This is a genomic window from Pseudomonas sp. Pseusp97, from assembly GCF_047304025.1.
GTDB lineage: Bacteria > Pseudomonadota > Gammaproteobacteria > Pseudomonadales > Pseudomonadaceae > Pseudomonas.
In genome coordinates this window covers 1-56,650 of the sequence record NZ_JBGLYK010000013.1, presented here as the reverse complement: position 1 = coordinate 56,650, position 56,650 = coordinate 1, and the positions used below count along the sequence as shown (strand labels likewise).

The 56,650-nt window shown below is 64.8% G+C and carries 49 protein-coding genes and 4 tRNA genes (1 of these 53 cut by a window edge); 22 read left to right on the top strand and 31 right to left on the bottom strand.

Annotated features, from left to right (window positions below):
• The 7 genes from ACCC94_RS04855 to ACCC94_RS04825 all read right to left on the bottom strand — a co-directional run.
• A protein-coding gene (locus ACCC94_RS04855) for a LasR-specific antiactivator QslA (protein WP_413348264.1) crosses the window boundary here: on the bottom strand, positions 1-135 show its start. Its footprint begins 147 nt before the window's first position; the window shows 135 of its 282 coding nt (coding positions 1-135); the start codon lies at positions 133-135; the stop codon falls past the left edge of the window.
• Positions 136-900: 765 nt separating this feature from the next.
• Positions 901-1,893, bottom strand: coding sequence for an OmpA family protein (locus ACCC94_RS04850; protein ID WP_413348263.1), 993 nt, complete (start codon positions 1,891-1,893; stop codon positions 901-903).
• Positions 1,894-2,155: 262 nt separating this feature from the next.
• Positions 2,156-2,440 (bottom strand): Ig-like domain-containing protein, encoded by a 285-nt coding sequence (locus ACCC94_RS04845; protein WP_413348262.1) that lies wholly within the window; start codon positions 2,438-2,440, stop codon positions 2,156-2,158.
• Positions 2,364-6,308 carry an Ig-like domain-containing protein gene (locus ACCC94_RS04840; RefSeq protein WP_413348261.1) on the bottom strand — a complete coding sequence of 1,315 codons (3,945 nt, stop codon included), beginning with the start codon at positions 6,306-6,308 and terminating at the stop codon, positions 2,364-2,366. The genes ACCC94_RS04845 and ACCC94_RS04840 overlap by 77 nt, the downstream gene beginning before the upstream one ends.
• Positions 6,309-6,732: 424 nt before the next feature.
• Positions 6,733-6,808, bottom strand: a tRNA-Lys gene (locus ACCC94_RS04835).
• Between the two features lie 6 nt (positions 6,809-6,814).
• A tRNA-Pro gene (locus ACCC94_RS04830) sits at positions 6,815-6,891 on the bottom strand.
• 9 nt (positions 6,892-6,900) lie between these two features.
• A tRNA-Asn gene (locus tag ACCC94_RS04825) sits at positions 6,901-6,976 on the bottom strand.
• 212 nt (positions 6,977-7,188) lie between these two features.
• Here ACCC94_RS04825 and ACCC94_RS04820 point away from each other — a divergent pair.
• Together ACCC94_RS04820 and ACCC94_RS04815 are read left to right on the top strand one after the other, a co-directional pair.
• On the top strand, positions 7,189-9,489 hold the full coding sequence (locus ACCC94_RS04820) for a DUF1631 domain-containing protein (protein WP_413348260.1): 2,301 nt from the start codon (positions 7,189-7,191) through the stop codon (positions 9,487-9,489).
• A gap of 11 nt (positions 9,490-9,500) precedes the next feature.
• Entirely contained in the window at positions 9,501-9,851 is a 351-nt protein-coding gene (locus ACCC94_RS04815; RefSeq protein WP_413348259.1) for a PilZ domain-containing protein, read from the top strand.
• A gap of 150 nt (positions 9,852-10,001) precedes the next feature.
• On the opposite strand, the gene clpB is transcribed toward ACCC94_RS04815, so the two are convergent.
• The 3 genes from clpB to rluD form a co-directional block, all read right to left on the bottom strand.
• Positions 10,002-12,566, bottom strand: a complete 2,565-nt coding sequence (gene clpB, locus ACCC94_RS04810; RefSeq protein WP_413348258.1) for an ATP-dependent chaperone ClpB — start codon at positions 12,564-12,566, stop codon at positions 10,002-10,004.
• 273 nt (positions 12,567-12,839) lie between these two features.
• Positions 12,840-13,565 carry a peptidoglycan editing factor PgeF gene (gene pgeF / locus ACCC94_RS04805; protein WP_413348257.1) on the bottom strand — a complete coding sequence of 242 codons (726 nt, stop codon included), beginning with the start codon at positions 13,563-13,565 and terminating at the stop codon, positions 12,840-12,842.
• Positions 13,562-14,521 carry a 23S rRNA pseudouridine(1911/1915/1917) synthase RluD gene (gene rluD / locus ACCC94_RS04800; protein ID WP_413348256.1) on the bottom strand — a complete coding sequence of 320 codons (960 nt, stop codon included), beginning with the start codon at positions 14,519-14,521 and terminating at the stop codon, positions 13,562-13,564. Before rluD ends, pgeF begins: the two co-directional genes overlap by 4 nt.
• 147 nt (positions 14,522-14,668) lie before the next feature.
• On the opposite strand from rluD, the gene ACCC94_RS04795 reads away from it, so the two are divergent.
• The 4 genes from ACCC94_RS04795 to ACCC94_RS04780 all read left to right on the top strand — a co-directional run bounded on the left by ACCC94_RS04795 (position 14,669) and on the right by ACCC94_RS04780 (position 19,005).
• Positions 14,669-15,694, top strand: coding sequence for an outer membrane protein assembly factor BamD (locus tag ACCC94_RS04795; RefSeq protein WP_088421654.1), 1,026 nt, complete (start codon positions 14,669-14,671; stop codon positions 15,692-15,694).
• 142 nt (positions 15,695-15,836) lie between these two features.
• Complete coding sequence (locus tag ACCC94_RS04790; RefSeq protein ID WP_413348255.1) at positions 15,837-16,073, top strand: PP0621 family protein; 237 nt, start codon at positions 15,837-15,839, stop codon at positions 16,071-16,073.
• Positions 16,063-17,652 carry a sensor histidine kinase gene (locus tag ACCC94_RS04785; RefSeq protein ID WP_413348254.1) on the top strand — a complete coding sequence of 530 codons (1,590 nt, stop codon included), beginning with the start codon at positions 16,063-16,065 and terminating at the stop codon, positions 17,650-17,652. Before ACCC94_RS04790 ends, ACCC94_RS04785 begins: the two co-directional genes overlap by 11 nt.
• Positions 17,653-17,667: 15 nt before the next feature.
• Positions 17,668-19,005 (top strand): sigma-54-dependent transcriptional regulator, encoded by a 1,338-nt coding sequence (locus ACCC94_RS04780; protein ID WP_413348253.1) that lies wholly within the window; start codon positions 17,668-17,670, stop codon positions 19,003-19,005.
• A gap of 13 nt (positions 19,006-19,018) precedes the next feature.
• Here the strand turns inward: ACCC94_RS04780 and thiO are convergent, their stop codons facing one another.
• Positions 19,019-20,128: a glycine oxidase ThiO gene (gene thiO, locus ACCC94_RS04775; protein WP_413348252.1), complete on the bottom strand. Its 1,110-nt coding sequence runs from the start codon at positions 20,126-20,128 to the stop codon at positions 19,019-19,021.
• A 195-nt stretch (positions 20,129-20,323) separates the two neighbouring features.
• Here thiO and ACCC94_RS04770 point away from each other — a divergent pair, with 195 nt between their 5' ends.
• From ACCC94_RS04770 to ACCC94_RS04740, 7 genes are all read left to right on the top strand, one after another.
• On the top strand, positions 20,324-20,836 hold the full coding sequence (locus ACCC94_RS04770) for a GspH/FimT family pseudopilin (RefSeq protein WP_413348251.1): 513 nt from the start codon (positions 20,324-20,326) through the stop codon (positions 20,834-20,836).
• A gap of 151 nt (positions 20,837-20,987) precedes the next feature.
• Entirely contained in the window at positions 20,988-21,515 is a 528-nt protein-coding gene (locus ACCC94_RS04765; protein ID WP_413348250.1) for a GspH/FimT family pseudopilin, read from the top strand.
• The gene (gene pilV / locus ACCC94_RS04760) at positions 21,512-21,994 is read left to right on the top strand and encodes a type IV pilus modification protein PilV (protein ID WP_413348249.1); all 483 of its coding nucleotides are present in this window, start codon (positions 21,512-21,514) and stop codon (positions 21,992-21,994) included. The genes ACCC94_RS04765 and pilV overlap by 4 nt, the downstream gene beginning before the upstream one ends.
• Positions 21,991-22,668 (top strand): PilW family protein, encoded by a 678-nt coding sequence (locus ACCC94_RS04755; protein WP_413348248.1) that lies wholly within the window; start codon positions 21,991-21,993, stop codon positions 22,666-22,668. The genes pilV and ACCC94_RS04755 overlap by 4 nt, the downstream gene beginning before the upstream one ends.
• The gene (locus ACCC94_RS04750; RefSeq protein WP_413348247.1) at positions 22,665-23,144 is read left to right on the top strand and encodes a PilX N-terminal domain-containing pilus assembly protein; all 480 of its coding nucleotides are present in this window, start codon (positions 22,665-22,667) and stop codon (positions 23,142-23,144) included. The genes ACCC94_RS04755 and ACCC94_RS04750 overlap by 4 nt, the downstream gene beginning before the upstream one ends.
• Before the next feature lie 18 nt (positions 23,145-23,162).
• Positions 23,163-27,881: a pilus assembly protein PilY gene (locus tag ACCC94_RS04745; protein ID WP_413348246.1), complete on the top strand. Its 4,719-nt coding sequence runs from the start codon at positions 23,163-23,165 to the stop codon at positions 27,879-27,881.
• Positions 27,878-28,306 (top strand): type IV pilin protein, encoded by a 429-nt coding sequence (locus ACCC94_RS04740; protein ID WP_413348245.1) that lies wholly within the window; start codon positions 27,878-27,880, stop codon positions 28,304-28,306. Before ACCC94_RS04745 ends, ACCC94_RS04740 begins: the two co-directional genes overlap by 4 nt.
• A 64-nt stretch (positions 28,307-28,370) precedes the next feature.
• Here the strand turns inward: ACCC94_RS04740 and ispH are convergent, their stop codons facing one another.
• The 6 genes from ispH to murJ all read right to left on the bottom strand — a co-directional run bounded on the left by ispH (position 28,371) and on the right by murJ (position 35,857).
• Positions 28,371-29,315 (bottom strand): 4-hydroxy-3-methylbut-2-enyl diphosphate reductase, encoded by a 945-nt coding sequence (ispH, locus tag ACCC94_RS04735; RefSeq protein ID WP_413348244.1) that lies wholly within the window; start codon positions 29,313-29,315, stop codon positions 28,371-28,373.
• Between the two features lie 170 nt (positions 29,316-29,485).
• Positions 29,486-29,923, bottom strand: coding sequence for an FKBP-type peptidyl-prolyl cis-trans isomerase (fkpB, locus tag ACCC94_RS04730; RefSeq protein WP_413348243.1), 438 nt, complete (start codon positions 29,921-29,923; stop codon positions 29,486-29,488).
• Complete coding sequence (gene lspA, locus ACCC94_RS04725) at positions 29,916-30,425, bottom strand: signal peptidase II (RefSeq protein WP_413348242.1); 510 nt, start codon at positions 30,423-30,425, stop codon at positions 29,916-29,918. Before lspA ends, fkpB begins: the two co-directional genes overlap by 8 nt.
• Positions 30,418-33,252, bottom strand: coding sequence for an isoleucine--tRNA ligase (ileS, locus tag ACCC94_RS04720; protein WP_413348241.1), 2,835 nt, complete (start codon positions 33,250-33,252; stop codon positions 30,418-30,420). Before ileS ends, lspA begins: the two co-directional genes overlap by 8 nt.
• A 21-nt stretch (positions 33,253-33,273) precedes the next feature.
• Complete coding sequence (ribF, locus tag ACCC94_RS04715) at positions 33,274-34,212, bottom strand: bifunctional riboflavin kinase/FAD synthetase (protein ID WP_413348240.1); 939 nt, start codon at positions 34,210-34,212, stop codon at positions 33,274-33,276.
• Positions 34,213-34,318: 106 nt separating this feature from the next.
• Complete coding sequence (gene murJ, locus ACCC94_RS04710) at positions 34,319-35,857, bottom strand: murein biosynthesis integral membrane protein MurJ (protein WP_413348239.1); 1,539 nt, start codon at positions 35,855-35,857, stop codon at positions 34,319-34,321.
• Positions 35,858-36,110: 253 nt separating this feature from the next.
• Here murJ and rpsT point away from each other — a divergent pair, with 253 nt between their 5' ends.
• Positions 36,111-36,380 carry a 30S ribosomal protein S20 gene (gene rpsT / locus ACCC94_RS04705; RefSeq protein ID WP_009617555.1) on the top strand — a complete coding sequence of 90 codons (270 nt, stop codon included), beginning with the start codon at positions 36,111-36,113 and terminating at the stop codon, positions 36,378-36,380.
• A gap of 146 nt (positions 36,381-36,526) precedes the next feature.
• On the opposite strand, the gene ACCC94_RS04700 is transcribed toward rpsT, so the two are convergent.
• The 5 genes from ACCC94_RS04700 to rplU form a co-directional block, all read right to left on the bottom strand.
• The gene (locus tag ACCC94_RS04700; protein WP_413348238.1) at positions 36,527-36,982 is read right to left on the bottom strand and encodes a CreA family protein; all 456 of its coding nucleotides are present in this window, start codon (positions 36,980-36,982) and stop codon (positions 36,527-36,529) included.
• An 11-nt stretch (positions 36,983-36,993) separates the two neighbouring features.
• On the bottom strand, positions 36,994-38,112 hold the full coding sequence (proB, locus tag ACCC94_RS04695) for a glutamate 5-kinase (protein WP_413348237.1): 1,119 nt from the start codon (positions 38,110-38,112) through the stop codon (positions 36,994-36,996).
• 61 nt (positions 38,113-38,173) lie between these two features.
• Entirely contained in the window at positions 38,174-39,394 is a 1,221-nt protein-coding gene (cgtA, locus tag ACCC94_RS04690; protein WP_413348236.1) for an Obg family GTPase CgtA, read from the bottom strand.
• 159 nt (positions 39,395-39,553) lie between these two features.
• The gene (rpmA, locus tag ACCC94_RS04685) at positions 39,554-39,811 is read right to left on the bottom strand and encodes a 50S ribosomal protein L27 (protein ID WP_017521622.1); all 258 of its coding nucleotides are present in this window, start codon (positions 39,809-39,811) and stop codon (positions 39,554-39,556) included.
• Positions 39,812-39,834: 23 nt separating this feature from the next.
• Positions 39,835-40,146 (bottom strand): 50S ribosomal protein L21, encoded by a 312-nt coding sequence (gene rplU / locus ACCC94_RS04680; protein ID WP_088421673.1) that lies wholly within the window; start codon positions 40,144-40,146, stop codon positions 39,835-39,837.
• A 241-nt stretch (positions 40,147-40,387) separates the two neighbouring features.
• On the opposite strand from rplU, the gene ACCC94_RS04675 reads away from it, so the two are divergent.
• Positions 40,388-41,356, top strand: a complete 969-nt coding sequence (locus tag ACCC94_RS04675) for a polyprenyl synthetase family protein (RefSeq protein ID WP_413348235.1) — start codon at positions 40,388-40,390, stop codon at positions 41,354-41,356.
• Between the two features lie 170 nt (positions 41,357-41,526).
• The gene (locus ACCC94_RS04670) at positions 41,527-41,751 is read left to right on the top strand and encodes a hypothetical protein (RefSeq protein ID WP_413348234.1); all 225 of its coding nucleotides are present in this window, start codon (positions 41,527-41,529) and stop codon (positions 41,749-41,751) included.
• A 249-nt stretch (positions 41,752-42,000) separates the two neighbouring features.
• On the opposite strand, the gene ACCC94_RS04665 is transcribed toward ACCC94_RS04670, so the two are convergent.
• The 6 genes from ACCC94_RS04665 to ACCC94_RS04640 form a co-directional block, all read right to left on the bottom strand.
• Positions 42,001-42,618 (bottom strand): FKBP-type peptidyl-prolyl cis-trans isomerase, encoded by a 618-nt coding sequence (locus ACCC94_RS04665; protein ID WP_413348233.1) that lies wholly within the window; start codon positions 42,616-42,618, stop codon positions 42,001-42,003.
• A gap of 111 nt (positions 42,619-42,729) precedes the next feature.
• The gene (locus tag ACCC94_RS04660) at positions 42,730-43,026 is read right to left on the bottom strand and encodes a DUF6482 family protein (RefSeq protein WP_088421676.1); all 297 of its coding nucleotides are present in this window, start codon (positions 43,024-43,026) and stop codon (positions 42,730-42,732) included.
• Positions 43,027-43,151: 125 nt separating this feature from the next.
• A complete protein-coding gene (locus tag ACCC94_RS04655) occupies positions 43,152-43,646 on the bottom strand; it encodes a TIGR00645 family protein (RefSeq protein WP_413348232.1) in 495 nt (164 codons plus the stop codon).
• A gap of 199 nt (positions 43,647-43,845) precedes the next feature.
• On the bottom strand, positions 43,846-44,187 hold the full coding sequence (locus tag ACCC94_RS04650; protein WP_413348231.1) for a hypothetical protein: 342 nt from the start codon (positions 44,185-44,187) through the stop codon (positions 43,846-43,848).
• Positions 44,188-44,334: 147 nt separating this feature from the next.
• Positions 44,335-46,839: a Lon protease family protein gene (locus ACCC94_RS04645; protein WP_413348230.1), complete on the bottom strand. Its 2,505-nt coding sequence runs from the start codon at positions 46,837-46,839 to the stop codon at positions 44,335-44,337.
• Positions 46,840-46,935: 96 nt separating this feature from the next.
• Positions 46,936-47,259: a TraR/DksA family transcriptional regulator gene (locus ACCC94_RS04640; protein WP_024763072.1), complete on the bottom strand. Its 324-nt coding sequence runs from the start codon at positions 47,257-47,259 to the stop codon at positions 46,936-46,938.
• 231 nt (positions 47,260-47,490) lie between these two features.
• Between ACCC94_RS04640 and ACCC94_RS04635 the strand changes: the two genes are divergently transcribed.
• Both ACCC94_RS04635 and ACCC94_RS04630 read left to right on the top strand, forming a co-directional pair.
• Positions 47,491-47,979: a DUF3015 domain-containing protein gene (locus tag ACCC94_RS04635; protein ID WP_038803701.1), complete on the top strand. Its 489-nt coding sequence runs from the start codon at positions 47,491-47,493 to the stop codon at positions 47,977-47,979.
• Positions 47,980-48,041: 62 nt separating this feature from the next.
• The gene (locus ACCC94_RS04630) at positions 48,042-49,907 is read left to right on the top strand and encodes a DUF4105 domain-containing protein (RefSeq protein WP_413348229.1); all 1,866 of its coding nucleotides are present in this window, start codon (positions 48,042-48,044) and stop codon (positions 49,905-49,907) included.
• Here the strand turns inward: ACCC94_RS04630 and ACCC94_RS04625 are convergent.
• Genes ACCC94_RS04625 through rtcR form a run of 3 tightly spaced genes read right to left on the bottom strand, consistent with a single transcriptional unit; the run spans position 49,901 to position 53,041 of the window.
• Positions 49,901-50,833 carry an SMI1/KNR4 family protein gene (locus tag ACCC94_RS04625; RefSeq protein WP_413348228.1) on the bottom strand — a complete coding sequence of 311 codons (933 nt, stop codon included), beginning with the start codon at positions 50,831-50,833 and terminating at the stop codon, positions 49,901-49,903. The two genes, ACCC94_RS04630 and ACCC94_RS04625, sit on opposite strands and share 7 nt — an antisense overlap.
• Positions 50,826-51,395: an NADAR family protein gene (locus tag ACCC94_RS04620; RefSeq protein ID WP_413348227.1), complete on the bottom strand. Its 570-nt coding sequence runs from the start codon at positions 51,393-51,395 to the stop codon at positions 50,826-50,828. The genes ACCC94_RS04625 and ACCC94_RS04620 overlap by 8 nt, the downstream gene beginning before the upstream one ends.
• A 35-nt stretch (positions 51,396-51,430) precedes the next feature.
• Positions 51,431-53,041 (bottom strand): RNA repair transcriptional activator RtcR, encoded by a 1,611-nt coding sequence (gene rtcR / locus ACCC94_RS04615; RefSeq protein WP_413348226.1) that lies wholly within the window; start codon positions 53,039-53,041, stop codon positions 51,431-51,433.
• Between the two features lie 284 nt (positions 53,042-53,325).
• Between rtcR and ACCC94_RS04610 the strand changes: the two genes are divergently transcribed.
• The 4 genes from ACCC94_RS04610 (at position 53,326) to ACCC94_RS04595 (ending at position 56,536) form a co-directional block, all read left to right on the top strand.
• Positions 53,326-53,396, top strand: a tRNA-Ser gene (locus ACCC94_RS04610).
• A gap of 350 nt (positions 53,397-53,746) precedes the next feature.
• Positions 53,747-54,889: a slipin family protein gene (locus ACCC94_RS04605; protein ID WP_413348225.1), complete on the top strand. Its 1,143-nt coding sequence runs from the start codon at positions 53,747-53,749 to the stop codon at positions 54,887-54,889.
• A 31-nt stretch (positions 54,890-54,920) separates the two neighbouring features.
• Positions 54,921-55,307: a zinc-ribbon domain containing protein gene (locus ACCC94_RS04600; RefSeq protein ID WP_413348224.1), complete on the top strand. Its 387-nt coding sequence runs from the start codon at positions 54,921-54,923 to the stop codon at positions 55,305-55,307.
• Between the two features lie 8 nt (positions 55,308-55,315).
• Positions 55,316-56,536: an RtcB family protein gene (locus tag ACCC94_RS04595; RefSeq protein WP_413348223.1), complete on the top strand. Its 1,221-nt coding sequence runs from the start codon at positions 55,316-55,318 to the stop codon at positions 56,534-56,536.
• The last annotated feature ends 114 nt before the right edge of the window (positions 56,537-56,650 follow it).

The window sequence follows — 56,650 nt, the reverse complement described above, 5'->3', positions numbered from 1 at the left end:
GCGCTCGACGCGCTGCACGGCGGCGTCGATGGCGGGCTGGCCGTCCACCGGCCATTCCAGCACCAGCCCCGGCTGGCCATCGGCCTCGGGCAGGTGAACCCATTGCAGCCCGGATGCACTGACTTTGCTTCCCATTGCTGAACCTCCTTGCGCCACGCCCCGGCGGCGTAGCCACGACAAACCTGGACGGGGAAATGGCCACCGGGCCGCGACCCGGCGGGCCACGACAAAGCTCAGGCGCTGGCCGACCCGCAACGGGGCGCGAGCCGGCCAGCGAGATATTTCATCGTGTGGAGCGGGAGGAAAAAGCATGGGCGGTGCGCGGGGGTAAAAGAGGGGTAATGCATATCCTGAACTCCTATGTCTGCTGAGATGCCTCCTAACGCCCTCTCACAGGCAAAAGGGAGGCGGACCATGCAGGGGTGAGAGACCGGGACATAGGCAACCGGTTCGGGCCGAAGCCCGCCCTGCACGGTCCGCCATGAAGCGCCATATCGAAACGACATGGACTCGGCGTACCGGCATTTGCCACCGGGCTCTCACCCCCAGATCACGACGACCGTCGTGACCCGGAGACCTTAGCGGCGGCCAGGCAAACGCAGCAATGCGGCATGCTACAGGCTTGTCCGATGCCCGTGCAGGACGTTTCCCGAGTACCGTGTCGCAATTGCACCGAGCGGGTGAAGCGCAGTCGCCGGTGCCTTCAGCCTCCCCCGTAGGATGGCGTGGAGCGCAGCGATACCCATCGCCTCACCGCCCCGGCACAACCCGGCCAGCGCACTTTCACGCACGCAGAAAAAACAAAGGCCCCTTGCGGGGCCTCTGTCTTTCCGGGCTCTGGCGATACAGAACTGAGGTGGGCTGCTGGTACGCCAGGTACCCGAAACCTGCCGGTGCGAATTACTCGCCCTTGTTCTGGATCACCAGCTCGACGCGGCGGTTCGGTGCGTTACAGGCCACGCGGGACTTGCGCGCGCTGTTGTCGCACTGCACCACCGGCTCGGAGCTGCCGCGGCCGCTGGCATGCACCAGCTGGCTCTGGATGCCCTCTTCCAGCAGCACCTTGCGCACGGTCTCGGCGCGGCGCAGCGACAGGCTCTGGTTGGCCTGGGCGTTGCCGATCGGGTCGGCGTGGCCGATCACCTCGATGCTGCTGACGCCGGCACCCTTCTGCTGGATGTCGCGCACGGCCTGGTCGAGCATGGCGCGGCCCTCAGGGGTCAGGTCCTTGTAGCCGCTCTTGCCGAAGGCGAAGAGCACGTCGCTGCGCAGGGTCAGCTTGGTCTCGCCCTGGCACGGCACCACCGAGGTGGCGCGGCTGAGTACGTGGATCTGGCGGCGCTTGCCTTGCAGGCTCTGCTCGGCGTCACGGCCGGTGTGGACGATGGGCGTGCTGGATTCCAGCGGCGCTTCCAGTACGTAGGTCTGGCCGCCTTCGAGTCGGGCGTAGCTCTGCGGGTTGCGCTTGCCGGTGTACAGCGGCGCGTCGCCGACGTAGGACTCCACCGAGTGCTCGCCCGCGGGGGTGCAGAACACGGTGTAGATGAGCACACCGTTGGTGTCGTAGACCTCCAGCTTCGAGTAGTTGCCCGGAATGGTTTCCACGGTTTCCAGGCCCCACATGTTGTAGGCGATGGACTGCACCGGCTGGTCGAAGGTGAAGATCGCCGCCGAGTTCTCGATGGCGCTACTGCCGGTACCGATGTACAGGTACGGACCTTCGAGGTTGTGCTCCGCTGCGCTACGAACGGAGACCGTCCCCTTCGAGGTCAGGGTGAAGTGACCTTCGTCGCTGTGATAGCCAGCGCCGGTGGTGGTCTTGCCCACCTCGTTGGTGAAGGTGTCGTTGTAGCCCGGGGCGTGGTGGATCTGGTTGTACTTGAGGGTAGCCAAGCCAAGGCCACCGCCATTTCCATCGCCATATACCATCACTTTGCCAATGTCCGTTCCGACAGGTGCGGCAAATTTGTATAGCTTGGATTCAGCTACACCCCCTGTTCCATCGGCCAGTACTTTGGTATCGGACAGCACTTTGCCGTTTACGTCATAAATCACGACGCGTGCGCCGCCTGCGTCATTTTGCAAGCCACTCAACTGAATCGAAAAATCACTGACTGGAACGGTGAAATTGATCTGTGCGTAGTTTGTTGCCGGATTAGGGACATACAGCGGCGCTGTAGGTGGTGCCGTCGAGCTTGAAGGTGACCAGGTCGCCCTTGGTGAACTCGCCAGTGACCGTACCGCTGATCTTCACGTTGCCGGCCGCTTCGGCCTTGTTGACGATGTCATCACCGGCCACGGTGTTGATGGTCAGCGTGGTGCTGTCCGAGTTCGGGCCCGAGTAGTCGGTGGTGATGATGTAGTCATTGGACTTGACGCTGGTGTTCCCACTTGCCTTCCGGGCTGACGTCGGCTTCGCCGATCTTCTTGCCGTTGTCATAGATGATGACCTTGCCATTGGGCACAGCGTCGCCGCTGAAGGTCGGACGGTTGTCGTCGGTGGTGTCGCCGTCGTAGAGCACGCCGGTCTTCGGACCGACGTCGTCGGTGACGACCAGGTTGCTGACGTTGGACGGAGCGGAGGTATCGACTTCGAAGTTCCACTTGCCGGTGGGCTGGCTGACCACGCCGGTGTCGTTGGTGGCGGTGGCATAGACTTCATGCTTGCCGTCGGCCAGGGCGGTTTCCGGGGTGATGCTCCAGTTGCCGTCGGCATCGGCGATGGCGCTGCCGATCAGGACGTTGTTGCCGTCGTACAGCTTGACGGTGCTGCCGGCTTCGGCGGTACCGTTGATAGTCGGCTTGTTGTCGTCGGTGACGTCGCCCTTCTGCAGGAAACCGGTGTACGGGCCGACATCGTCGAGCACGTTGACGATGACCGGGACGCCCGGTTCGGCGGTGTCCAGGGTGAAGCTGTAGGGCGCGCTCGGCTGGGTGGAGTTGCCGGCCGGGTCGGTCTCGACGGCGGTCAGGTCGTTCAGGCCGACGTTGAGCGGGGTTTCCGGGGTCAGCGACCACTTGCCATCTTCGCCCACGACGGTGCTGCCGATCGGGTGGTTGCCGGTGCTGTCGTTGGCATAGACGGTGATGATGTCGCCCGCGGTGCCTTCACCGCTGATGACCGGACGGGAGTCGTCGGTCTTGCCGCCGTTCTCGATGTTGCCGGTGACCAGACCTACGTCGTCCAGCACGCCGGTGATGGTCGGCATGTCCGGGGCGGTGTAGTCGGTGACGATGTTGAACGGTTCGGACTGCTCGCTGGTGTTGCCGGCCTTGTCGGTGGCGTCCACGGTGAACGCGTGGGGGCCTTCGTTGATCGGCGTGGTCGGGGTGAAGCTCCAGTCGCCGTCCTTGTCCGCTACCACGGAACCGATCTTCTCGCCGTTGTCGTAGACGGTCACGACGGAGCCGGCTTCGGCTTTGCCGGAGAGGGTCGGAGTCGAGTCGTCGGTCACGCCGCCGTTCGGGATCGGGCCCTGGATGGCGCCCACGTCGTCGGTGACGGAGTCGATGCTCGGCTTGGTCGGGGCGGTGGTGTCGATGCTGAAGTCGAACTTCGACGGTTCGCTGACATTGCCAGCCTTGTCGGTGGCGATGGCGACGATGCTGTGCGGGCCTTCGGCCAGGTCCTTGGACGGGGTGAAGCTCCACTTGCCATCGGCGTCCGCGGTGGTGCTGCCCAGCTCAACGCCGTTGTCGCTGATCTTGACGATGCTGCCCGGTTTGCTGGTGCCCTGGATTTCCGGGCGGGTGTCGTCGGTGACGCCATGCAGCTGGATGGCACCGGTGATGCTGCCGACGTCATCCAGTACCTGGATGATGTTCACGCCCAGGCCGGTGGTGTCGATCACCACATGCAGCGGTTCGTTCTGGCCACTGCTGTTGCCGGCTTCGTCGACTACTTCGGTGGTGAAGGCGTGTTCGCCGTCGTCCAGCGGCTGGGTCGGAGTGAATTCCCACTTGCCATCGGGGCCCACGTCGGCTTCGCCGATCTTCTCGCCGTTGTCATAGATGATGACGGTGGCGCCTTTCTCGGCTTCGCCGCTGAAGGTCGGGTGGTTGTCGTCGGTGGTGTCGCCGTCGTGCAGCGGGCCGGTTACGGCACCCACGTCGTCGGTGACGACCAGGTTGTTGACGTTGTCCGGGGCGCTGGTGTCGACGCTGAACGGCCACAGGCCGGTCGCCTCACCGGCCGTGCCGGTACCGCTGATGGTCGGGTGCGAGTCGTCGGTGGAACCGCCGTTCGCGATGTTGCCAGTGATGCTGCCGACATCGTCCAGTACGCCGGTGATGGCCAGTTTGCTGGCGTCCGGCGGAGTGGTGTCGATGATCACGTTGATGACGGTCGGCTCGCTGGCGTTGCCGGCTTCGTCGGTGGCGATGACGGTGATCTCGTTGTCGCCTTCGGACAGCGGCTTGGTCGGAGTCACGTTCCAGTTGCCGTTCTCGTCGGCCTTGGTGTGGATCTCTTCACCGGTGGGGAAGATGATGGTGATGTCAGCGCCCGGCTCGGTCTTGCCATCGATGGTCGGCAAGGTCTCGTTGGTGATGTTGTCGCCCTTGGTGCCCGAGTCGGATGCCTCGTCCAGCCAGGCATCCGGTGCATCCGGAGCCTTGGTGTCGATGTCCACCGTGATGACGGTCGGCTCGCTCGCGTTGCCGGCTTCGTCGGTGGCGATGATGGTGATGTCGTTCTTGCCTTCGGGCAGCGGCTGGGTCGGAGTCACGGACCAGTCGCCGTTCTCGTCGGCCTTGGTGTGAATCTCTTCGCCGGTGGGGAAGATGATGGTGATGTCAGCGCCCGCCTCGGTCTTGCCGTCGATGGTCGGGGTGTTGTCGTTGGTGATGTTGTCGCCCTTGGTGCCCGAGTCGGATTCCGGGTCCAGGTGCGCTTCCGGAGCATCCGGAGCCTTGGTGTCGATCACCACGTGGATGATGGTCGGCTCACTGTCGTTGCCGGCTTCATCGGTGGCGATGATGGTGATTTCGTTGTCACCCTCGGGCAGCGGCTTGGTCGGCGTCACGGACCAGTCGCCGTTCTCGTCGGCCTTGGTGTGCAGCTCTTCGCCATCGGGGAAGATGATGGTGATGTCGGCGCCCGGCTCGCTCTTGCCGTCGATGGTCGGGGTGGTGTCGCTGGTGATGCCGTCACCCTTGGTGCCGGTGTCGGAATCGGGGTCCAGGCCCGCTTCGGGCTTGGCCGGGGGAATGGTGTCGATGATTACCGGCAGAATGGTTTCGCTCTCGTTACCGGCTTCGTCGCGCTCGATCACCTTGATTTCGTTGTTGCCTTCGGGCAACGGATTGACCGGCCGCGGTGCTACCCAGTCACCGTTCTCGTCCACGACGGTATGCAGCTCTTCGCCGTTGGGGAGAATGATGGTGATGGTGTCACCCGGCTCGCCCTTGCCATGGATTTCCGGCTTGTTGTCGTTGCTGTAGGTGTGCTCGCCATCGCTGCGCGAACCGTCGATGACCGCGAAGGGGTCGGCCGGCGGAACGGTGTCGATGACGATATCGATCACGTGGATCGGAGCGCTGGGCTTCTGGCCGGGAACGACCTGGGTGATGTCGAAGCTGTGCGCGCCATCGGCGAGTTCGGGCGTGAAGGACCAGGTGCCGTCGGGGTTGACGGTGGTCGAGCCGATTTCCTGGCCGTTGTCGAAGACGTGGATCACCGCGCCGGGAACGCCATTACCGGAGATCTCCGGGTGCGAGTCGTCGGTGATATCGCCGTTGTGCAGTTCGCCCTGGATCGGGCCGACGTCGTCCATGACCTTGGTGTTGGTCGGAGCGGCGCTGGTCTTGGTCTTGTGACCATCATCCTTGTTGTTGTTGATGATGGCCGCCGCGCCAGCGCCAACGGCCGCCAGGCCGAGCAGCCAGGGCCACAGCAGGAAGCCGGCCGCGTCGTCAGTGGACGCGGTGTAGGGCACGCCTTCACCGCCCAGGGCGATGGGGGCCGACTCGCCGTCGGCCAGGGTCAGCGGGCCGTAGAAGCCTTCGCCGTCGGTACGCACGTAGGCGTAGAGCTGGCCGTCTTCGGCAACGCCGTAGAGCTGGCCGTCCATGCCTTCGGCGAAGAAGTCCTCGATGGTCAGATCGGGCTTTTCACTGCCTTCGAAGGAAACCAGCAGGTCCTTGCCGACACGCTTGACCGTGACGTTCTCAGGAGCGACATCGCTGTTTTCAACCTGGAAAAGGTACTTGGTACCCGCTTTTGCCTTGATCTTCGCGCCGGCCTTGATTGCAACCTTCTTGGTTGCGTTCTCGGTGACGGTCACCAGACCGATATTTTCAATTGCCATTTAAAACCCACCTCAGGGGGGACACAGGATTTGTGAGGTGAGAAGCTTAAATTTCCGCCTTCAGCGGGAAGATCAGAACACTCTGACAAGACCGCCGGCTTTTCTGATCGCAGCACTATGGGGGGGCGCGAAGATGGAAGGTGCTGGGGTGAAAGTGGCGCAGGCGCCTGTCGAAGTGTCCGCGCTAGAGCGCCTGCTGGCGTCAGAAGCATACGAAGGAAGCGTCGCATGCTCTTGGCTCGGAAAAATGGCAAAGACGGGAAGGATCAGGCTCGGCGGACCGTTGCGAGCATTGCACTCGCTGCCGGAGGATGTCAGAAACCAATCAGGCACAAACAAAAAAGCCCACCTCGAGAGGTGGGCTTTCAAGCGAAGGAAGCTTTCGCTTCGCTTCTGACGCCTGCTTGCACAAACGTTTTTAATATGGTGGGTCGTGTAGGATTCGAACCTACGACCAATTGGTTAAAAGCCAACTGCTCTACCGACTGAGCTAACGACCCAAAAGTTGGTCGGGGTAGGGGGATTCGAACTCCCGACATCTTGCTCCCAAAGCAAGCGCGCTACCGGACTGCGCTATACCCCGTTTGAAAGTTGGCTCCGCGACCTGGACTCGAACCAGGGACCCAATGATTAACAGTCATTTGCTCTACCGACTGAGCTATCGCGGAACGACGAACCTTTCAATCTCCTCTACTTTCTTCCGGCTTCACCGGTTTCCCGTATCAGAGGCGCGCCATTTTACGTATATCGAAACGTCTGTCAACACTCTGATCCAAAAAGTTTTTCTGTGCTTTGCAGGCGACCGGGCTGGTTGCTATATCTGCATGGAATACTCGAGTGATCCACCGCGGGAAGCGGAAAGATCACGCACAGGATGGCCATGAGCAAGAAGGACACCCCACCGCCCTCCCCCATCGCCAGCCGGATGATCCAGCCCCGCTTCGGCGAACTGGTGCAGGGTTGCCGCCAGTTGGCGATGAATCACCTCGCCGAGCTGCTGGGGCACGTCTTCGCGCAGGTGGACGACACGCTGTTCGAATGCGCCGAGAAAGCCGAGAACAACCAGGTCCAGGCGCTGTTCTTCGACGCCATGCGGGAAATCCGCCGCGAGCGGCCGAATCTCGAGCGCTTCTACCACCAGCGCATCGCCCAGGGCCTGAGCGACTTCCTCGAAGGCAAACTCCCCCGCGTGGAGCCGCTGGAAGAGCTGGACATGGACCAGCTGACCCTGGTCGGCAATGAAGAGTACGAAGAGACGCTGCTGGTGACCAACATGGTCAACCAGGTCCGCGCGCATTGCGCCCAGCTGCTGTTCGCCCTGGACCAGCGCCTGGCGCTGCTCAACAACGGCAGCAAGCTGGGGGAAGAGCGCAATCCCTTCGGTCCGCAGGCCATCGCCCAGGCCTTCCGCGACACCCTGGCGCGCAGCGCCTTCCCGTTGCGGATCAAGACCATCCTTTATGTCCTTTTCGATCAGCAGGTCATGCAGCACCTGCTGCCTTTATATGAACAGCTGAACAAGCGACTGGCCGACGGCGGCGTGCTGCCGAACCTGAAATATCGCCCGCAGGGCCAGCGCCCGTCGCCCCCTCCCCCGCCACGCCCGACTGCGGAGCCGAACAACGCGGCGACGGACGGCGCGGCAGCAGCACGACCACCGCCCTACAACGCAGGCGATTTGCCCGATCTGCCGCCCGGCGACCGCAACGCGCTGTTCGGCGGCCTTGCCGTGCTGCTCGCCGAGCACCGCCGGCGCGGCAACAAGGCCACGCTGTTCGGCAACACCCAGAGCATCGTCAGCTTCGGCCCGAGCACCGCCACCACCACCTACAGCGCCAACGAGCTGCTGGAGGCGCTGAACCGCCTGCAACGCGAATCCGCCCGGGAACTGGCCCAGCGCCTGCGCCAGCCGCAGCCGGTGGAGGCGCTCAAGGCTGACCTGCAGCGCCATCTGGAAGCGGGCAGCGCGCAGCCCAGCAGCACCCGGCTGACCGACCAGGAAGCCGATGTCATCGATCTGGTGGGCATGGTCTTCGACTTCATCCTCGATGACGAGAACCTGCCCGACAGCTGCAAGACCACCCTGTCCCACCTGCATACGCCCTTCCTCAAGGTGGCGTTGCTGGACAAGCAGCTGTTCACCCAGCATCACCACCCGGCGCGCAAGCTGCTCAATGCCATGGCCCAGGCCGGCGTGCTGTATGGCGGCGAAGGCGAGGAGCGGGCGTTGCTGGCGAAGATGCACTGGATAGTCGAGCGGGTGATCCAGGACTTCGTCGGCGAGCTGTCGCTGTTCGATACCCTGCTGGGCGACTTCAACGAGTACGTGGCCAACCTCCGGCAGAAGGTCGAGCTGCGCGAGCGCCGCGCCATGGAGGCCGCCCGGGGCCGCGACCGCCTGCTGGCCGCGCGGGAGCAGGCGCTGGACGCCGTCGCCAAGGTCACCCACGACCGCGACCTGCCGGAGCTGGTGCGTAATTTCCTGGAAATGAGCTGGTGCGATGCTCTCACCTTCATCGTGCTGCGCAGCGGCGAGCACAGCGACGAATGGAAGCGCGCCTGCGAAGTGGCCGAACAACTGGCCTGGAGCGTGACGCCACTGGATGCCGCCGGCCGCGACCACCTGCAAGCCATCCGCCTGGCCCTGCTGGAAGAGCTGCGCAAGGGCCTGGAAGTGCTGGGCGGCTATCACGAGGACGGTATTCGCCGGTTGCTGCAGGACCTGGTCGCCTGCCAGCACGCGATCCAGGCGCAGAAGCCGCAGATCGCCGCGCAGCTCAGGCAGGACCTGCCGGAGAGCCCGCTGGGCGCCATGCTCGGGGCCGAGGGGCACACCCTGGTGAAACCCGACGGCGAGGCACTGTCCGAGCGCGCCCGGGTATTGCTGAAGGAGCTGAGCCAGCTGGAGTTCGGCGTCTGGTTCGAATTCACCGATACCTCCCCGGCTCGCCGGCTCAAGCTTTCGTGGTTCAGCCCGACCACGCGCAACTACATGTTCGTCGACCACACCGGGCAGCGGGTGGCGGTCAAACCGATAGTGCAGTTGGCCCAGGAAATGGAAGCGGGCAAGGTCCGCCTGGTGCCGACGGAACAGTCCGCCCCGCTGATGGACCGTGCGTTGAGCGCGATCTACCGGGTCCTGCAACGCTTTACCTCCGGGCGCGGCCCGGCACAGACCTGAAGGAGCAGTCGATGGGAGAACGTCGCCAGCACAGCCGGCAGCAGACCGGGCTGACCGTGGAAGTCTTCGACCGCCACTCCGGGCGCAGCCTGGGCCGGCTGGCCGACCTGTCCGCCGAGGGCTTCATGCTCTGCGGCGTGGAGGTCCCGGAAGCCGATTCCGTCTGGGACTGCCGGCTCGTACCGGCGCCACCGCTGGACGAGATCGGCGAGATCCACCTGGGCGCCGACTGCTTGTGGAGCCGTGCCGGCACCGATGGCCAGCTGGGCTGGGCGGGCTTCCATATCATCGATATCGCCGAGGACCAGGCGGAGCTGATCGAGCAGTTGCTGGTCCTGCTGGGTGGCGCCGCGTCCAGCTGAGCGCCGGAATTCGCCTGTAGGAGCGAGCTTGCTCGCGAACCGAGCCCCATCGTAGAGGCTGTTCGCGAGCAAGGGCTAGGCGCCCCCTCGGTCCTACGAAGAGCCAAAGAAAAAGCCCGCCGATTGGCGGGCTTCTTCGTGGGGCCTGGATCAGGAGAAGACGATCTCGTCGTTCGCCACCTTGGCGTGGATCTGGGTGCCCGGGTTGAACTTGCCGGCCAGGATCAGCTGCGCCAGCGGGTTCTCGATCCAGCGCTGAATCGCGCGCTTGAGCGGCCGCGCGCCGTACACCGGGTCGAAACCAACGGCAATCAGCTTGTCCATGGCTTCGTCGCTCAGCTCCAGGCTCAGCTCGCGCTCGGCCAGGCGCTTGCGCAGGCGGCCCATCTGGATCCGGGCGATGCCGGCGATCTGCTCGCGGGCCAGCGGTTCGAAGACCACCACTTCGTCGATCCGGTTGATGAATTCCGGACGGAAGTGCGAATTCACCGCATCCATGACCGCCGCATGCTGGGCTTCCCGGTCGCCGACCAGTTCCTGGATCTGCGCAGAGCCCAGATTCGAGGTCATCACCACCACGGTATTGCGGAAGTCCACGGTGCGGCCGTGGCTGTCGGTCAGGCGGCCGTCTTCGAGCACCTGCAGCAGCACGTTGAACACGTCCGGGTGGGCCTTCTCGACTTCGTCCAGCAGCACCACGGAGTACGGCTTGCGGCGCACGGCCTCGGTCAGGTAACCACCTTCTTCATAGCCGACGTAGCCCGGCGGTGCGCCGATCAGGCGAGCCACGGAGTGCTTCTCCATGAACTCGGACATGTCGATGCGCACCAGCGCTTCCTCGGTGTCGAAGAGGAATTCGGCCAGCGCCTTGCACAGCTCGGTCTTGCCCACCCCGGTCGGGCCGAGGAAGAGGAACGAACCGCTGGGGCGATTCGGGTCGGCAAGGCCCGCGCGGGAACGGCGTACGGCGTTGGCCACGGCCACCACGGCTTCGTGCTGGCCGATGACGCGCTTATGCAGCTCGTCTTCCATGCGCAGCAGTTTCTCGCGCTCGCCTTCGAGCATCTTGGAGACCGGGATGCCGGTCCACTTGGCAACCACTTCGGCGATTTCCTCGTCGGTCACCTTGTTGCGCAGCAGCTGCTTCTCGGTCTGGCCGTGCTGGTCGACCATCTGCAGGCTGCGCTCCAGGTCCGGGATGGTCTGGTACTGGATGCGCGCCATGGTTTCCAGGTCGCCCTTGCGCCGCGCGGTTTCCATTTCCTGCTTGGCCTGCTCGATCTTCTGCTGGATCTGCGCGGAGCCCTGGACCTCGGCTTTCTCCGACTTCCAGATTTCCTCGAGATCAGCGTACTCGCGCTCGAGCTTGGCGATGTCTTCTTCCAGCTTGGCGAGGCGCTTCCTGGTGGCCTCGTCGTCTTCCTTCTTCAGCGCCTCGCGCTCGATCTTCAGCTGGATCAGGCGGCGATCCAGGCGATCGAGTTCCTCGGGCTTGGAGTCGATCTCCATGCGGATGCGGCTGGCGGCTTCGTCGATCAGGTCGATGGCCTTGTCCGGCAGCTGGCGGTCGGTGATGTAGCGATGGCTGAGCTTGGCCGCGGCGATGATCGCGCCGTCGGTGATGGTCACGCCGTGGTGCACCTCGTAGCGCTCTTTCAGGCCGCGCAGGATGGCGATGGTGTCTTCCTCGCTCGGCTCGTCCACCAGGACCTTCTGGAAGCGGCGCTCCAGGGCGGCGTCCTTCTCGATGTACTGGCGGTACTCGTCCAGGGTGGTGGCGCCGACGCAGTGCAGCTCGCCGCGGGCCAGGGCCGGCTTGAGCATGTTGCCGGCGTCCATGGCGCCTTCGGCCTTGCCGGCACCGACCATGGTGTGCAGTTCGTCGATGAACAGGATGATCCGGCCTTCCTGCTTGGACAGTTCGTTGAGCACGGCTTTCAGGCGCTCCTCGAACTCGCCGCGGAACTTGGCGCCGGCGATCAGCGCGCCCATGTCCAGCGCCAGCAGGCGTTTGTCCTTCAGGCCGTCGGGCACTTCGCCGTTGACGATGCGCTGGGCCAGGCCCTCGACGATGGCGGTCTTGCCCACGCCGGGCTCGCCGATCAGAACGGGGTTGTTCTTGGTGCGGCGCTGCAGGACCTGGATGGTCCGGCGGATTTCGTCGTCACGGCCGATCACCGGGTCGAGCTTGCCGTCCTCGGCGCGCTTGGTCATGTCGACGGTGTACTTGTCCAGCGCCTGGCGCGAGTCCTCGGCGTTGGGATCGTTCACCGCATCGCCGCCGCGCAGGTTGGTCACGGCGTTCTCCAGGGCCTTCTTGGACACGCCCTGGCTGGTGAGCAGCTTGCCAAGCCTGGTGCTGTCATCCATGGCGGCGAGCAGCACGAGCTCGCTGGAAATGAACTGGTCGCCTTTCTGCTGGGCCAGGCGGTCGGCCTGGTTGAGCAGGCGCGCCAGGTCCTGCGACAGGTTCACGTCGCCGGTGGGGTTCTGGATTTTCGGCAGCGCGTCCATCTCCTTGTTGAGAGAGGCACGCAGCGCGGGGATATCGAAGCCGACCTGCATCAGCAGGGGCTTGATGGAGCCGCCCTGCTGGTCGATGAGCGCGGACAGCAGGTGCACCGGCTCGATGGCCGGGTGGTCATGTCCGACGGCCAGGGACTGGGCATCGGAGAGTGCAAGCTGGAGCTTGCTGGTCAAACGGTCGATTCGCATGAGGGTCGTCCTTCCTTTCTATAGCGGGCCGGAGCGATGAGTGCCCCTGGTCACGACTAACCCGCCGGGATGCCAGATAGATAAGGTCGATTTTGGTCGGTTCAAGCCATTTGGCCATGACATCCGTCAGGTTGTGCCTTCGGAAGAGCCTTAGGAATGGACCTGAGAGATGCTTTCGGGGCTGAACCTGTAGGAGCGAGCTTGCTCGCGAACCGCTTGCTGCCGTGGTGCCCGGCCAGGTTCGCGAGCAAGCTCGCTCCTACGAAAAGCAGATCAGGCCAGCCAGATCAGGCTGGCCAGGCGGCCGGTGCGGGGGTTGCGGCGGTAGGAGTAGAAGCGTTCGGTATCGCTGAAGGTGCAGAAATCGCCACCGTAGACGGCCTTGACACCCTTCGCCGCGAGGCGGATGCGCGCCAATTCATGGATGTCAGCCATGAACTTGCCGGCGTTGCTGCTGGGAAGGAAGGCGCGTTCGGCTTCGGCATGCTCCGCCAGGAAGGCTTCGCGCACTTCCGGGCCGACTTCGAAGGCCTGCGGGCCGATGGACGGGCCAAGCCAGACCAGCAGCTCCGCCGGCGCGATGCCCATGGCGTCCACGGTCGCCTCCAGCACACCATTCGCCAGCCCGCGCCAGCCGGCATGGGCAGCCCCCACACGAGTTCCGGCGCGGTCGCAGAACAGCGCCGGCAGGCAATCGGCGGTCATGATGGTGCAGGCGATGCCGGGCGCGGCGCTCCAGCTCGCATCCGCGGTGGCGACGACGCAAGGATCGGCCTCGACGACATCGATGCCGTGCACCTGGCTCAGCCAGGCCGGCCGGCAGCCCAGCTCGGCGGTCAGGCGGCGCCGGTTCTCGGCGACTGCCGCCGGGTCATCGCCGACATGGTCACCGAGGTTGAAGCTTTCGAATGGCTCGACGCTGACGCCGCCGGCGCGGGTAGTCACGCAGGCGCGGACGTTCGCCGGAGCCGGCCAGTCGGGCGTCAGCCAGGGGCTCATACGAAGGACTCGTTGTCCTGCCGCAGCAGGCTCAGCAGCCAGGTGAAGTCATCCGGCAGCGGCGATTCCCACTTCATGCGCACGTTGGTGGCCGGGTGGTCCAGCTCCAGGAAGCGCGCGTGCAGAGCCTGGCGCGGGAAATCGCGCAGGGACTCGATGAGGGTCGGGCTGGCACCCGGCGGGATGCGGAAACGCCCGCCATAGGTGGGATCGCCGACCAGCGGGTGGCCGATATGCGTCATATGGACGCGAATCTGGTGGGTGCGGCCGGTTTCCAGCTTGACCCGGGTGTGGGTATGCGCGCGGAAGCGCTCCAGCACGCGGTAATGGCTGATGGCGACCTTGCCAGTCTCGATCACCGCCATCTTCTGCCGCTGCACGCCGTGACGGCCGATGGGCGCGTCGACGGTGCCGCCGGCGACGATCACGCCGGTGACTATGGCTTCATAGATGCGGCTGACCGAGCGCGCCTGCAACTGGGCAACCAGGTTGGTGTGCGCTTCCAGGGTCTTGGCTACCACCATCAGGCCGGTGGTGTCCTTGTCCAGGCGGTGCACGATGCCGGCGCGCGGCACGTTGGCCAGGTGCGGCACGTGGTGCAGCAGCGCGTTGAGCAGGGTGCCGTCCTGGTGCCCGGCGGCGGGGTGAACCACCAGGCCGGTCGGCTTGTCGATGACCAGGATGTGGTCGTCTTCGTAGACGATGTCCAGCTCGATGTCCTGGGCGACCCATTCACCCTGGGCCTCCAGCTCGACGTCCAGTTCCAGGCGCGAGCCGGCATGGACGATGTCGCGCGGGCGCAGCACGGCGCCGTCGACCTTGAGACGGCCGTCCTTGATCCAGCCCGCCAGGCGGGAACGGGAGTGGTCGGAGAAGAGCTGGGCGGCGACCTGGTCGAGACGCTGACCACCGAGGTCGAACGGCACTTCTGCCGCGAGTTGGATGATATCGGACATGACTGGACACGAAGGGCGCGCGGCCTTTTGGTTCGGCTGCACGCTGTGGTTAAATACGGGGCCTTTGTCCCAGGGGTACCCCTGGGGCGCCAATCATAACAGACGGTTGCGGCCGCGACAGCCGACCGTCCAGGGACGCAACTCGCCATGCAAGTGAAACACCTGCTGCTGATCGCCACCCTCGCCTTCGTCACCGCCTGCTCCTCCAAGGGCGAGAAGGTGGATGAGAACCTGAGCGAAAGCCAGCTGTACCAGCAGGCACAGGAAGACCTCAACAACAAGAGCTACACCAACGCCGTCGCCAAGCTGAAGGCGCTGGAGTCCCGCTATCCGTTCGGCCGCTACGCCGAGCAGGCCCAGTTGGAACTGATCTACGCCAACTACAAGAACATGGAGCCCGAGGCCGCCCGCGCCTCCGCCGAGCGCTTCATCCGCCTGCACCCGCAGCACCCGAACGTCGACTACGCCTACTACCTCAAGGGCCTGGCCTCCTTCGACCAGGACCGCGGCCTGCTGGCGCGCTTCCTGCCGCTGGACATGACCAAGCGCGACCCGGGCGCCGCCCGCGACTCCTTCAACGAGTTCGCCCAGCTGGTCAGCCGCTACCCGAACAGCCGCTACGCCCCGGACGCCAAGGCGCGCATGATCTACCTGCGCAACCTGCTGGCAGCCTACGAAGTGCACGTCGGCCACTACTACCTGAAGCGCCAGGCCTACGTCGCCGCCGCCAACCGTGGCCGCTACGTGGTCGAGAACTTCCAGGAAACCCCGGCCGTCGGCGATGGCCTGGCGATCATGGTCGAGGCTTACCAGCGCCTGGGGCTGAACGACCTGGCCGATTCCAGCCTGGAAACCCTGAAGGCCAACTACCCGGACAACCCCAGCCTGAAGGATGGCCAGTTCGTTCCGCGCGAAGACGAAGCCGACAACCGTTCCTGGCTGGCCAAGGCCACCCTGGGCCTGATCGAGACCAACGATGCGCCGCCGCACATGGAAACCCAGGCCTCCAAGGACGTGATCAAGCAGTACGAAGACGCCGAGCAGCAGATTCCGGCCGAACTCAAGCCCGAGAACCAGAGCGACGTGCAGGAAGAGCAGCACGAGTCCGAAGGCAACGCGGGCAGCAGCGACCGTTCCTGGTTCAGCTACATGACCTTCGGTATCTTCGACTGATACCGCCAGGTTCGCGAAAAGGGAGGCTTCGGCCTCCCTTTTTCATGGGCGCGCCCCTGGCTCGGTGGGTGCGCGCACCGGCTCACTGTGCGCCACCGCGTGGCTTGGATAAACTGCGGCTCTTTATGCACAAGGGATTGCCATGACCCGTCTGCTGTTCTGGATCGCCCTCTTCGCCTTCGGCTGGTGGTTGTGGCGCAAAGCCACCCGACCGGCACGCCCCGCCAGCAAGCCCAGGGGCGAGGATGCTGCCACTCCGATGGTGCGCTGCGCCCAGTGTGGCGTGCATGTGCCGCAGAGCCATGCGCTGCAGGACGAGAACAACTGGTACTGCACCCGGGCGCACCTCGAACAGGACCGCACCGACCGTGGTCGCTGAAGGCATCTCGCTCACGGGCCAGGGCCTGCGGGTCCTGCGCCTGTATCACCTGTACCGCCTGACCATCGGGCTGGTGCTGGTGCTGCTGATCTCCAGCAGCCTGGACGACGAGCTCCTCAAGCTGGCCCACCCCGAGCTGTTCCATATCGGCTGCTGGGTCTATCTGGTCCTCAACATCCTGATCGCGGTGCTGATGCCCACGCCGCGCCAGCTACTGCCGCTGTTCATCCTGGCGGCGCTGGACATACTCCTGCTCAGCGCCTTGTTCTATACCGCCGGCGGCATCCCCAGCGGCATCGGCAACCTGATGGTGGTGGCCGTGGCCATCGCCAACATCCTGGTACGCGGCCGCATAGGCCTGCTGATCGCCGCCATCGCCGCCATCGCCCTGATCTACCTGACCTTCTACCTGAGCCTCAGCCAGCCCACGGCCATCAACCACTACGTGCAGGCTGGCGGCCTGGGCGCGCTGAGCTTCGCCTCGGCGCTGCTGATCCAGGCCCTGGCGCGGCGCCAGCAGATCGTCGAAAGCATCGCCGAGCAGCGCGCCACCACGGTCGCGAACCTCGAGGAGCTCAACGCGCTGATCCTCCAGCGCATGCGCACCGGCATCCTGGTCCTGGGCGATCGCCACCGCGTGCTGCTGGCCAACCAGAGCGCGACGGTCCTGCTGGGCGGCCATGACCTGCCCGGCCATTCGCTCGCCGAATACAGTCCGCAACTGGTCTCCAGCCTGCAGCAGTGGCAGCAGAACCCCGCCCTGCGCCCGCCGAGCCTGCAGCCGGTGGAGTCCGGCCCGACCGTGCAGCCGAGTTTCATCCCCCTGCGCCGGGACAACGAACAGCACATCCTGATGTTCCTCGAGGACATCTCGCAGATCGCCCAGCAGGCCCAGCAGCTCAAGCTCGTCGCCCTCGGCCGCCTCACCGCCGGCATCGCCCACGAGATCCGCAACCCGCTGGGCGCGATCAGTCACGCGGCGCAACTGCTGCTGGAATCGGAAGAGCTGGACAAGCCCGACCGGCGCCTGGCGCAGATCATCCAAGACCAGTCGCGGCGCATGAACCTGGTCATCGAAAACGTCCTGCAGCTCTCGCGCCGGCGCCAGGCCGAGCCGCAGCTGCTTGACCTGAAGTACTGGCTGCACCGCTACGCCGGCGAGATGCGCGAGGGCCTGCGCGAAGGCCAGCAGATCCACGTCGAAACCGGCCAGGGCACCGTGCAGACCCGCATGGACCCGCACCAGTTGACGCAGGTACTGACCAACCTCGTGCAGAATGGGTTACGGTACAGCACTCGGAAGAACGGCACCGGGCAGGTGTGGCTGCGGCTGTTCCGCGACAGCGAAACCGATCTGCCCGTGCTGGAAGTGCTCGATGACGGACCCGGCATCGCGGCCGAGCAGCGGGGCAAACTGTTCGAACCGTTCTTCACCACCGAAAGCAAGGGCACGGGCCTTGGCCTGTACATCTCCCGCGAGCTGTGCGAAAGCAACCAGGCTCGACTGGATTACAAGACGCGTGACGAAGGCGGCAGCTGCTTCCGCATCACCTTCGCCCACCCGCGCAAACAAAGCTAAGAAGACGCAAAGACCATGAGCCGTCAAAAAGCCCTGATCGTCGACGACGAACCCGACATCCGCGAGCTGCTGGAGATCACTCTCGGCCGCATGAAGCTGGACACCCGCAGCGCGCGCAACGTCAAGGAGGCCCGCGATTTCCTGGCGCGCGAGCCCTTCGACTTCTGCCTCACCGACATGCGCCTGCCCGATGGCACCGGTCTGGACCTGGTGCAGTACATCCAGCAGCGCCACCCGCAGATGCCGGTGGCGATGATCACCGCCTTCGGCAGCCTGGACACCGCCGTGCAGGCGCTCAAGGCCGGCGCTTTCGACTTCCTGACCAAGCCGGTGGACCTCGCCCGGCTGCGCGAACTGGTGAACACCGCGCTGCGCCTGCGCTCGCCGGACGCCGAAGAAGCGCCGGTGGACAGCCGCCTGCTCGGCGACTCGCCGCCCATGCGCACCCTGCGCAACCAAGTGGCCAAGCTCGCGCGCAGCCAGGCGCCGGTGTACATCAGCGGCGAATCCGGCAGCGGCAAGGAACTGGTGGCCCGGCTGATCCATGAGCAGGGCCCGCGCGAGAGCCAGACCTTCGTGCCGGTCAACTGCGGCGCCATTCCCTCGGAGCTGATGGAGAGCGAATTCTTCGGCCACAAGAAGGGCAGCTTCACCGGCGCGGTGGAAGACAAGCTGGGCCTGTTCCAGGCAGCGAATGGCGGCACCCTGTTCCTCGACGAAGTCGCCGATCTGCCGCTGCCGATGCAGGTCAAGCTGCTGCGCGTCATCCAGGAAAAGGCCGTGCGCGCGGTGGGTGGTCAGCAGGAAGTCGCGGTCGATGTGCGGATCCTCTGCGCGACCCACAAGGACCTGGCCGCCGAAGTGGCCGCCGGCCGTTTCCGCCAGGACCTCTACTACCGCCTCAACGTCATCGAACTGCGGGTTCCGCCGCTGCGCGAGCGCCGCGAAGACATCCCGCTGCTGACCGAGCGCGTGCTCAAGCGCCTGGCCGGCGACAGCGGCCTGGCCGCCGCCTCGCTGAACGCCGATGCAATGGAGAAGCTCAAGAGCTACCGCTTCCCCGGCAACGTGCGGGAGCTGGAGAACATGCTGGAGCGCGCCTACACGCTCTGCGAAAACGACGTCATCCAGCCCCACGACCTGCGCCTGGCCGACACCGGTGCCGCGGACAGCGGCGGCGAGGCGAGCCTCGCGCAGATCGACAACCTCGAGGACTACCTCGAGGACATCGAGCGCAAGCTGATCATGCAGGCCCTGGAAGAAACCCGCTGGAACCGCACTGCCGCCGCACAGCGCCTGGGCCTGACCTTCCGCTCCATGCGCTATCGCCTGAAGAAACTGGGGATCGACTGATCCCCGTCTTTGCTCAGACGATGGGCGTCGCCACCAGGCGCCCTTCAGGCGCATAAGGCGCCGCTTCTATGATCGGCGAGCGCTGCTGCATGAGATCCGCCAGCAACTGGCAGGAAGCCGGCGCCAGCACCAACCCGTTGCGATAGTGCCCGGTGTTCAGCCACAGCCCCTGATGGCCGGGCACCTCGCCAATGAACGGAATGCCCTGCGGCGACCCCGGCCGCAGCCCCGCCCAGTGGTTCACCGGCTGCATCTGCGCCAGCGCGGGAATCAGCTCCTCTGCCGAAGCGCGCAGGCTGTTCAGCGCCTCGTCCGATGGAGTCTTGTCGAAACCGGCGTGCTCCAGCGTGCTGCCCACCAGGATGTGACCGTCACGGCGCGGAATCGCATAGCGACCTTTCGCCAGCACCATGCTGGAAAGGAAATCGGGAGCGCAGCGATAGAGAATCATCTGCCCCTTCACCGGCTCGACCGGCAACTCCAGGCCCAGCTTCGCCAGCAGCTCACCACTCCAGGCACCGGCCGCCAACACGACCGAGTCGGCCGTGAATTTGCCCTGCTCAGTGCTGACGCCCGTCACGCGGCCGCCCTCCTGCAGGAAACCGGTCACTTCCACCCGCTCCTGCACGCGGACATTCGGCAGCCGCCCCAGCGCCTCGCGCAACGCCTTGGCCAGGCGCGGGTTGCGCACGTTGGCCACGCCGGACATGTACACCGCGCGTTCGAAGCCCTGTCCCAGTGCCGGGACCGCCGCGTGGACGGCGTCGATGGCCACTTCCGCAAGCGGGCGGCCATGGGCGCCGGCCCAGGCCAGGGCTTGGGCCTGGTCATCCAGATCCAGCCAGTAGAGACCGGTGACATGCACTTCCGGATCGAGCCCGGTGTCGGCGAGCAGGCGATTACCCAATTGCGGGTAGAAGTCCTGCGACCAGTGCGCCAGGTTGGCGACCGCTGAGCTGTAGCGCCACGGATAAAGCGGCGAGACGATGCCCCCACCGGCCCAGGACGCCTCACGCCCGGTCTCGCCACGCTCCAGCAGCAACACTTCGGCACCCGCCTGCCCCAGCGTCCAGGCAGTCAGCATCCCGACTACGCCACCGCCCACCACGATCATGTCCGGCATACCACGCCCCACATCCCAGGAAAATCAACGGCCCATCGCCGGTCGCACACTATACCGGGCATGAGCGGATGAGGGAGCAGGACAGAAGTCGGTGCGGCATCGGACCGCTCCTACAACATCCATCCAACTTGCCTGCGAGCGCTCCCCGGGCAGCGGCCGATACTTTCCCCTCCAGCACACTTTCAGGAGCGGACCATGGCCAGGGATCAGGGCTTTACCCTCGTCGAACTGCTGTTCACCCTGGCGGTCGTCGCCATCGCCCTGAGCATCGCGGCGCCGTCGTTCAGCGAAATGCTCAGCAAGCAGCGCGCGAGCACGGCGACCCACGAGCTACGCAGCGCGCTGGACTTCGCCCGCGAAACCGCCGCGCACAGCGGACAATCCATCAGCCTCGTCGCCAACAATGGCGACTGGGCGACGGGCTGGGAGATCTTCGTAGACGCGGACAATCGGGGCATTCGCCCGCCGGAGCAAACGCCGCTCGCCGTGCACGCCGCACTGACGGGCATCAGCATCCGCACCGACAGCACCTCGCGCCGCTTCATCCACTTCACCCCGCAAGGCAACGCCATCCAGCCCAACGGCGCCTTCCACGCCGGCTCGTTGACACTCTGCGGCGAGGGTCGCAGCAGTTTTCGCGTCGTCTTCAACAAGGCCGGGCGCATCCGCAGCGAGACCGGAACCACGAACGACCTCTGCCCCCGCTGACGGACTTCGCACACCCTTCGTGACCAGCCTCACATAAGCCCGGAAGGCATGACCGAACGTCACCCGAATCCGAACGGTCATCCATAGAAAAAAGACATTTCCCACACGACTAGGCAGCATTGCCGCTATCGAAAATGTGAGGAATGCGTCTATGTCGCGCCCCAGGTATTCGGCGGGGTTTACGCTGATCGAGTTGATGGTCGTGGTGGCAGTTGCTGCCATCCTGGCGATCATCGCCATACCCAGTTTCCGCACCTTGATGCTGAACAACCAGATATCCAGCCAGACCAATATGGTAATCGGGCTATTGCAATCGGCGCGAAGCGAAGCCATTACCCAACGCAGCATCGTGCGCGTCTGCGGCAGCAGCGATGCAGGCTCCAGCCAGGCCAACTACAGCTGCAACAGCAATAGCTGGGAAGCGGGGGCGATCGTTTTCCGCAGCCCTGACGCCACAACGACCTCGGTCGCGCAGGCCGCCGTGATCCGTGTACTTCCGCCCAACACCAGCGGCCTGACCCTGCGTAGCAGCGGCCCTCTGACTTTCAATCCGAACGGCACCCTGACCACGGCAGCGACGCTGCGAGTCTGCGACTCACGGGGCGCTGACAGCTCGCGTGCGGTCACCCTGAACATCGCCGGCGTCGCCACCAGCGGAGCGAATGGAACATGTCCATGATCCAGCGCCGCGAATGCGGCTTCACCCTTATCGAAGTACTCATCGCTCTCCTGGTTCTGGCCATCGGCCTGCTGGGCATGGCCTCGCTGACAATGACCAGCCTGCAGAGCAACCAGGGTGCCTACCTGCGCGGTCAGGCCAGCCTGCTCGCCTACGACTACGTGGAAAGAATGCGCGGCAACTCTGCTCAAGCGCTGCTTACCGCCTCGCCCTACGTGATCAATCTTGCGCCGGGATCTGCTCGGACCAATCCGGATTGCCGAACCAAGACCGCCGGCTGCACGGCTACGGAACTGGCCAACCAGGATATCTTCGACTGGTGGGGCAACCTGCAGGCCGCGATTCCCGGCTCCAGCGCCACGGTCACCAAAGCGAACACTAACGAGTACCAAATAGTCATCAGTTGGACCGAGTCGGATGCACAGCAGCACAGCACGGGCACTCAGGCTCAGAACTTCACGCTACGGGTGAACCTATGAGTACTGGAAACTATTTCCACCGGCAGCGTGGCCTGTCCATGATCGAGTTGATGGTGGCGCTGCTGCTGAGCAGCCTTTTGCTGCTGGGCGTATTGCAGATGTTCAGCAACAGTTCTGCATCGGATAAGACCAGCAGCGCGCTGACTCGCGTGCAGGACAGCGGCAGGGTCGTCCTCGACCTGTTGGCGATGGACGCTCGCCGTGCAGGCTATCAGGGCTGCCAGTTGCCAAGCAGCGTCGTGAACGTCAGCAATGGGGTGAAATTCCCCCGCGATGCGGTCACTACCAGCAACGGTGTGAACACCAGCGTGACCTTCAATTACGCCTCGACTACCGCAACTTCGGTGGCCATGCCCGGCACCAACAAGACCTGCACCAACCAGACGCTGTACCTCTATTCGGTCACCTACAGCAATTGTGCCAACGGCACCTCCATCTGTATGAACTCCAGCACCAGCGGCGGTACCCAGACTGTGGTCGATAACGCGACCATCAACGCCATAACCCTTGGCTTCGAGTCGGGCGGCAAGATCGTCTGGAAAGCCGCCGGCAGCATCAGTGCTGCAGAAGCCCAGAGCGCTGACCGTCTGCAGCTGAGCATTACGGCCCGCGACACTACGCAGAACATTTCCCGCAACTTCACCGGCACCGTCGAACTGAGGAACCGGCTATGACCTCATTCAGGACCCAACGCGGCATGGCGCTGCTCGTCAGCCTCGTGCTGCTGCTGATTCTCACCGTACTGGCCATTGCCATGGCCAGCAACTCGACCCTGCAGCAACGAATCTCAGCCAACGCACAGCAGCAGAACATCGCTTTCCAGGCGGCAGAAAGCGGATTGCAGTTCTGGGTCAACCGATTCGCCCAGAGCGGTACTGCTCCCGCCAACGGCACTTCCATGACGGTGGCGCCGACATCGGGTAACTCCGGTTCGGCGCAGGTGAACCTGAGTGCCAGCTTCATCGAATGCGCTAAGTTCATTCCGGCGCAGAGCCTGAGCGTCGCTGCGGGCACGCTGACTTATACCTGCTACCAGGTCAGCAGCCAGGCCAAGGCCTGCAAGAACCTGAGCAACTGCAATGTCACCAGTTCGGATGGCCAGGCGCGCGCATTGCATCGCCGCAGCTACATCCAGGCCACCCACCTCTAACTGCATCAGGTGCATAGAATGAATCGTCCACAGTACTTCCTCCGCAGCCTGATGAGCGGTGCCCTGCTGACCACGGGCATAGCCTGCGCGACCCTAAGCTACGCAGACGACACCGAGATATTCTTCGGAGGCCAATCCATCGACCAGAACGTGCGCCCCAACGTACTGTTCGTGCTGGACAACTCCGGCTCCATGGCTTGGCGTACCGACAGCAATACCAACCCCTCGCGGGGCCAGCAGTCGCGGATGACCCTACTCAAACAGGCGTTTTCCGACATCATCCAGAACACCAGTGGCATCAATGCCGGCCTGATGGTGCTCAACGGCGACAACCGGCTACTCTACCCAGTCACAAACATTGACTCCGTGCTGCCCAGCTCCGCCACCCAATACGCCGGTAGCCCGGAGATCGGCCAGGGAAGCGACGACGCCACCCAGAACATTGCCAACAGCACCGGCGATATCGGCGAGTCCAGCCTTCCCATGGGCTACACCAGCACTACCACGACAGTAGTCGGCACGCCAAACTCGACGCTGGTCCAGAACGACGCCTTCTTCATAGTCACCCAAGGCAGCACCGACTATGCGTGCCGGCTCCGCTCCAGCGGCACCAACCGTCCCAGCAAGCCGGTCTGCACCAACGGCAACATGACCGAGCTGAACATCAATTCCACCAACAACAGCAACTACCAGACGGCGCTCTTCGACTTCCGCTCGCTGGGCGTCCCAGCCAACGCGACCATCCAGAGCGCCTACCTGACCCTGGTACCGACCAACGGCACCAGCAAGACGACTCCGCCGACCCTCAACGTGAGAATGGAGCTGTCGAAGACACCGGCGGCGCTCAACGACAACAGTCCGGTGGGCACCCGCACCTTCAATACCGCATCAGCCACCGCCTCTAGCTGGATCAACGGCTACACGACCCAGGTCGACATCACTAACCAGTTAAGGGCGCTGCAAAGAGTCGCGCCCTCCACCAGCGACATCGGTGACGTGGTGATGAGTTTCCGCGCAACCCAGGCGGCGGACTACACCTTCTGTGCCCGTAGCTGTGGCAACAGCGCCCCGGCCCTGGTGGTGAATTACTCCAGCACTTCCACAGTGGCACAGACCCGGATCGGCGCCCTGCGCTTCCAAAACCTGGGCATTCCGCAGGGAGCAACTGTCACCAAGGCGGTGCTGTCCTTCGTTCCGGCAACATCCAACAGTGACCCTGTGACCTTCCGGATCAAGGGCCAACTGGCGAGTGACGCTTCGACCTTTTCTGCTACCGAGAATCTGCCGGCACGAGCCACCACCTCAGCCTACCTCGACTGGGTCGCCCCCGAATGGACGGCACAAAACCCGCCCGTGCCGGTGGAAGGACCGGACATCAAGAACGTGGTGCAGCAGATCGTCAATCAGGGCGGGTGGTGCGGCAACAACTCCGCCGCGATCATCCTCACGCCCGTGAGTGGCTCCGGCTCACGGACGGCCACCAGCATCGAGGGCGGTATCGGCCTGCAGCCATCGCTGACAGTGACCTACACAGGCGGCAGCGGCGGGTGCCTCAATCCGATCATCGAAACCCGCGTCTCCGACGCCAAAAACGACGGTTTTGAAACCGCTCCGGGGCGCAACTACAACACGCCGACGCTGGGCGACAGCACGCTGCCGCTGAACTCGGGCTCCATCGCCGCACGCTATGAGAACCTGCCCATCGTACAGGGTGCTACCGTGCTGGATGCCAAGCTGTTCGTCACGCCGAACAACACCGTGGCCGGCCCGAACGTCAGCACTTCGATCAGCTTCGAGAACACCGACAGCTCGGCGGCCCTACAGGCGACCAGCGGCAATATTGGGTCGCGCAGCAGCACCACCGGGGTCAGTTGCACCATCAACAACACCAATGGCGGCTGGACCGCTGGCACCAGTTTCGCCTGTGGCGGCCTCGCCTCGTCCCTGCAAACGGTGTTCAACCGCAGCGGCTGGGCGCCGGGTAATGCCTTGAGCGTGTTCATGACCCAGAGCGCGAATTCCAGCCTCAACGCCCAGGCCTACGAGACCAACCCGGCGCAATCTCTGCGCCTGCGCATCAAGCTGGCCAATGGCGGGATGACCACCAGCCCGTTCACCGTACGCAACCAGCTCAACAGTCTGGCGCAAACCATGACGCCGTCTGGCAACACACCCATTGTGCCAACCCTGTACGACGCGGTGCAGTATCTGCGTAACGGTGCGGACGGATATGCCAGCCCGATCAACAGCGCCTGCCAGACTACCCACATGGTGCTGCTGACCGACGGCCAGGCCAACCAGAACACCACCGCCGCGAAGAATGGCATCGCCGCACTGGCTGGCGCCTGCACCAGCGACGCCACCGATGATGGCGAGAAGTGCGCGCGCACCCTCGCCAGCTGGATTGCCGCCAATGACCAAGCCTCCAGCATCGATGGGGACAACCAGGTAACCACCCACACTGTGGGCTTCGCGCTGGACGCCAGTAGTGCGACCGATAGTGCCAATATCAAGAAGTTCCTCGCCGAACTGGCTTCCCGCGGCGGCGGTTCGACCTACACCGCCACCACCGCCGGCGACCTGTCCAAGGCGTTCAACGACATCATCCAGCAGGTCCTGGCCACCGACAGCACCTTCGTCAGCGCCAGTGCCCCGGTCAACACCTTCAACCGTCAGGACAACAAGGACGAGCTGTACTTCTCGGTGTTCAAGCCGCAGGAGACTGATACCTGGCCGGGCAACCTGAAGCGCTATCGCCTGGACACCGCCACCGCGCAGATCGTCGATGCGGACAATACCGCCGCCGTGGACCCGCTCACCGGCTTCTTCAAGAGTTCCGCCCGCAGCTTCTGGAGCTCCAGTGCCGACGGCAACAACACCGCCAATGGTGGTGCAGCATCCAGCCTGCCGGACGCGGCGACGCGCTCGCTCTATACCTTCATTGGTTCCTCGCCCAGTGCCGCAGTGAATCTGAATCAGAACAACTACCTGCTCAATTCGGCGAACACCAGCATCACTAACGCCAAGCTGGGGATCAGTGACGCCAACGACACTGCAGCTCGCACCGCAGCGATCAACTACATCCGCGGGCTCACCGCGGCCGGTGCACAGCGCAAGGGCCTGGGGGACCCGCTGCACTCCTCGCCACGCCTAGTCACTTACGCGTGCAACACTTATACCGACAATACTTACAAGACCTGCAGCAGCGAAGACCAGAGCGTGGTCATGTCGACCAACGAGGGCTACCTGCACCTGTTCAACACCAGCAATGGTCAGGAGCAGATGGCTTTCATGCCTGAACCCCTGCTGGCGCATGTTCCACAGCTGGCCGCCAACCAGAAGTCCACCAGTGCCAAGCCGCGCTCCTATGGCATGGACAACACCGTTACCCTGTGGGTGAACGATGCAAACAAGAACGGCGTGCTATACGGTGGCCTCGACCCCAGCGCGGCCACGCCGACGCTGCTCTCCGGGCTCAACACCGGTGAATTCGTCTATGCCTACGGCACCATGGGCCGTGGCGGACGCGATATCTATGCACTGGATCTCACCGACCGCTCTAACCCGAAACTGCTGTGGCTGATCAAAGGCGGCACCACCACGGGCTTCGAGCAACTGGGGCAAACCTGGTCGCCGCCGGTCAAGACCCGCATCAATGTGAGTGGCACCATCACCGACGTACTGATCTTCGCTGGCGGCTACGACCCGAACCAGGACAACGTCAGCACCCAGACCGCCGACACCATGGGTAATGCCATCTACATCGTTAATGCTCGTACCGGTGAGCGCCTTTGGTCCGCCAGCAAGACCACCGGCACCCTGCGCCTGAGCAAGATGAACTACAGCATGCCGTCCGCCGTGCGAGTGATTGACCTGCAGCAGAACACCGACGGCACCCTGGCCAACGATACCAACCAGTTGGCAGACCAGTTCTTCGTCGGTGACATGGGCGGCCAGGTCTGGCGCTTCTATATCAACAATGGCAGCAGCGGTTCCGGCTTGGTGACTGCCGCCGGCAGCAGCAACGACGGCGTGTTCGCCAACGTGGTTCCGGCCGACACTGCCGATACCACTGATGCCCAGCGCAAGGCCAAGATCCGCCGGTTCTACAACGAACCAGACGTCGCCATCGTCAACGTCAACGGCACCCTGGTACTGACGGTCAACATCGGCTCCGGCTACCGCGGTCACCCTCTCAACAAGCTCACGGAGGATCGTTTCTACTCGTTCCGCACCCCCGTGCTGACCAAACCCTCCACCAGCGAGAGCACCCTGACGGAGAGCAGCCTCTACGACGCCACCGCCAACCTGATTCAAGCCGGCACTGCCACGGAAAAGGCCGATGCCACGACCGCCTTCAACGCCACCACCGGCGGCTGGATGATAAAGATGAACAGCGCTGGCGGGGAAAAGGTCCTCACCCGCTCCCTAACGGTGAACGGCTATCTGTACTTCAACACTTACGAACCCACGGCGGCCGCCAACTCCTGCCAGGCCAGCGTCGGTGTGAACCGTTCCTATGTGGTGCACCTGGCGGATGCAACTCCGGTCAGCACCACCGGCAACTCCACCTCACCTTCGGCCCGCTATAACGTGGTCAAGACAACCGGCCTGCTGCCCGACCCCACTCTGGTCAGCATCGGCGGCACCAGCTTCGTGATCAACGGCACTCAAGTGAGCAAGCCGCCGCAGCTGAACCTCAACGAGTACTACTGGATTGACGAGGACAACCTTTGAGCAACAAGGCCCGCAAATCTCAGCAGGGTTTCACCCTGCTGGAGCTGATGATCGCCGTGGTGGTGGTGGGGATACTCGCCGCCATTGCCCTTCCTTCCTACACGGCCTACGTGCGCCGAACGGCATGCGAAGACGCCAAAGGCACCCTGACCGGCGCCGCCGGGCTGCTGGAAAGATTCCGAGCCCAACAGAACACTTACAGCAACGCAACGCTGGGAGCTTATGCGCAGAGCCCCGTTGACGGCGGAGCGGTCTTCACAATCGCTGTAGCCATCGACAACACCGGCACCAGCTACGGCCTGACCGCAACGCCCGTGAATGGCGGCGTATTGGCAGGTCGCGGCACTATCACCCTCAGCTCCAATGGGGTGCGTGGTGGCTCTGGGGACTTGGCCGGCGCCTGGGGCAGTTGCCGAGGCCTCTAGGCCAAATGCCGACAATAAAAAACCCGCCTTTGGCGGGTTTTTATTGTCGGCATAGCTGGCGTGGTTAAATCGCCTTCACCCGCAACTCCTTGGGCATCGAGAAGGTGATGTTCTCCTCCCGCCCATCCAGCTCAACCTCGGGCTCCGCGCCCCAGTCGCGCAGTTGCTGGATCACGCCGCGCACCAGCACTTCCGGTGCCGAGGCGCCGGCGGTGATGCCGATGCGCTGGACGCCGTCGAACCACTCTTTTTGCATGTCCTCGGCGCCGTCGATCAGGTAGCCCGGGGTGCCCATGCGTTCGGCCAGCTCGCGCAGGCGGTTGGAGTTGGAGCTGTTCGGGCTGCCCACTACCAGCACCAGATCGCACTGGTCGGCCAGTTCCTTCACCGCGTCCTGGCGGTTCTGGGTGGCGTAGCAGATGTCGTTCTTGCGCGGGCCCTGAATGTGCGGGAATTTTGCACGCAGGGCGTCGATCACCTTGGAGGTGTCGTCCATCGACAGGGTGGTCTGGGTGACGAAGTGCAGCGCCTGGGGGTTGCGCACCTCCAGCGCGGCGACATCGGCCTCGTCTTCCACCAGGTAGATCGCGCCACCGTTGGAATCATCGTACTGGCCCATGGTGCCTTCGACTTCCGGGTGACCCTCGTGGCCGATCAGGATGCATTCGTGGCCGTCGCGGCTGTAGCGCACGACTTCCATGTGCACCTTGGTCACCAGCGGGCAGGTCGCGTCGAAGACCTTCAGGCCGCGATTCTCGGCCTCCTTGCGCACGGCCTGGGAAACGCCGTGGGCGCTGAAGATGACGATGGTGTCGTCGGGCACCTGGTCGAGTTCCTCGACGAACACGGCGCCGCGGTTGCGCAGGTTCTCCACCACGAACTTGTTGTGCACCACTTCATGGCGCACGTAGATCGGCGGGCCGAAGACGTCGAGGGCGCGGTTGACGATCTCGATCGCCCGGTCGACGCCGGCGCAGAAGCCGCGGGGGTTGGCGAGTTTGATTTGCATGGTGGCCTCGGGTGGACGTGGGCGTCCCGCAAGCTTGATCGGGATCCTGGCCGCGCGAGCTAGAGCCAGACTAGGCGGAGAGACTCGGGAAATGCTGAGTTTGCTCCAGCAAATGAGCAATTTCCCGAGTTTCTCCAACGACGTATGGCCGACGCGCAGCCGGTCAGGGGTCAGGCTGGTTGTACGTCGATGATATCGACTTCAAACGCCAGCGTTTTACCGGCCAGCGGATGGTTGAAGTCGATGGTGACGTGCTGCTCGTCGAATTCCTTCACGATGCCGGGCAGTTCGGTCTTGGCGGCGTCGTTGAAGATCACCAGCAGACCTTCGGCCAGTTCCATGCCTTCGAACTGACCGCGCGGCATCACCTGTACGTTCGCCGGGTTCGGCTGGCCGAAGCCCTGCTCCGGCTCGATGGTCAGGGTGCGCTTGTCGCCGGCCTTGAGGCCGAACAGCGCCTGCTCGAAGCCCGGCAGCAGGTTGCCGTCGCCGACCTTGAAGGTGGCCGGCTGCTTGTCGAAGGTGCTGTCGACGACGTTGCCGTCTTCCAGTTTCAGGGCGAAATGCAGGGTGACCTTGGAATCACCACCAATTCGGACATCAACCATTGGCGGTCTCTCCGGAATTCTTCGATTTGAACATGTCCAGCGCCAGCATGATGGCGCCGACGGTGATGGCGCTGTCGGCCAGGTTGAAGGCCGGGAAGCGCCAGCGGTCCTGCCAGTGCACGAGGATGAAGTCCACCACGTGGCCCAGGACCATACGGTCGTACAGGTTGCCCAGCGCACCGCCCAGCACCAGGGCCAGGGCGATGGCCAGCCAGGTCTCGCCGCGCTTGAGGCGCTTGAGCCAGACCACCAGCACGACGCTGACCACGATGGCGATCAGGGCGAATAGCCAGCGCTGCCAGCCAGAGCTGTCGGCCAGGAAGCTGAACGCGGCGCCGGTGTTGTAGGCCAGGGTCCAGCTGAACAGGTCGGGGATGACCACGATCTGCTGGTACATGGTCAGTTCAGCCTGGAAGAAGGCCTTGCTGACCTGGTCCAGTACGAAGACGACCACGGTGATCCACAGCCAGGGCAGGCGGCCGAAACGATCGACGTCAGGCATAGTGACGCACCTCGCCCGCGCCATCGATGTTCTCGACGCAGCGACCACAGATCTCCGGGTGCGCGGCGTGGCTGCCCACGTCGGCGCGGAAATGCCAGCAACGGCCGCACTTGGCATGGGCGGACTTGACCACCTTGAGTTTCAGGCCCGGCAGTTCGCTCTCGACCGCATCGGCCGGCGCATCGGCCAGCGGCGCGACGGTGGCAGCGGAAGTGATCAGCACGAAGCGCAGCTCGTTGCCCAGTTTCTCCAGGCGCTTGGCCAGGGAGTCTTCGGCGTAGAGGGTGATCTCGGCCTGCAGGTTGCCGCCGATGGTCTTGGCGCTGCGCAGGTTTTCCAGTTCCTTGTTCACGGCGGCCTTGGCAGCCATGACTTCGTCCCAGTAGGCGCGGTCCAGCTCGGCGTCGGCCGGCAGCTCGGAGAGGCCGTCGTACCAGGTGCTGAGCATCACCGACTCGGCGCGCTCGCCCGGCATGAAGCTCCAGATCTCTTCGGCGGTGAAGGCCATGATCGGCGCGATCCAGCGCACCAGGGCCTCGGCGATGTGGAACAGCGCGGTCTGGCAGGAACGGCGGGCAACACTGTCCGCCTGGGTGGTGTACTGGCGGTCCTTGATGATGTCCAGGTAGAAGCCGCCCAGCTCCTGCACGCAGAAGTTGTGCACCTTGGAGTAGACATTCCAGAAGCGGTAGTCGCGGTAGGCCTCTTCCAGCTCGCGCTGCAGTTGCAGCGCGCGGTCGATGGCCCAGCGGTCCAGGGCCAGCAACTGGTCGTTGGGCAGCAGGTCCTTGGCCGGGTCGAAGCCGGACAGGTTGGACAGCAGGAAGCGCGTGGTATTGCGGATACGACGGTAAGCGTCGGCGCTGCGCTGGAGGATCTGCTGGGAAACAGCGATCTCGCCGGAGTAGTCGGTGGAGGCGACCCACAGGCGCAGGATGTCAGCGCCCATGCTGTCGATCACGGTCTGCGGCACCACGGTGTTGCCCAGGGACTTGGACATCTTGCGGCCGGACTCGTCGACGGTGAAGCCGTGGGTCAGCAGCTGGCGGTACGGCGCGTGGCCGTCGATGGCGCAGCCGGTCAGCAGGGACGAGTGGAACCAGCCGCGGTGCTGGTCGGAGCCTTCCAGGTAGAGGTCGGCGGCCGGGCCGCTGGCATGGCCGAGCTCGGCGTGGGAGCCGCGCAGCACGTGCCAGTGGGTGGTACCGGAGTCGAACCAGACGTCCAGGGTGTCGTTGATCTTGTCGTACTGCGCGGCTTCATCGCCCAGCAGTTCGGCGGCGTCGAGCTTGAACCAGGCCTCGATGCCTTCCTTCTCGACGCGCTGGGCGACGGCTTCCATCAGCTCGACGGTGCGCGGGTGCAGCTCGCCGGTGGCCTTGTGCAGGAAGAACGGAATCGGTACGCCCCAGTTGCGCTGACGCGAGATGCACCAGTCCGGACGGCCGGCGATCATGCCGTGCAGGCGCGCCTGGCCCCAGTTCGGCACGAATTCGGTCTGGGTGATGGCTTCCAGCGCGCGCTCGCGCAGGGTGGCGCCGGTCTGCGGCTGCTTGTCCATGCCGACGAACCACTGCGCGGTGGCGCGGTAGATCAGCGGGGTCTTGTGGCGCCAGCAGTGCATGTAGCTGTGGCTGATGCTGGCGTGCTTGAGCAGCGCGCCGACTTCGTCGAGCTTGGCGACGATGGCCGGGTTGGCCTTCCAGATGAACTGGCCGCCGAAGAACGGCAGGTCGGTCACGTAGACGCCATTGCTCTGCACGGGGCTCAGGATGTCGTCGTTGCTCATGCCGTACTGCTTGCAGGTACGGAAGTCGTCCTCGCCATAGGCCGGGGCGGAGTGGACGACGCCGGTGCCGGCGCCCAGCTCGACGTACTCGGCCAGGTAGACCGGGGAGAAACGCTCGTAGAAGGGGTGGCGGAAGCGGATCAGGTCCAGCGACTCGCCCTGGGCGGTGGCGATGACCTGGCCTTCCAGGCCATAGCGTTGCAGGCACGACTCGACCAGTTCCTCGGCCAGCACCAGCAGGCGCTCGCCGGTGTCGACCAGCGCGTAGGTGAATTCGGGGTGGACGTTCAGCGCCTGGTTGGCCGGGATGGTCCAGGGGGTGGTGGTCCAGATGACGATGGCGGCCGGCTTGGGCAGGCTGGCAAGGCCGAAGGCGGCGGCCAGCTTGTCAGCGTCTTCCACCGGGAAGGCGACGTCGATGGCGTCGGACTTCTTGTCGGCGTACTCGACTTCCGCCTCGGCCAGGGCCGAGCCGCAGTCGAAGCACCAGTTCACCGGCTTCAGGCCCTTGAACACGAAGCCCTGCTTGACCATCTCGGCGAGGGCGCGGATTTCGCCGGCCTCGTTGGAGAAGTTCATGGTCTTGTAGGGATTGTCCCAGTCGCCCAGCACACCCAGGCGGATGAAGTCGGCCTTCTGCCCTTCGATCTGCTCGGCGGCGTATTCGCGGCACAGTTCGCGGGTCTTGTCCGCCGGCAGGTTCTTGCCGTGGGTGGTCTCGACCTTGTGCTCGATCGGCAGGCCGTGGCAGTCCCAGCCCGGCACATAAGGGGCGTCGTAGCCGGCCAGGGTCTTGGAGCGGACGATGATGTCCTTGAGGATCTTGTTGACCGCGTGACCGATGTGGATGCTGCCGTTGGCGTAGGGAGGGCCATCGTGCAGGATGAATTTCGGGCGACCTTCGCCAATCTTCCGCAGCTTCTGGTACAGGCCAATGTCGTTCCAGAGCTTGAGGGTCTGCGGCTCGCGCTGAGGCAGGCCGGCTTTCATCGGGAAGTCGGTTTCGGGAAGGTTCAGAGTGGCTTTGTAATCGGTCATCTCAGGGCCTGTTCAGGATCTTCAATCAAGCGGTTGGCCCAGCCAGTAGGCCCGGGCGGCGGCGATGTCGGCGAGGATGGCCGCCTTGAGTGCCTCGAGCGAGGCGAAACGCTGCTCATCACGCAGCTTCTGGTGGAAAGTGATGTCCAGGTGCCGGCCGTAGAGATCGCCAGCGAAATCCAGCAGATGCACTTCCAGGTGGGGCCGGCCGTCGCCATTCACTGACGGTCGGGTGCCGATGTTGGCAACCCCGTTTTGGCGCTGGCCAGCCACCATCGTGCTGACCAGGTAAACGCCGTTGAGCGGCGCCTTGCGGCGCTTGAGCTGGATGTTCGCGGTGGGCGAGCCCAGGGTGCGACCCAGTTTCTGCCCATGCAGCACGCGGCCGCTCAGGCTGTAAGGACGACCCAGCAGGCGCTCGACCATGTGCAGGTCGCCGTCGGCCAGGTCCTTGCGGATGCGCGAACTGCTCACGCGCATGCCGTCGACTTCCACGGTGGTCGCGGCTTCGACGGTGAAGCCCTGCTCCGCGCTGGCGTTGACCAGGAAGGCGAAGTCGCCGGAACGGTCGCAGCCGAAGCGGAAATCGTCGCCCACTTCCAGATGGCGGACCTGCAGGCCCTCCACCAGCACCTGGCGGACGAACTCGGCAGCCGACAGCTCGCGCAGACGGCGGTTGAAGGCCAGGCAGAGAACGAAATCGACGCCGTACTGGCGCAGCAGTTCGAGCTTCTCGCGCAGGCGCGTCAGGCGCACCGGGGCGGCATCGGGAGCGAAGTACTCGCGCGGCTGCGGCTCGAAGATCACCACGCAGCTGGGCACGCCCAGCTCCAGCGAACGCTCGCGCAGACGCCCCAGGATCGCCTGGTGGCCGAGATGGACGCCGTCGAAGTTACCGATGGTGGCGACACAGCCCCCGGACAGGGGCCGCAGGTTGTGAAGGCCTCGAAGCAGCTGCATAGCGCGCGTATTGCTCAGAAAGTGGTCGATTATACCTGCACCCGTTGCCATGCGACAGGCAAAATGCCGTCGCCGCAAACCGATGCAATGCTTTGCCCGGCGAAGGTTACAGCACCGCGCGGCGCGAAAAGTCCCGCAGGCGGAAGCCAAGGAGCGCCAGCATACCGAAATAGGCGACGACACCGGCCACCACCAGCGCGCCCAGGCGCACCAGGCGAATCGGCATGCCGCCCTGATCCCAGGCGGGCATGAAATGCATCATGCCGACCAGCACCGCGCACATCACCAGTACAGAGACGACTAATTTGGCGATGAATCTGCCCCAGCCCGGCTGCGGCTCGAACAGCCGGTGCTTGCGCAGCTGCCAATACAGCAGCCCGGCGTTCAGGCAGGCCGCCAGGCTGATCGCCAGCGCCAACCCCGCGTGTTTGAACGGACCGATGAATACCAGGTTCATCAGTTGGGTGGAGACCAGGGTGAACAGCGCAATCTTCACGGGCGTCTTGATGTTTTGCCGCGCGTAGAAGCCCGGCGCCAGCACCTTCACCAGGATGATGCCGAGCAGGCCGACCGCGTAGGCCACCAGCGCATGCTGGGTCATCAGGGCATCGTGGGCGTCGAACTTGCCGTACTGGAACAGCGCGACGGTCAGCGGCTCGGCGATCACTGCCAGGGCCAGGGAGCACGGCAGCACCAGCAGGAAACACAGGCGCAGGCCCCAGTCCATCAGCCGCGAATACTCGTGACGGTCGTCGCTGGCATAAGTCTTGGCCAGCGACGGCAACAGGATGGTGCCCAACGCCACGCCGAGTACGCCGGACGGCAGCTCCATCAGGCGGTCCGCGTAGTACATCCAGGACACGGAACCGGCGACCAGGAAGGAAGCGAAGATGGTGTTGATGATCAGCGAAATCTGGCTGACCGAAACACCGAGGATCGCCGGGCCCATCTGCTTGAGCACGCGCCAGACGCCGGAGTCGCGCAGATTGATGCGCGGCAGCACGAGCATGCCGATCTTCTTCAGGTGCGGCAGCTGGTAGAGCAGTTGCGCCAGGCCACCGGCCAGCACCGCCCAGCCCAGCGCCATGATCGGCGGGTCGAAGTACGGCGTCAGGAACAGCGCGAAGAGAATCATGCTGACGTTCAGCAGGGTCGGCACGAAGGCCGGCACCGAGAAGCGATTCCAGGTGTTGAGGATCGCCCCCGCCAGCGAGGCCAGCGAGATCAGCAGGATATAAGGAAAGGTCACCCGCAACAGGGAGCTGGTGAGCTCGAACTTCTGAGGCGAGTCGACGAAGCCGGGCGCCGTTACCCAGATGACCCAGGGCGCGGCGAGCATGCCCAGCGCGGTGACCAGCGCCAGGATCAGGGTCAGCAGGCCGGACACATAGGCGATGAAGGTGCGGGTCGCCTCCTCGCCCTGCTGGGTCTTGTACTCGGCCAGGATCGGCACGAAGGCCTGGGAGAACGCGCCCTCGGCAAAGATCCGGCGCAGCAGGTTGGGCAGCTTGAAGGCGACGAAGAAGGCGTCGGTGGCCATGCCGGCGCCGAACATGCGCGCGACTATCGTGTCGCGCACGAAGCCGAGCACCCGCGAGATCATGGTCATCGAGCTGACCGCGGCCAGCGACTTGAGTAGGTTCATAGCGTCCAGAACTGGTAGAATGGCCGCCCCTGCAGGGTGCAGCCCTGGCCTAGAGCGATTGCTCGACCGCTAGACGAAGCGCAGCAGTGTAGGGCCGCGGGGCGAATAAATCACCCCATCCGCCGGACAGCGTGCGCCCGTCGCACCACTCGTCGGAGGCCGCGCATACCCTTGACAAGGCCTTGATGCAACGGCATTATTCGCGGCCTTAATTTATTCGCAACATCCCAAGTTTTTTTCGAGGAGCTCGACGGTGGCCAACACACCTTCCGCCAAAAAACGCGCCAAACAGGCTGAGAAGCGTCGCAGCCACAACGCCAGCCTGCGTTCCATGGTTCGTACCTACATCAAGAACGTAGTCAAAGCAGTCGACGCCAAGGACCTGCCGAAGGCCCAGGCCGCTCTGGTTGCTGCTGTACCGGTCATCGACCGTATGGCTGACAAAGGCATCATCCACAAGAACAAGGCCGCTCGTCACAAGAGCCGCCTGAACGCCCACGTGAAGGCCCTGGCCACCGCGTAAGCGTTCCGTTCTTGAAAAACCGGCCCCAGGGCCGGTTTTTTATTGCCTGCGATTTGTCCAACGCACCGTCATCCACGGGCTCACCTTCTCTGCCGAGGAAAAGCCTGCAGGCAAAAAGAAAGGGCGGTCACCCGCCCTTTCCTCGCTTACTTCTCAGGCCACGGCATGATCGGAATCGCCGTCACCGCATTCTGCGGACTGCCCTCGATCACCCGGTCGCTGTAGACGAGGTAAACCAGCGCATTGCGCTTCCTGTCGAAGAAGCGCACCACCTGCATGGTCTTGAACACCAGCGAAGTACGCTGCTGGAACACCACCTCGCCATCCTTGAGCTCACTCGCGAAGCGGATCGGCCCGACCTGGCGACAGGAGATCGACGCCTCAGCGCGGTCCTCTGCCAAGCCCAGACCACCCTTCACGCCGCCGGTCTTGGCACGCGACAGGTAACAACTGACGCCCTGCACCTTCGGATCATCGAAAGCCTCGACGACGATCTTGTCGTTCGGACCGACCCACTTGAAGACGGTGGACACCTCGCCGACCACATCGGCCCGGGCCAGCGCCGGCAGCAGCATCAGCGCCGCCATCAATCCCTTGCGCATGGGCAATCTCCTCAGACGAGCACCAGGTTATCGCGATGGACCAGCTCCGGACCGTCGACATAGCCGAGCAGGCCTTCGATGGCGTCGGTCGGCTGGCCGATGATCTTCTGCGCCTCGAGCGCACTGTAGTTCGCCAGACCACGGGCGATCTCCCGACCCTGCTGATCCACGCAGACCACCATCTCGCCGCGACGGAAACTGCCCTGCACGGCTTTCACGCCGACCGGCAGCAGACTCTTGTGATCCTGCGCGACCGCCTTTACCGCACCATCGTCGAGCACCAGGGTGCCGCGCATCTGCAGGTGGCCAGCCAGCCACTGCTTGCGCGCAGCCTTGCGGCTCTGCTCGGGGGTCAGCAGCGTGCCGAGACGCTCACCCACCCGCAGGCGATCCAGCACGCGCTCGATGCGACCACCGACAATGACGGTATGCGCACCGGAACGCGCCGCAAGACGAGCCGCACGCAGCTTGGTCTGCATGCCGCCACGCCCCAGCGCACCACCAGTGCCGCCCGCCACTGCATCCAGGGCAGGATCATCGGCGCGAGCTTCGAAGATCAGCTCGGCATCGGGATTGTTGCGCGGGTCGGCGTCGAACATGCCATCGCGATCGGTGAGAATTACCAGCAGGTCAGCCTCGACCAGGTTGGCCACCAGCGCCGCCAGGGTGTCGTTGTCACCGAAGCGAATTTCATCGGTGACCACGGTGTCGTTCTCGTTGATCACCGGGATCACACCGAGATCGACCAGCGTGCGCAGGGTGTTGCGGCCGTTGAGGTAGCGCTTGCGATCGGACAGGTCGTCATGGGTCAGCAGCACTTGCGCGGTCTGCAGGCCGTGCACGCCGAAGCTGGACTCCCAGGCCTGCACCAGGCCCATCTGCCCCACGGCGGCTGCCGCCTGCAGCTCGTGCATGTCACTAGGTCGGGAAACCCAACCCAGGCGACTCATGCCCGCCGCGACGGCGCCCGAGGACACAAGCACCAGCTCGACGCCCGCACAATGCAGCGCGACCATCTGCTCGACCCATACCGCCATGGCGTCGCGATCCAGACCGCGACCATCGGCGGTCAGCAACGCACTGCCAATCTTGACTACCCAGCGCTTGGCGCCAGTGACCTTCTCACGCATACCCTCAACCTTAGAAGTCAGGCTTCACACGTTTCATCCGGACCGGCGGGCGCCGCTCCGATCAAGGCACGTAGAAGATTTCCGGCCCGTCGCCGTCGTCTTCGTCATCCTCGAAATCATCGTCATCCAGATCATCGACATTCTTCAGACCGGAGCGACGCAGAGCACGAGCATCGTCCAGAGCCTGCAGACGGGCACGAGCCTCGTCCTCGATGCGCTGATCCAGGGCCGCCAGGGCTTCGCCATAGGCCGGCTCTTCCTCGATGCGCAGGGTGCGCTCGTCGAGGTACTTCATGATGTCCTGGCTCAGGGCCTCGGTGCCATCGCGCTCCAGGGCGGAGATCACATAGACCGGACCTTCCCAGCCCAGGCGCTCGACCACGGCCTGCTTGCGACGTTCCCGCTCCTCGGGCTCGAGGATCTGGTCCATCTTGTTCAGCACCAGCCAGCGGTCACGCTCGGTCAGCGCCGGGCTGAATTTCTCCAGCTCGTGGACGATGGTTTCGGCCGCATCAGCCGGGTCGCTCTCATCCAGCGGCGCCATGTCGACGATGTGCAGCAGCAGCCGGGTACGCGCCAGGTGCTTGAGGAAACGGATACCCAGGCCGGCGCCTTCGGCGGCACCCTCGATCAGACCGGGAATGTCGGCGACCACGAAGCTCTTGAAGCGACCGACGCTGACCACGCCCAGGTTCGGCACCAGGGTGGTGAAGGGATAGTCGGCCACCTTCGGCTTGGCAGCGGAGACCGAACGGATGAAGGTGCTCTTGCCGGCGTTCGGCAGGCCCAGCAGGCCGACGTCCGCCAGGACCTTCAGCTCCAGCTTGAGGTCACGCGCCTCGCCGGGCTTGCCCGGAGTGGTCTGGCGCGGCGCGCGGTTGGTGCTGGACTTGAAGCGGGTGTTACCCAGGCCGTGCCAGCCACCCTGGGCGACCATGATGCGCTGACCGGCAGTGGTCAGGTCGCCGATGATTTCCTGGGTATTGGCATCGATGATGGTGGTGCCGACCGGCACGGGCAGGACGAGATCCTCACCCTTGGCGCCGGTGCAGTCCTTGCTGCCGCCGTTCTCGCCGCGCTGGGCGTCGAAACGGCGGGTGTAGCGGTAGTCCACCAGGGTATTGAGGTTCTCGTCGGCCTCGAGGAACACCGAGCCGCCGTCGCCACCGTCACCGCCGTTGGGACCGCCTTTCTCGATGAACTTCTCGCGGCGGAAGCTCATGAGACCGTTGCCGCCGTCACCGGCTTTCACGTGGATGGATACTTCGTCGACGAATTTCATTGCGAACGCCTCCCGCCGAGCTGGCGGGTTGAAAATAAGAAAAGGAGCATAGGATACAGCCAAGTCCGCGCAAACGCCCGAACCGACGGCACCTCGCCTGGAGACGCCAGAAACAAAAAAGCCCCGTCGCGAGACAGGGCTTTTTCAGTGAGAGCTCGCTTAGGCAGCGACGACGCTTACATAGCGACGGCCAAAGGCGCCTTTCACTTCGAACTTGATCACGCCGTCGACTTTAGCGAACAGGGTGTGATCCTTGCCCATGCCGACGCCGTAGCCAGCGTGGAACTGGGTACCGCGCTGACGCACGATGATGTTGCCTGCTTTCACAGCCTGGCTACCGAACAGCTTCACGCCAAGGCGTTTGCTTTCTGAGTCGCGGCCGTTGCGGGTACTACCGCCAGCTTTTTTGTGTGCCATGAGTCAATTCTCCTGAAGAGGAATTAGGCCTGGATGCCGGTGATCTTGATTTCAGTGAACCACTGGCGGTGGCCCTGACGCTTCATGTGGTGCTTGCGGCGGCGGAACTTGATGATGCGGATTTTATCGTGACGGCCGTGGGAAACCACTTCTGCAGTCACTTTCGCGCCTTCTACCACCGGCAGGCCGATCTTGACGTCATCGCCGTTGGCGACCAGCAGAACGCGATCCAGGTTGATCGCTTCGCCGGTGGCGACGTCGAGTTTCTCGACCTTGAGGAATTCGCCTTCGGTGACTTTGTATTGCTTGCCACCAGTAACAATTACTGCGTACATCTGGATGTCTCCGTTAGACCTGCTCACCCGACGCTTTATAGAAAGAGGAATCGGTCGGCATGGCTGCATGGGGCCGGAAAGGACGCCCGTGCAATTGCGTAAGGCAGGATATGCCAGGGAAGTTCGGGGCCGCGATTGTACGCAAAGCCCCGGTGCGGATCAAGCCCCATGGGGCCTTGCCTTGACAGCCCCAACCCCGGCACCTAGCATGCCGCGCAATCTACGAGGAGCGCTGTCTTTAATGCAACCCCAGGCTTTCTATCGCGTGGTGGCGGACGACTTCACCGCCGTCGACGGCATCATCCGTCGCCAACTCACTTCCCGCGTTCCCCTGGTGGAAAAGATCGGCGACTACATCATCTCCGCTGGCGGCAAGCGCCTGCGCCCGCTGCTGGTGCTCCTCTCGGGCAAGGCCCTGGGCTATTCGGGCGACGACCTGAAGCTGCTGGCCGCCACCATCGAATTCCTGCACACCTCGACCCTGCTGCACGACGACGTGGTCGACGCCTCCGGCCTGCGCCGCGGCCGCGCCACCGCCAATGCCCAGTGGGGCAACGCGCCCAGCGTGCTGGTGGGCGACTTCCTGTATGCGCGCTCCTTCGAAATGATGGTCGAGCTGGGTTCCATGCCGGTCATGCGCATCATTTCCCAGGCCACCCGCGTGATCGCCGAAGGCGAAGTGCTGCAGCTGTCCAAGGTCCGCGACGCCAGCACCACCGAAGAAACCTACATGGAAGTCATCCGCGGCAAGACCGCGATGCTCTTCGAGGCTTCCACCCACAGCGCCGCCGCGCTGGCCAACGCCCAGCCGGAGCAATCCGAGGCGCTGCGCCTGTTCGGTGACGCCCTGGGGATCGCCTTCCAGCTGGTGGACGACCTGCTCGACTACCGCGGCGACGCCGCCAGCCTGGGCAAGAACGTCGGCGACGACCTCGCCGAAGGCAAGCCCACCCTGCCGCTGATCGCCACCATGCGCGACGGCACCGCGGAACAGGCCGCGCTGGTGCGCAAGGCCATCCAGCAGGGCGGCAGCCAGGACCTGGAAGGCATCCGCGCCGCCGTCGAAGCCGCCGGCGCGCTGGACTACACCGCCAATCTGGCGCGCGAATACGCCGCCCGCGCCGTCGACTGCCTGAAGGCCCTGCCGGACAACGAATACCGCGCTGCCCTGATCGAGCTGGCCGAGTTCGCCGTCGCCCGCACCCACTGATCCTCGGTTTCGCGAAAGCCCGCCCCGGTTCGCCGCGGCGGGCTTTTTGTTGCCTGTCCGTTGACCGGGAACAACGGATCGTCGCCTGCGAGAAAATTTTTCCAATTCAGGCTTGCTATTGAGATAATAAGAATTATTCTCATTAAACGATCTGCACGGAGGAATACACCATGACCTACATGATCGACGCCTGGCTGGATCGCCCGCACCCCTACCTGCGCATCCTGCATCGGGACACCGGGGAAGTCTGCGCGGTGCTGGAGGAGGAAGCCCTGGATGAGCTGCGCGAGCAGGGCGGCCTGGAGCTCTCGGAGCTGTCCACCAGCGAGCCGGGGGTGCTCAAGGAGCTGGTGCGCAGCCTGTTCCTGTTCTGTTACGCCCGCGCGCTGCGCTGAGCGCTACGCCAGCCGACTGTAGGAGCGAGGGGGCGCCTAGCTATTGCTCGCGAACCTCTCAACACTGGCGCTGGGCTGTTCGCGAGCAAGCTCGCTCCTACAAAAAGCGCGTGCATTCAGTTTTACGGCGGCGCCGGATGCGCCGTCGGTGCTCCGCCGCCCGGGAGGCGGATGCACGAAGGGGCGCCGGAGCGCCCCTTTTCCTGCGCAGTCGCCAGGGACGGCACGGCGCAGCGAACCCGTCGGAAATCAGAGGATTTCCAGCAGCTCGACGTCGAACACCAGCACGCTGTGCGGCGGGATACTGCCGACGGCCTGGCCGCCATAGGCCAGCTCGCTCGGCACATGCAGGCGCCATTTGCTGCCGGCGTTCATCAGCTGCAGGGCCTCGACCCAGCCGGCGATCACACCGCCCACCGGGAATTCGGCCGGCTGGCCGCGCTCGTAGGAGCTGTCGAAGACGGTGCCGTCGACCAGGGTGCCGTGGTAGTGGGTGCGCACGGTGTCCTCGCGGGACGGCTTGGCGCCTTCGCCGGTGGTCAGTACTTCGTACTGCAGGCCGGACGGCAGGACGGTCACGCCTTCGCGCTTGGCGTTCTGTACAAGGTATTCGCGACCCACGCCGGCGGCGGCTTCGGCTTTCGCCTGGGCTTCGGCCTGCATGCGCTCGCGGATCACCTGGAAGCTGGCGGACAGGGCTTCGCCCGGAACGCGGCTTTCCACGTTGGCGTAGGCGTCGGACAGACCGGCCAGGATAGCGTCGAGGGTCATGCCGGGAACCGGGTTCTCGCGCAGCTGGTCGCCCAGCTGACGGCCAATGCCGTAGCTGACGCGGCCTTCGTCGGTGGAAAGGTTGAGTTCGCTCATGGCGGCGCTCCGCTGGGGGTTCAAAAAAGGGCCGCCAGCCTAGCACAGATGCACCGCCTCCCCCACCGCGCGCCTCGCGCGGCAGGTCGGGCCGCACGCAGCGCTGCGCGACTAGCGCAGCGGCATGGTCACGCCGGCGCCGATATCGCGCTCATCGAGCATGCCGCACATCTCGTCGTGCACCACCGCATGCACCAGATGGAACGGCAGCGGCGGGAGCGCGCGCAACACCTGGCGGGCATGGGTGACGGAGCGCACGCTGATGACGTGCCCGGCATCGTCCTGGACCGGGTAGAAGCGCGCGCCCATGCGCGCTTCCAGCACATAGATGTCGCCTTCCAGCGACACCAGGTTGATCTCGTCGATGTCGCCGGCAACGGAGCGGCTGGTCAGTTCCTGCAGATTCATATGCTGCACCTCCTGCGGGTTGATCCACGCAGAAGTCTTGACCAGCAGGCGCCCACCGCAAGGCGAAAACACAACCGCCCGTCCGTTTTGCAACGACCGGGCGGCGGGGACGACACGGCAACGCCTCAGTGGTCGTGGCGCGTCGCCTTGTCCAGATAGCCCATGGCGAAGGCCGAAAGGACGAAGGTGAGGTGCATGATCACGTACCACATCAACTTGTTGTCATCGATGTTCTTCGCGTCCATGAAAATACGCAGCAGGTGGATCGAGGAGATCGCCACGATGGAAGCGGCCACCTTGTTCTTCAGCGAACTGGCGTCCATCTTGCCGAGCCAGTTGAGCTTCTCCTTGCCTTCATCGATGTCCAGCTGCGACACGAAGTTCTCGTAGCCGGAGAACATCACCATCACCAGCAGGCCGCCGACCAGCGCCATGTCGATCAGCGACAGCAGCACCAGGATCAGGTCCGCCTCGGCGATGCTGAAGATGCTGGGCAGGATATGGAAGATTTCCTGGAAGAACTTGATGGTCAGCGCCAGCAGCGCCAGCGACAGGCCGATGTAGATAGGCGCCAGCAGCCAGCGCGCGGCGTACAGGGAGTTTTCGACGAATCTTTCCATGGTGCTCGCAGCAGATGTCTTGGGAAAAGGGCGGCCGCAGTATAGCGGATGGCTTTTGCGAGTAAGCCGGGCTTTCTATGGAAAAATATGTCGATGGATATAGCCGGACCGCCACGCTATGCAACCGTAGCAGCCAGGCACCCTGCGGGCTTCAGCCGCTTGCGCAGGGGCGGCGCAATCCCTCCGGGCCTTGAGAGGCTCAGCCTTCGGGGCGGAACTGGAAATTGCTGACGGAGCGCGAGCGCTCACCGTTCAGGCGGCGCAGTTCGCCCTGCAGGTGCAGCTGCCAGATGGGCGGATCCTCCGCCACGATATAGCCCTGCTGGGCCAGGCAGTCGGAGATCGCTTCGAGCACGCCCTCAGCCACGAATGGCCCGCAGAACGGGCCCTGCGCCTTGATGGCGGTGGGCTGCGCACCGGACATGCCGGCTGCGCACAACAAGGTCCAGAGTCCATTCTCTCCGGCCAGCGGCCTGATCTCGCACTCGATGCGCGTGGTCAGCCCCAGACAGGGGCGGATAAGGCAGAGGTTACGCGGCATGGCGGCACCCTCGCGGTTGTCCTGAGATTGAGACTACACCCAGGTTCCGACACGCGAAAGCGCGGATTTATCCACTCATCCTGCAGACAACGGTGTGTAAAACACGCGGACAGGAGCGCCGCCGCAGCGCCCCTGCCCTGCCGGCCATCAGTCGGCGTCCTTCTTCTTGCGGGCGCGCTCTTTTTCCACAGGAGCCTTTTCCACCGGCACCTTCTCCGCCTTCGGCTTGGCGGCGGGCTTGGCGGCGGCCTCCTTGGCCGGCTTCTCCTTCTCTTCCTCGTCCATGCCCAGCTCGGAGATTTCCTTCAGCCGCTCGACGACGCGGGCGTTGACGCTGCCCTTGGGGAAGTGGCCCTTGGCATCCGGCGCACCGGCCGGCTCGCCGACCAGCAGGCTCAGCGCCTCGTCTGCCTGGCGCACGGCGTAGATGTGGAACTGGCCGTTGCGCACCGCCTGCAGGACGCGTTCGTCGAGCATCAGGGTAGCGACGTTGGCACGCGGGATGATCACCCCCTGCTCGCCGGTCAGGCCACGCGCCTCGCAGAGACGGAAGAAGCCTTCGATCTTCTCGTTGACCCCGCCCACCGCCTGCACTTCGCCGAACTGGTTGATCGAGCCGGTGATGGCGAAGCATTGCCGCAGCGGCGTGCGCGACAGGGCTGAGATCAGCGTGCAGACCTCGCCGAGCGAGGCGCTGTCGCCATCCACGTAGCCGTAGGACTGCTCCAGGGCGATGCTCGCGGAAATCTCCAGGGGGAATTCCTGGGCGTAGCGGCTGCCGAGGTAGCCGGTAAGGATCATCACGCCCTTGGAGTGGATCGGCTGGCCGAGGTTGACCTCGCGCTCGATGTCGACGATGCCGCTACCGCCCGGGTAGACGGTGGCGGAGATGCGCGCGGGCATGCCGAAGGCGGAGTCGCCGACTTCCAGCACGGTCAGGCCATTGCACTTGCCCACCGCGGCGCCCTCGCTGTCGATCAGGATGATGCCGGCAAGGATGTCGTCGAGAATCCGCGCCGAGACGCGGCCGGTGCGGGTTTCCTTGGCCTTCAGGGCGCGCTCGATGTGGCCCAGGTCGGTCACTTCCTGGCCGGCCAGCTGGCGGATGAAGTCCGCTTCGCTGACCAGCTGGAACAGGTCGCCGATGCGCGCCGAGAGACGGCCCTGGTGCTCGGCCAGGCGGGCGCTGTAGGTGGCCAGGCGCGCCACGGCCTCGCGGGTGAGCGGCGCCAGGCCTTCTTCGGAGGTACGGGTTTTCAGCAACTGGGCGAACTGTTCGAGGCTGTCCTCGGCGAGCGGGATGTCCTCGTCGAAGTCCACCAGCACGCGGAACATCTCCTGGAAGTCCGGGTCAAGGTCCTGCAGCGTGTAGTAGATCTGCCGCGAACCGATGATGATCACCTTGATGTTCAGCGGGATCACCTGGGGCGTCAGGCTCATGGCAGTGAGGCGGCCCAGCTCGGCCAGGGGCGACTCCATCTTCAGCTGGCGCGACTGCAGCGCGCGCTTGAGCGCATCCCAGACGAACGGTTCGCTGAGCAGCTTCTCCGCCTCCAGCACCAGGAAGCCGCCGTTGGCGCGGTGCAGGGCACCGGGGCGCAGCTGGCGATAGCTGGTGTAGAGCGCGCCCTGGTCGGAGGCGTACTCGATGCGGCCGAACAGGTTGTCGTAGGTCGGGTGCGACTCGAACACCACCGGCGCGCCGCTGGTGGCGTGGTGGCCGATCGCCTGGTTCGGCGCGTACTGCTCCTCCAGGCTCTGCTTGCGCTGCGGGTCGGTGCGCTCGGCGTCCACCAATTGGTCGACCACGGTCTTCAGCAGGTTGAGCTGCATGGCCTGCAGGTAGGCGCTGACCCCGGAGTTGTTGTTGTACTTCTCCACCAGCGGCGCCAGCAGCGGCTGCAGCGCCAGGGTGATGGTTTCCTCGTTGAGCTGGCGCAACTGGTTGCTGGACTCGCGCTTCCACTGCGGCAGGCTGGAAAGCTCCTCGTTGAGGTGTTCCTCGAGGTCGGCGATGTCGGCATGGAAGCGCTCGCGCTCCTCCTCCGGCAACTGGGCGAACTCGGCCTCGTCCAGCGCCTTGCCATCCTTCATCGGGGTGAAGGCGATGTTGGCGCTGTCGCGGTACAGGGCGACTTCCTTCTCCAGCGCCAGGCGCTCGACGGTGTCCAGGGCCTTGTCGTAGCGCTGGTTGAAGGCGCGGTCGATGGCGCTCTTCTTCTGCTGGTAGGCCGGGTTCTCGAATACCGAGGGGAAGGTGGACAGCAGGTTGTCGATCAGGTGGTCGATGTCGGTGCCGAACTCGGCGGCGCTGCCCGGTGGCAGCTCGATCACGCGAGGCTCGCGCGAATCGTCGAAATTGTTGACGTAGACCCAGTCGGCCGGCGTCGGCAGGCGCTTGCCCTCGGCCTTCAGGTAACGCTGCACGAAGGAGAAGCGGCCGGTGCCCGGCTCGCCCATGACGAACACGTTGTACCCCGGACGCGGCATCGCCACGCCGAACTGCAGCGCCTCGACCGCGCGCTCCTGTCCGAGCACGCCCAGGAAAGGCTCCAGTTCTTCGGTGGTCTTGAAGGGAAACTGTTCGGGAGTGAAGGGGCGGGTCAGTTCATCGGGCGCCAGGCGCAGGCCGGCAGCAACGGAATCGGGCATTGGAGGTCCTTGCTTCGGGCGGCGCGAGGCCGCGGAGATTCGTCCGCATTCTCGCGCCGCCCGCGCGCCACTGGCAAGGCAGTATTGGTGACAGTTTCAGTCCACTGCATCGGCGCAGCGCAGGCAGTGTTCGGCGGCGGGCAGCGCGCGCAGACGGCGCTCCTCGATGGCCTCGCCGCAGCGCGCGCACTCGCCGTAGGTGCCGTCGGCCAGGCGCAGGCGCGCCATGCCCACCAGGCGCATGCCCGCCTCCGCTTCGGCCAGCAGGGCACGCAGCACGTCGTCGTTCTGCCGCTGCTGGGCCTGCTCGGCGAAGTCCGGCGAATGGCTGCGACCGAGATCGCGGCGGATGGCTTCGGCGCGTTTGGAATACTCGGCCGCCAACTGGTCCAGCGCTGGCCGTGGATCGAAATCGACCATGACTACTTCCTCGCAAGGGGAACTGATTCAAGTGTGGTCGGTTCCAAGACTTCCGCCGCTGATGCCGATCAACTGCGGATCATCCGGGCCTGTCGAGACCGGCTCGGCCATACTGCCTGCGGCAGCGGTTGCCTTGACACCTGCAAGGCATTGGAGAAAAGCTCTGACCAGGCGCTGTTTTGCTGTCAGCGACTGTTCACCGGTCCCCGACCTCAAAAAGAGAGAAAAACGATGAAAAGGATTCTGCTCGGTACCCTCCTCGCCACCGCCTCCCTGAGCGCCCTCGCCGATGCACCCGGCAGCGACGGCTGCGGCTGGGGCAACATGCTGTTCAAGGGCCAGCGCGGCACCGCCACCCACGTACTGGCTGCCACCACCAACGGCACCAGCGGCAACAACACCTTCGGCATGACCACCGGCACCAACGGCTGCCACACCAACGGCGCGCTGACGTACGGCGGCAAGCCGATGATCGTGCTCAGCAGCATGATGGACGAGCTGTCCGAGGACATGGCCAAGGGTGACGGCGAAGCGCTGACCACCTACGCCGTCGTGCTGGGCGTGAAGCCCGAGGACCGCGCGCATTTCGCCCAGGTCACCCACGAGCACTTCGCGCAGATCTTCAACAAGTCCGACGTCACCGCCGAAGACGTCTACGCCAATACCCAGGCCGTCCTGAAACAGGACAGCACCCTGGCCAAGTACGCCGAACAGGCCTGACGGCCGACGCGAGCCCGCCGCCTCCCGGCGGGCTCATCCTTCCCCTCCAGTAAGTCCACTCGATGCCCAAACGCCTGTTGCCCTGGATGGCGCTGTGCGCCTGCACTCCCCTGCTGGCTTCGCCGGCGATCGACCCACAACGCCTGCAGCGCCTGGCAGACGAGCCCTACTGGCTGGCCCTGGGACACTACGAGCACGCCAAGCTCGGCGGCTGGCGCAGCTTCGTCGATGATCCGAAGTTCTTCCTCGCCAGGGATGGAGACCGCGACCCCGAATCCGAGCTGGCCGCCACCGTAAAGGCCCTCTACGCCCCGGCCAGCCTCGGCGACAAGCACGCCCAGTGCGTCTATCCGGCGCGCACCCGCTGGTTGCGCCAGCAGCTGCAGCTCGACGACCTGCCGGCGGTCGAGTGCAAGGAATTCACCACCTGGTATCAGGACATCAACCCGCACAGCGCCGTGCTGGTGTTCCCGGCTGCCTACCTGAACAGCCCGTCCTCGATGTTCGGCCACACCCTGCTGCGCATCGACCAGGCCGACGTCGACTCCGACAACACCGCCCTGCTCAGCTACGCACTCAATTTCGGCGCCTACATCGAGGGCATGGACAACAGCATCCTCTATGCCTGGAAGGGCCTGATGGGCGGCTACCCCGGCCTGTTCGCCCTGGTGCCCTACCGCGAGAAGCTCTCCGAATACAGCCGCCTGGAAAACCGCGACCTCTGGGAATACCGCCTGAACCTGACGCCGGAGGAAACCGCGCGCATGGTCGAGCACGTCTGGGAGCTGAAGCAGATCCGCTTCAAGTACTACTTCTTCGACGAGAACTGCTCGTTCCGCCTGCTGGAGCTGCTGGAGATCGCCCGCCCCGGCACCGAGCTGACCGACCACTTCCCGCTCACCGCCATCCCCACCGACACGGTGCGCGCAGTCAAGGACGCCGGACTGATCGACCGGGTGGACTACCGCCCGTCCCGCGAACGCGAACTGCTGGCCCGCGGCGAACCACTGAGCCACGACGAAAAGGTGCTGGCGCGCCGGATCGCCGACGACGACAGCCAGTTGCAGAGCCCCGAATTCGCCGCCCTGCCCGCCGACCGCCAGGCACTGGTGCAGGACACCGCCTTCCGCCTGGTGCGCTACCGCGCCACCGGCCAGGAACGCGACCAGTCCACCGCCTCGCGCAGCTACAACCTGCTCAAGGCGATCAACCGCAACCCGCCGCCGGCACTGGACGTGGAGCGCCCCGGCCAACCGGAGAACGGCCACGAATCGCGCACCTGGCAGATCGGCGCCGGCAGCCGCGACGGCGAGGCCTTCGCCCAGTACGGCCTGCGCATGGCCTACCATGACCTCGACGACAACGCCTACGGCTTCCCCCTCGGCGCACAGATCGAGATCGGCCAGCTCAAGCTGCGCCAGTACGAAGGCAACCGCTGGCAACTGCAGCAGCTGGACCTGGTCACCATCCGCTCCATGACGCCGCGCAACGAGCTGCTCAAACCGCTGTCCTGGCAAGTCGCCGGCGGCTGGGAACGGGTGATCGGCAAGCACAGCGACAACGACCACGACACCCTGGTCGGCCACCTCAATGGCGGCGCCGGCGGCAGCTGGAAGCTGAGCGACGACCTGCAGGCCTACGCCCTGGGCACTGCGCGCATCGAGAACAACCCGGACTTCGCCGCCGCCATCGCACCCGCCGTGGGCTTCGACACCGGCGTGCTGTGGAGCAACCCGCTCGGCAACCTCAGCCTCGAAGGCAAGGGCGACTACTTCCACAACGGCGAAGTGCGCCGCACCCTGAGCTTCGGCCAGCAGGTGGAGCTGGGCCGCAACCTCGGCCTGCGCCTGTCGGCCCAGCGCGAGTTCAGCCATGAAGCCAGCCCGCGCAACGAAGTGATGCTGGAGCTGCGCTGGTACCACTACTGATCCAACTGACACTCCGCGACGCCCTGGTCGGCAAACCACTGCACCAGGGCCTCGCGCTGCATCACCCGCGCGTGCACCGGCGCATTGCCGCCGCCGGTCAGCAAACGGCCAAGGTCGCAGCCCCGGTCGCGCAGCTGTTCCAGCAGTGCGATATCGCCGCTGCGCACCGCGTGCGCCAGGGCCAGGCGCTGCAACTCCGGCTCGCCGGCAATCCGCCCCTGCTCCAGCGCCGCGCGCCAGTCGCGTACCAGCGGCCGCAGCGAATCGTGCAGAAGCTGCGCCAGCGCTTCGCCCTCGGCGCCCGAAGCGGCCAGTTCATCCAAGGCCTCGAGCAATTCCTGCCCGGCATCCGCGCCTTCAGCGAACGGGTCTTCATCGAAGCCCAGCAACCCGAACAGGCCGTACAGGTCGTCGGCCACCCTGGTCAGTGCGTCCTCGTGCAGACGCAGCGGCCAGGCCGGCGGCAAGGCTCGGCTCCAGGCGTAGATGGCGCCGAATTCTTCCGGCTCGACGCAGACGTAGACCCGCTCCAGATACTCGAAACCGCCAATGGGCAGGAAGCCCACGCGGTCATTCCACTGCTCGCCGTTCTCCTCGGCGACTTCCTCGGCGCACTCCTGTTCGTGCTCCAGCCAGCCCCACAGGTCGTGGTAGCCGTCGCTGTCCGGATAGAACAACTCGTTGAAGGAGTAAGGATGCAGATGGCCGTCGTAATCCACGCACAGCTCGTAATCCAGCCGGCCACCGAAGCTGCAGCGCCACAGGGCGACCAGTTCGGGCGGCAGCTGGCTGCCCAGGCGCTGTTGGACCTCTGCAAGCTGGGCATCACTGATCGGCGGCTGGGCGTCGTGGATGATGCGCCCGGCGAACCAGGCCAGGCGGTGGTCGCGCAGCAGTTGCTGCTGGGCAGCTGTGAACTCAGGCATCCTGGCACTCCTGGCGCAGCGCATGGCGCGCACTCATGAGGGCAACACCCAGCAGGTTCAGCCCGCGCCAGCGCGCCGGGTTACCCGCGTCGGGATGATCGGCCGCAAGGCCAATGCCCCAGATGGCATCCACCGGGCTGGCCTCGACCAGCACGCGGTCGCCGGTGCCCAGGAGGAACTCGCGCAGGGCCGGGTTCTGCCCGAACTTGGCATGATTGGCGCGGGTCACAATGGCCAGCCGCTCGGCATCCCAGACCGCCTCGTCGAAGCCGCCGATCTCGCGGCCGATGGATTTGGCCTCGGCCGGCGTGCGCGCCGCGAGAATCCGCGCCAGCGCCGCCTCGTCACCGAACAGCCGGGCCTTGGCGGCCATCATGTAGTGCTCGGCGCTGCGGTAGGTCAGTCCATCGATTTCGAAGTCCGCTTCGAACCACTGGCTGAAGCAGCTCTTGTCGACGTCCCCGGAGCGCTTCGGGCGATGCCCCCAGAAGTACAGGTACTTGAACGTTTCGCCCGCCTGGATGCGTCGACACAACAGCTCGACACTCATCGGTTCATCCATGATCGGCTCCTTGCCGCGACCGCAAAACGCCGATTCTAGCGCACCCCGTCGGTGATGCCCGGCCAATCCAGCCCGAAGCGCGCCAGGTACTTGCGCAGGCGGTCGGCATCGTTGGGGTTCTGCTTTTCCTGGCGCGAGACGGCGAACAGCTGGCGGCCAGCGTCGGACAGGCTGCGCGCCTGCCGGCAGACGTCGATCACCGCTTCCAGTTGTAGACGGTCGAACAGGTCCAGCGCCTCGGCGCCCTCACCCAGCAGGCGATCCAGCAGGCTTTGCGCCTGGGTGGCGCCCCAGGAGTGACGCAGCCGGCCGATCTCTTCCTCCACCAGCGCCTCGTCGATCCGCCCGCTGTCGGCCAGGGTCGCCATGCGCGTGATGGAGGCGGACAGCTCGCGGAAGTTGCCGCTCCACAAGGCCTGCGCCGAGTTGGCGAAGGCCAGGTAACGGGTGCGCGCCTCGCGGTTGAAGCGCACCAGGCGGCCCTGCTCGCGGGCGTGGCGCTCCAGTTCGAAATCGATGTTCGGCTCGATGTCCTCGCGGCGCCCGGCCAGGCCCGGCAGGTCGAAGGTCCAGAGGTTGATGCGGGCGAACAGATCCTCGCGGAACAGCCCTTCGGCCACCCGCTCGCGCAGGTCGCGGTGGGTACCGGCGATCAGCTGGAAGTCGCTACCCACCTCGCGGTCCGAGCCCAGCGGGAAGAAGCGCTTCTCCTCGATGGCCTTGAGCAGCATGGCCTGCTCGTCCAGGCCCAGCTCGCCGATCTCGTCGAGGAACAGCATGCCGCCGTCCGCCGCGCGCAGCAGCCCTTCGCGGGCGTTCTGCGCGCCGGTGAACGCACCCTTGATGTGGCCGAACAGCGCGGACATGGCGCCGTCACCGCGCAGCGTCGCGCAGTTCACCTCGACGAAACGCCCCTGGAACTGGTGCCGGGCACGCTTGAGTTCATAGACACGACGGGCGAGGAACGACTTGCCGGCGCCGGTCGGGCCGATCAGCAGCATCGGCGCGCGAGAACGCCCGGCGACCCGCTCGATCTGCTCGATGGAGCGATTGAAGTCGGCGTTGCGCGTGGCGATGCCGGACTTGAGGAAGGCCAGGCTTTCCTCCTGCTCACGGCGGAAGCGCGTGGCGATGCGGTCGTAGCGCGACAGGTCGAGGTCGATGACCGTGACCGTCCCCTCCGGCTGCCGCGCTTCGTCCTTGCGCCGCGACGGCGATGCCTGCACCAGCCGCGCCGGCAGGTAGCGCGCCTCGGTGAGGAGGAACCAGCAGATCTGCGCGACGTGGGTGCCGGTGGTGATGTGCACCAGGTAGTCCTCGTGCTCGGTATCGAAGGCATAACCGCCGACGAAGTCGTGCAGAGCACCGTAGACCTCCTCGAAGTCCCACGGGTTGCGCAGCGCCATGGGCTGCAGGCGCACCTCGGTCTCCGGGGAGACAAACCTCACGTCGGCGGCGATGCGCTCGGAGAGGCTGACATCACGCGCGTCCAGCCCGTGGATCAGCTCCAGGCGGTCGATCAGCAGGTCCTGCTGCTGGCACAGGCCGACGGTGGGCCGCCACTTCTGCCAGCGCGCCGCGCCCTTGCCGACGCGATCCAGGGTGGAACCGAGGAAGCCGATGGCAACGGTTTTCTTGGCCTTCATCTTTTATCCATCAAGATAAGTAACGATCTCAGAATATCCAAAGATCGCCATACCGGCCAAGCACTGGAATCGGAACAGCACCTGACAAAAATAATTAAATCGTTATTTATCAGGTAGTTATAAAAACATCCTTCCATCTAAAACAAACCTGGCACGCCGCTCGCTATATCTCCTTCGACCGCATCGCTGATGCAGCCCACGGGCAGGGACTTCAATTCCCGCCGGTGCCCGAGCCCACCCCTGGTGTCGGCTTCGTGCATGCCGCTGCAGCAGTCACGGTCGATGGCGCGGTAGCTCAGTCGGATAGAGCAACCACATGACGTGGTCGACGCAGGTTCGAGTCCTGCCCGTGCTGTTCGGTAGCTCAGACGGATAGAGCAGCCATCCACGATATGGCCTGTCGCGGGTTCGACTCCCGCTCGAACACTGCCCTCCAACGGCAGCTACTCACGAATGCAACACCCCGCCGGTGGGCGAAGGGACACGCGCAAACGGGCCAGGAAGGCCGGATACGCCAGTGACCCGAAGCCACCGCCGGCCCGCCCGGTACGAGGACCGGGCCCGCGACAAGGCAAGTGCTGGCCGATGGATTCGGCGCAATGGACAGGAAGTCCGCGGCACCTGGCTCTCGCAGGCCCCCGCCTCGCCACCCGACGGGCTGGCGGGCCACCGGCACCGAAGGACAAGAGAAGAAGGAAGAGAAAAATGAAACTGCTGAAGCGCTTTACCGTGAAGAAGAACGAACGCGGCCTGCTGTACTCCGAGGGCGATTTCCTGGCGATCCTCGAGCCGGGCATCCATCGCCACCTGGACCTGTACAACCGCCTGAGCGTGGAAACCTTCAGCCTGAACACCCCGCTGTTCGAACACCGCCTGGCCGGCTACCTGCGCCAGTCCGAGCCTGCGCTGGTCGAACGCTACTTCACCCGCATGGACCTGGCCGAGGACGAGGCCGGCTTGCGCTTCGAGGACGGCGTGCTGGCGGAAATCCTCGCGCCGGGCAGCCGCCGGCTGTACTGGAAAGGCCAGACCGAACAGCTCCTGGAGCGCATCGACCTGAGTCAGGAGTACCGCGTGGCTCCGGTGCTGTTGCAGCAGATGCAGGGAAACCTGCGCGGCCGCAGCGTGATCGGTGCCGAAGCACTGCTGGTAACCCTGGTGCCGGCCTACCAGGTCGGCGTGCTGAAGGTCGATGGCGCGGTGGTCGAGCTGTTGCCGGCCGGCCAGTACGGCTTCTGGCGTTACAACCGCCAGGTGAGCGTGGAGCTGATCGATACGCGTATCCAGGCGCTGGAAGTCAGCGGCCAGGAAATCCTCACCCGCGACAAGGTGAGCCTGCGTCTGAACCTGGCCGCCAACTGGCGTTACAGCGACGTGCTGACGGCGTTTTCCAGCCTGTCCAAGCCGCTGGAGCACCTCTACCGCGAACTGCAGTTCGGCCTGCGCGCAGCGGTGGGCACCCGTTCGCTGGATGAGCTGCTGGAAAACAAGCGACTCATCGACGATTCGGTCAGCGCCTACCTGAAGGAGCGGCTGCCGGGCACCGGCATCGAGGTCAGCGGACTGGGCGTGCGCGACATCATCCTGCCGGGCGAGATGAAGACCCTGCTGGCCCAGGTGGTGGAGGCGGAGAAGGCTGCGCAGGCGAACGTGATCCGTCGTCGCGAGGAAACCTCGGCAACCCGCTCGCTGCTGAATACGGCCAAGGTGATGGAAGACAACCCCACCGCCCTGCGCCTGAAGGAACTGGAAACCCTGGAGCGGGTGGCCGAACGAATCGACCGCATCTCGGTATTCGGCGGCCTGGATCAGGTATTGAATGGTCTGGTAACGCTGAAGCAGGCCTGACAAAGGCCTGCCCGGCGCAGGAGATAGCACGGTGAAGAGCAACAAGCAGCGCCGTCAGGAAATCCGCCAGAAACGCGAGCGACGCAAAGCCTGGAAGGCCGAACGGGCCAGGCAGCCGGATAGCCGCCTGGCGCCGCCCGGCAGCTTCCCGGTCAACTGCTCGGCGCTGGCGCCTTATCACAGCTATGGCGACCCTCTGTTCGTTCGCCCTGGCTGGTACGAGGATCAGGATTTCACCTGCCACGACTGCGGCGCCGAGCAGACCTGGACCGCCGCCCAGCAGAAGTGGTGGTACGAAGACTGTCAGGGACAGGTGTATTCCACGGCGATACGCTGCCGGACCTGCCGACTGAACAAACGAATTCGCGATGGTCGGGCACCAGCCGCTTCCGGCCAGCTCGCCAAGCAACAGAAGTGAGTAGAGACATGAGCAACAAGACCTTCCAACTGCTGGAAGTCGCCAACGGCAAACCGATCAAGCTCTGGACCCAGGGCGTGCCGGTGGAAGACGACGCCAGGCAGCAACTGATGAACACCGCGAAGATGCCCTTCATCTTCAAGCACCTGGCCGTGATGCCGGACGTGCACCTGGGCAAGGGCTCGACCATCGGTAGCGTGATCCCGACCCGGGGCGCCATCATCCCGGCCGCCGTGGGTGTGGATATCGGCTGCGGCATGATCGCCGCGCGGACCTCTCTGGTGGCTTCGGATCTGCCGGATAACCTGCACGGCCTGCGCACCGCCATCGAGAAGGCCGTGCCCCACGGCAAGACCTTCGGCCGCCGCGACCAGGGCGCCTGGGAGGACGTGCCCGAGCACGCCGACGACGCGTGGCGCGCGCTGGCCGGTCGCTTCAAGGCGATCACCGACAAGTACCCGAAACTGGAAAAGACCAACAACCGCAAGCACCTGGGAACCCTCGGCACCGGCAACCATTTCATCGAGGTCTGCCTCGACGAGGCCAACCGCGTCTGGTTCATGCTGCACAGCGGCTCGCGCGGCGTGGGTAACGCCATCGGCAACCTGTTCATCGAACTGGCCCAGGCCGATATGCGCCAGCACATCGCCAACCTGCCGGACCGCGACCTGGCCTACTTCGAGGAAGGCAGCCAGCACTTCGACGACTACGTGGAAGCCGTGGGCTGGGCACAGGACTTTGCCCGGCAGAACCGCGAACTGATGATGCGCGCGGTGATCGCGGCAGCCCGACAGGTCATCCGCAAGCCGTTCGAAGCGAACCTGGAAGCGGTGAACTGCCACCACAACTACGTGCAGAAGGAGCGCCACTTCGGCGAAGAGGTACTGGTGACGCGTAAAGGCGCGGTGTCCGCGCAGAAAGGCCAGCTCGGCATCATTCCGGGGTCGATGGGCGCCAGGAGCTTCATCGTCCGCGGCCTGGGTAACGAGGAAGCGTTCTGCTCGTGCAGCCACGGTGCAGGGCGAACCATGAGCCGTACCAAGGCCAGGAAGCTGTTCAGCGTCGAGGACCAGATACGCGCTACCGCCCACGTCGAATGCCGAAAGGACGCCGACGTGATCGACGAGATCCCGATGGCCTACAAGGACATCGACGCCGTGATGGACGCCCAGCGCGAGCTGGTGGAAGTGCTGCATACCCTGCGTCAGGTGGTATGCGTGAAGGGATAAGAGTGGCGGGGGGGGGGGGGGGGGGGGGGGGGGGGGCGGGGGGGGGGGCCGGCGGGGCAGGAGAGGGGGGGTGGGGAGCAGCGGGCCGGGGGGGGGGGGGGGGGGGGGGGGGGG

What these genes read in the sequence shown, in the direction of transcription:
- ACCC94_RS04845 (WP_413348262.1), bottom strand. Translation starts at nt 2,440, where the DNA reads ATGACAACGGCAAGAAGATCGGCGAAGCCGACGTCAGCCCGGAAGGCA.
- ACCC94_RS04840 (WP_413348261.1), bottom strand. Translation starts at nt 6,308, where the DNA reads ATGGCAATTGAAAATATCGGTCTGGTGACCGTCACCGAGAACGCAACC.
- ACCC94_RS04820 (WP_413348260.1), top strand. Translation starts at nt 7,189, where the DNA reads ATGAGCAAGAAGGACACCCCACCGCCCTCCCCCATCGCCAGCCGGATG.
- ACCC94_RS04815 (WP_413348259.1), top strand. Translation starts at nt 9,501, where the DNA reads ATGGGAGAACGTCGCCAGCACAGCCGGCAGCAGACCGGGCTGACCGTG.
- clpB (WP_413348258.1), bottom strand. Translation starts at nt 12,566, where the DNA reads ATGCGAATCGACCGTTTGACCAGCAAGCTCCAGCTTGCACTCTCCGAT.
- pgeF (WP_413348257.1), bottom strand. Translation starts at nt 13,565, where the DNA reads ATGAGCCCCTGGCTGACGCCCGACTGGCCGGCTCCGGCGAACGTCCGC.
- rluD (WP_413348256.1), bottom strand. Translation starts at nt 14,521, where the DNA reads ATGTCCGATATCATCCAACTCGCGGCAGAAGTGCCGTTCGACCTCGGT.
- ACCC94_RS04795 (WP_088421654.1), top strand. Translation starts at nt 14,669, where the DNA reads ATGCAAGTGAAACACCTGCTGCTGATCGCCACCCTCGCCTTCGTCACC.
- ACCC94_RS04790 (WP_413348255.1), top strand. Translation starts at nt 15,837, where the DNA reads ATGACCCGTCTGCTGTTCTGGATCGCCCTCTTCGCCTTCGGCTGGTGG.
- ACCC94_RS04780 (WP_413348253.1), top strand. Translation starts at nt 17,668, where the DNA reads ATGAGCCGTCAAAAAGCCCTGATCGTCGACGACGAACCCGACATCCGC.
- thiO (WP_413348252.1), bottom strand. Translation starts at nt 20,128, where the DNA reads ATGCCGGACATGATCGTGGTGGGCGGTGGCGTAGTCGGGATGCTGACT.
- ACCC94_RS04770 (WP_413348251.1), top strand. Translation starts at nt 20,324, where the DNA reads ATGGCCAGGGATCAGGGCTTTACCCTCGTCGAACTGCTGTTCACCCTG.
- ACCC94_RS04765 (WP_413348250.1), top strand. Translation starts at nt 20,988, where the DNA reads ATGTCGCGCCCCAGGTATTCGGCGGGGTTTACGCTGATCGAGTTGATG.
- pilV (WP_413348249.1), top strand. Translation starts at nt 21,512, where the DNA reads ATGATCCAGCGCCGCGAATGCGGCTTCACCCTTATCGAAGTACTCATC.
- ACCC94_RS04755 (WP_413348248.1), top strand. Translation starts at nt 21,991, where the DNA reads ATGAGTACTGGAAACTATTTCCACCGGCAGCGTGGCCTGTCCATGATC.
- ACCC94_RS04750 (WP_413348247.1), top strand. Translation starts at nt 22,665, where the DNA reads ATGACCTCATTCAGGACCCAACGCGGCATGGCGCTGCTCGTCAGCCTC.
- ACCC94_RS04745 (WP_413348246.1), top strand. Translation starts at nt 23,163, where the DNA reads ATGAATCGTCCACAGTACTTCCTCCGCAGCCTGATGAGCGGTGCCCTG.
- ispH (WP_413348244.1), bottom strand. Translation starts at nt 29,315, where the DNA reads ATGCAAATCAAACTCGCCAACCCCCGCGGCTTCTGCGCCGGCGTCGAC.
- fkpB (WP_413348243.1), bottom strand. Translation starts at nt 29,923, where the DNA reads ATGGTTGATGTCCGAATTGGTGGTGATTCCAAGGTCACCCTGCATTTC.
- lspA (WP_413348242.1), bottom strand. Translation starts at nt 30,425, where the DNA reads ATGCCTGACGTCGATCGTTTCGGCCGCCTGCCCTGGCTGTGGATCACC.
- ileS (WP_413348241.1), bottom strand. Translation starts at nt 33,252, where the DNA reads ATGACCGATTACAAAGCCACTCTGAACCTTCCCGAAACCGACTTCCCG.
- ribF (WP_413348240.1), bottom strand. Translation starts at nt 34,212, where the DNA reads ATGCAGCTGCTTCGAGGCCTTCACAACCTGCGGCCCCTGTCCGGGGGC.
- murJ (WP_413348239.1), bottom strand. Translation starts at nt 35,857, where the DNA reads ATGAACCTACTCAAGTCGCTGGCCGCGGTCAGCTCGATGACCATGATC.
- ACCC94_RS04700 (WP_413348238.1), bottom strand. Translation starts at nt 36,982, where the DNA reads ATGCGCAAGGGATTGATGGCGGCGCTGATGCTGCTGCCGGCGCTGGCC.
- proB (WP_413348237.1), bottom strand. Translation starts at nt 38,112, where the DNA reads ATGCGTGAGAAGGTCACTGGCGCCAAGCGCTGGGTAGTCAAGATTGGC.
- cgtA (WP_413348236.1), bottom strand. Translation starts at nt 39,394, where the DNA reads ATGAAATTCGTCGACGAAGTATCCATCCACGTGAAAGCCGGTGACGGC.
- rpmA (WP_017521622.1), bottom strand. Translation starts at nt 39,811, where the DNA reads ATGGCACACAAAAAAGCTGGCGGTAGTACCCGCAACGGCCGCGACTCA.
- rplU (WP_088421673.1), bottom strand. Translation starts at nt 40,146, where the DNA reads ATGTACGCAGTAATTGTTACTGGTGGCAAGCAATACAAAGTCACCGAA.
- ACCC94_RS04675 (WP_413348235.1), top strand. Translation starts at nt 40,388, where the DNA reads ATGCAACCCCAGGCTTTCTATCGCGTGGTGGCGGACGACTTCACCGCC.
- ACCC94_RS04670 (WP_413348234.1), top strand. Translation starts at nt 41,527, where the DNA reads ATGACCTACATGATCGACGCCTGGCTGGATCGCCCGCACCCCTACCTG.
- ACCC94_RS04665 (WP_413348233.1), bottom strand. Translation starts at nt 42,618, where the DNA reads ATGAGCGAACTCAACCTTTCCACCGACGAAGGCCGCGTCAGCTACGGC.
- ACCC94_RS04660 (WP_088421676.1), bottom strand. Translation starts at nt 43,026, where the DNA reads ATGAATCTGCAGGAACTGACCAGCCGCTCCGTTGCCGGCGACATCGAC.
- ACCC94_RS04655 (WP_413348232.1), bottom strand. Translation starts at nt 43,646, where the DNA reads ATGGAAAGATTCGTCGAAAACTCCCTGTACGCCGCGCGCTGGCTGCTG.
- ACCC94_RS04650 (WP_413348231.1), bottom strand. Translation starts at nt 44,187, where the DNA reads ATGCCGCGTAACCTCTGCCTTATCCGCCCCTGTCTGGGGCTGACCACG.
- ACCC94_RS04645 (WP_413348230.1), bottom strand. Translation starts at nt 46,839, where the DNA reads ATGCCCGATTCCGTTGCTGCCGGCCTGCGCCTGGCGCCCGATGAACTG.
- ACCC94_RS04640 (WP_024763072.1), bottom strand. Translation starts at nt 47,259, where the DNA reads ATGGTCGATTTCGATCCACGGCCAGCGCTGGACCAGTTGGCGGCCGAG.
- ACCC94_RS04635 (WP_038803701.1), top strand. Translation starts at nt 47,491, where the DNA reads ATGAAAAGGATTCTGCTCGGTACCCTCCTCGCCACCGCCTCCCTGAGC.
- ACCC94_RS04630 (WP_413348229.1), top strand. Translation starts at nt 48,042, where the DNA reads ATGCCCAAACGCCTGTTGCCCTGGATGGCGCTGTGCGCCTGCACTCCC.
- ACCC94_RS04625 (WP_413348228.1), bottom strand. Translation starts at nt 50,833, where the DNA reads ATGCCTGAGTTCACAGCTGCCCAGCAGCAACTGCTGCGCGACCACCGC.
- ACCC94_RS04620 (WP_413348227.1), bottom strand. Translation starts at nt 51,395, where the DNA reads ATGGATGAACCGATGAGTGTCGAGCTGTTGTGTCGACGCATCCAGGCG.
- rtcR (WP_413348226.1), bottom strand. Translation starts at nt 53,041, where the DNA reads ATGAAGGCCAAGAAAACCGTTGCCATCGGCTTCCTCGGTTCCACCCTG.
- ACCC94_RS04605 (WP_413348225.1), top strand. Translation starts at nt 53,747, where the DNA reads ATGAAACTGCTGAAGCGCTTTACCGTGAAGAAGAACGAACGCGGCCTG.
- ACCC94_RS04595 (WP_413348223.1), top strand. Translation starts at nt 55,316, where the DNA reads ATGAGCAACAAGACCTTCCAACTGCTGGAAGTCGCCAACGGCAAACCG.